This window comes from Lentisphaera araneosa HTCC2155 (genome assembly GCF_000170755.1).
In the GTDB taxonomy this organism is placed as follows: Bacteria; Verrucomicrobiota; Lentisphaeria; order Lentisphaerales; family Lentisphaeraceae; genus Lentisphaera; species Lentisphaera araneosa.
On sequence record NZ_ABCK01000009.1, the window covers coordinates 57672 to 115342 of the forward strand.

The window sequence follows — 57671 nt, forward strand, 5'->3', positions numbered from 1 at the left end:
TGAGGCAGGCAGTCCGTATTTTCCGCGTACATCCATGCTGATGCCCTGTTTTTCCAGAGCCTTTTTGAGCTCACGTAGCTTGGTGGGTTGATTGTGAAGAGCAAGGACTTTTGCCTCTCCCTGCATGATCAGTGAACAACGAGCGATATTATTGATTGGGAAGTAATCTTTTGGGGCAGAGATTTCGGCTTCCCAAATGCCACTAGTGGTTTCGTTGCTAGTGACTTGGAAGTTGACTTTTTTGGGTAGGTCTTTCTCTAACTGAAGCTCAATGGCATGAACGATGATACCCTGTGAGACAAATTTGAGTTTGGCTTGCGTTGTGTAATTACTCAAGACGGTCGCCGTCATTTTTACTACTTCGCCACGGTAAGCCACTGGGCTACTACTTTTGAGCTCGACTACCGAGACTTCTGGCTTTTGAATTTTCTTGAGTTCGTGAAAACTCATTTGTATGTCTTCTTGCTTGAGACTCTCGATGGAGGAGAGCAATTGCTCACCCGTTTCAATACCATCGGAAAAGAGGCAGAGTTTTTTGATTTTATTAGCGGGGTAGACCATCTTGACCACTTCGAGGGCAGAAGCAATGGAAGATTGACTGCGGAAAAGATCATCAGAGAATTTGCTATCCCAATCCTTGAGAGTCTGCCTAAGCTCTTTTAAGGTGGTTTTTTGGACGCCATTCGCAAAGCTGTAGAGCGAATAAGAATCACTTGATTTTAGAGTGCTGATACTGGCTTCGATTTCATCGAGGGTTTCTTGAGCGTCAGCTAAATCAATAGACTGGGAGACATCCACAAGATAGACCGCGTGAAGATCTTCCGAAGAACTGGAAAAGTAGGGATGACACAGGGCTAAAATGAGGCAAATGAGTGCAGTGATCCTAAAGAAATTGGCCGCGTGATGTTTCTTCTTGCTTCGAGTCACCAAGGTGGTGAAAATAAAGTAGGCGAGGGGGAGGAGGATTCCGAGCCAGAACAAGGGCGTGTAAGTCGTGAGAGTCATTAACCGAGCTTCCTTCTGTGGTAGAGCATGGCTTCGCAGGCGATGAGGATAAGCGCTACAATTAAGAGGGAGTCGCCGATGGGGAAACTCGAATTAATCGCTTTGGCATTTGATTTGCTGAGCTTATTAAAAATACTTGATTCAAATTTATTATTTAAAGAAACCGCAAATTGTTCTTCTTTGCCGGCTTTAGTGAATTGGTAGAAACCCACTTCATTGAGTTTTAGAAGTTTTTGCTCTGAGTCCAGTTCTCCACTGGGACCCTGTAAATTTTGTACTACGGGAAGCTCTAGGATATCACCTGTGAGATGATTAGATTTTTTCATATCGTCTCGACCACTAAGGTCATAGGAGAGTGAGTAAACTAAGACGGGGAAATAGATGTTGAAGTAGAGTTGCGCTTTGGCGGGGTCCATGTTCACCACAATGGCGTTGGTGCCCTCGACAGTAGTTTTGTAGAGCAGGGGAGTTTTATCTTCGTTTTCGACGAGGATGACGGAGTTCTTTGGAGCAGAGATTTCTTGGGCCCCATCAAAAGTCAGCGTATCGAGGGGACAAAACTTAATCGCGGGGTGCTCGGGCAAAAGAACTTTGGGTAAAGTATTGTCGAGGGGGCGGGGTTCGCCTTGCCAATAAGGGGAAGTTCCTTGAGGAGAAAAAATGATTTTATTGATTCCGGTATTTTCACCATTGGAGGAAATGCTGATTTCGGGAGATTGAGTCACGGCTTTCATGGATTGACCGGCACTTTGAAAGGCGTCGACGCAGCGTTTGAAAAAGGCTTGATTTTGATCTAAGTCGAGTTGGATGCGCACGGGCGAAGGGGGATCTAATTGTGCGAAAGCTAGGTTATCAATGGCGAGGGCATCGCTAAGTTCATGTTTGAGAAACCAGGCGCCAGTGCCTTGATCCGAGAGGTCCATGACTTTGGCCTCATTGAGGCCGGGCTCAACAGTGATGGGAATGATTTTGACGAGCTGATTAGGATCTTGATGGGCGAGGTGAAGTTCAATTTCTTGGATTTGATCGAAGCTACTCGTGACTTGAAAGAAGATCCCGAGCTTATTGTTTTCACCGGGTATTTGGCGGATATCAAAAGCGGTAATGCCGATGTTTTCACGGGGGCTACCCACTTTTACTAATTCGAGTTGATCAATTTTATCCGAACCTTGAAAGCAGGTGTCAGAAATGAAGATAAAACGCGAATTGGCAATAATGGATTTGTTTTTGGCAATGGCCTGGAGTTCTTGAGCATTTAGAGGGTTCTGACTTTGGCTGATGGCTTCAATGCCCTTAATCAGACTGCGGCGATTGCTGGTGGCATCAACTTTGATTTGCAGTGAATTAGAAATGGAAGTAATTAGTGCAGTTTGCGAAGAAGAGAGACTTTTTACCATGTTGATGGCTTTTTCTTTGGCATCTTCTAAGCGACTTTTTCCTTCTTCGAGGCTGCCCATGCTAGCGCTATTGTCAATAATAATGACGAGGTTTTGGTCACTGTCATCAAGATTGAGGGAGGGTTGTGCCATGGCCAAGATGATTGCGGAAAACGCGAGAATGAGAATCAGTAGACTGATGAGATCTCGCATATTTTTAAATAAGCCATTTTGCTTTTTTTCTTCAAAGATCTGATTCCACAAAAAGAGGGCGGTCGTTGACTTCTTTTCGGGGCGAACTTTGAAAAAATAGAGTGCAATCAGGGGGATGAGTGATAAAAAAGCCCAGAGTGCCGCAGGGTTGAGAAAGGTCATGCGACAAGGCCTCCACGGCGTAGGATACTCTGGATCACGGTTTCAAAAGGCGTTTCAGTGGTGGTTTGAATGAGGCCGATGCCCGATTTGGCACAATCGTTTTTGAGGGTTTCGTTCCACTCAGCCATGAGCTGATTAAATTTTGCGGCTTCCGCAGGGCTCACAGTCACTTTTTTCATGGCTTTGGTTTCGACACATTCTAGCTCGAGATCACCACGTAAATTGCAGTCGAGTTCACTGGGATCGAGAACTTGAATACAGAAGACATCATTTTTTGACCAACGTAGCAGGTCGAGAGCTTTTTTGTAACCATCTTCCACCAAGAAATCAGAGATGACTACACAGACTGCGGGGCGTTTGAGCTTGGCTTGTAGGGTTTTGATTGAAGTAAGAAACTTTGTGTCTTGACCAAAAAGAATGCTTTCTTCCAGACTATTGAGCATCGGGAAAATTTTGCTTTTACCATGACTAGGTTTGAGCACGGTTTGAAGTGAGTCCGCAATGCCATAAACCGTGAGGCGATCTGTATTGCTGAGAGCAATATAGGAGAGGGCGGCGGCGAGTTGCTTGGCGTAAAGTTGTTTTGATGCCATGGAATGACTGAGGTCGAGCAAAATATTGATTTGCACGTCTTCTTCGAGTTCAAAGAGTTTGATGACGAGCTGCTCGAGGCGCGCGGCAATATTCCAGTCAATATTCCTGAGGTCGTCGCCTTGACTATATTCTTGGTAATCGGCAAAGGTGGTTCCGCTACCCTTCTTATTACTTTTGCGGTCAGCTTTGAGTTCCCCATTGAGGACTTTGCGTGCCAAGAGGGCAAGCATCTCGAGGCGCTTGATGAACTGTGGATCGGTTAAAAGCATCTGATTATTTGAGTAATTCGATGATGTCTTTAATAATTTGTTCAGTTGTGATGCCTTCGGCCTCCCCTTCGAAGCTGAGCAACATACGGTGCCTCATTGCGGGGATCGCAACGGCGTTGATGTCCTCTTTAGCCACGTGATAGCGACCAGAGATAAGGGCGTGAATGCGAGCGGCGAGTAAAATGGATTGGGCCGCACGAGGCGAAACGCCATAGCGGATGTACTGCTTAACTACATTAGGTGATTGGTCTTTCTCAGGGTGAGTCGAAATAGCGAGTTTGATTAGGTAGTTTTTGACGTCGTCGGCAATGGGCACCTGGCAAGCCGTTTTGCCCATTTCGATAATGCGTTCGCCATTGGTGATGGGCTTAATTTCTGGACGTGTTAAACCCGTGGTACGATCGAGGATTGCAGAGAATTCATCGTGGTTGGGCATTTTGACATCGAGCTTAAAGAAAAAGCGGTCCAGCTGAGCTTCAGGAAGGGGGTAGGTGCCATCCATTTCGAGTGGGTTCTGAGTGGCCAAAACGAAGTAGGGTTTATCGAGGATATGAGTTTTGTTGGCAACGGTAACCGTTTTTTCCTGCATAGTTTCGAGTAGTGCCGACTGAGTCTTAGGCGTGGCACGGTTGATCTCGTCTGCCAAAAGGATATTGGTAAATACTGGACCTTTTTGGAATTCAAAAACTTTTTCGCCATCGCGTTCCACAAGAATATTGGTGCCGAGTATATCGGCGGGGAGCAAGTCAGGAGTGAATTGAATGCGTTTTGAGTCGAGGTGAATGGCTTTCGAAATCGTATTAACCAAGGCAGTTTTACCGAGGCCTGGAACACCCTCGAGAAGAACGTGACCCCCAGCAATAATCGAGATGAGGACGTGATTGACCACTTCTTCTTGACCAACAATGAACTTGCCGATCTCTTCTTTGAGGGCAGTAAAAGTACTTCTAAATTCTGTTACCTCTTTCTCAACGGCCTCGTTTTCGTATGTGACTGACATATGCTCTCCTATTCTTTATGAATTTTTTTAAAGTATTCTTTTACACCAGATTTCATGGCTTCAGGAACGTTTTCCTGTTCAATAAATGATTCCATTTGGCGCTTATATTCGATTTGACGATTGGAGCCTTCTCGTGAGCGAGAAACACCAGCGCCGCTACTTGCCTGTTCGATTTGCGTGAGTGAACTTCCCTCGCCCTGCTGACCCTTGAGTTGAGTGTCGTATGCGGCGTCAATTTTCTTCAATTCGGTATTTTTCGATTCCTGACTTCCGGTGCCGACTCCGGCGCCCTGTGCTAAAGATTGGAACTTTGACATGCCGTTGATTTTTGCTTGCGACATGGCTAAGGCTTGTTGCATTTTGTCGAGTTTTGAGAGGAAGAGGTTTTTGGTTTCATTTTCGTTGAGTTTATCACAGAGTTGATAAACGGCATCTTTCATTTCGCCACTGCATTCTTTGGCTTCGCCCATCTTGCATTGCGAAGGGTTTTTGCAGATGTTATTGCAAAGCTTTTTACTGAGTTTGGCCATCTTGCTGATGTCTTGCTTCATTTGGCTATTGTTGGCCTTGAGATTCTCAGCGGCATTTTTCATTTTTTGGCTGAGATTTTTCATTTCATTGGCGAGATCTTGAGCTTCTTGAGAAGCCTGTTTTTGGGAGGCGTCTTTCAGAGCTTCTTGGAGCTTTTTCATTTTGTCTTTGAGTTCTTTCGCGGCATCTTTGTATTGCTTCTGGGCGAGCATTTTCCCCATCTTATTGGTGGCGCGATTTTTCTCGAGCTCACGTGAGATCTCGTCGAGGAGTTTTTTGTCGTGCTTGAGATTCATTTTGTCGCTCATGGAAGAGATTTCTTTTTCGAGCTTTGCATACTGACGTAGGGCATCGACTTTATTCTCGCTGGCCTCAATATTTTTCAGTACTTGCTTGATTTTACTCGACTTAAAGAGTTCTCGTTCTTCCTCGGTCATTTTTTCTTCGAGTTCATCAATTGTTTTTTCGAGTTCCTTTTTATTCTCAGTACTCGTTTTGAGGGTCGCTTGAGCTAAAGCTCGCTGGTTTTTGACTTCATCGGAATCATCAAAGGAGCACAGTACGAGTGTGGCTAAAGTGAATAAGATAGCAAGGCCTAGACTTTTTTTAGGGAGTACAATAGGAATCTGCGCGACTTTTTGTTGCTGACATAAATCTGAGGTTTGCTTGAGTTGTAAGTCGTAAAATTGTTTTTGAGTTTCATCGCTTTCGGGGCGCTGATGAAAATCTAAATGTGAAATGAGTGAGTTTTTGAGCTTAAAAAATGCATCGGCGAATTTTGCCGCATCAGCTTTTGTCGGAGCTTTTGTAAAAATCCCAATTAAGTACCCCAGTACAGCTAGCACGATAGGGTAGAGCAAGAGGCTCGTTTCGACTCGGTGGCCTTGAAGATAAAAAGAACTTGCAATGATTAAACAAATGAGGCTCAAGATTAAGCAAAAAGGGCCGAGCAAAGCGACAAAGCGAGCTTTGAGTAGCCTAGCTTTAACTCGGTCTAAAAAACTGTTGATCTCATTCATAGAATGTCTCCATCACTTAAGCTTGAGCCTTTTTTTCACTTTGTCAATTTCCTTAATCCGTTTCTTGAACATGAGCTTGCATTCTGGGGACTCAAGAACCTTAATTTGTGCCTCTTTTAAATTTTCTTTGCCAATACCATCATCCCATTTAGGAAGAGAGTTCAGCACTTTGTAGAGGTCATATTCGCGGAAGCGTTTGTTATACTTGGGGATCATTTTCGCGATCCAATTAGCAGCTTCCTTGGGAGTGTCGTTAAGGATATGTTTCACAGCTAAGAGTTGAATGAGTGTAGTGAAATGATAGGGGTGATCATTCGACTTGAGCAAGGCATTGGCGATTTCACCTAATTGGCTGAGTCCCTCGGCACCTGAGAACTTCATTTTCCCTGAATTAATCTCATTCACCAGTTGAGTAGAGACTTCTTGTAAGTAGGAGTGCGCCGCATTTTTCAAACTACTATTTTGATTGGCTATATCATTGACTTCCTTAATGACTTCGAGCGCTTTGCCTGAATTGTTATCTTCAAGTAGCTTTTGAACATAAAGCGCATAAGCAATACGGTAATTGTAAACATTTTGCTTAAGAAGATCTTCTAGCTTTTTCGATTCAATGAAGCTCGTCACAATGTCTTTGGCAGCCTTTTTACCTTTGTTATTGCGAATGAGCAGTAGGGCAATGGTATTCTTAAGTTCGGGATCAGAGAATGTGCTTTGACTGAATTCTTCTACGACTTTATCGAGTTTCTTGCCAGCGCTTTGAGTGGTGTTGTAGCGGTAGTTCCCAAAGTCTTTGGAGATCAATTTCGATTGATTATAATAAAGTGATTTGGCGAGAAGTTGAAGTTCTTGTGAGCTAATTTTTGCGATGCCCGCAAGTGCCGTGGCTTCACGTTCTTTACTCGGCAGCAAGTAATTAGCCATGCTATTGAAAACTTTGATTTGTTTCCAGTTAGTTGAGAATAAACTCGCGAACTCATCGTGTTTCCCATTATATAAAAGACTGAAGTAAGTTTCTTTCATTGGAATGAGGTCATTACTCATCACAGCTTCTTTGCCAAGGCGAGTGCGAATGTCATTAAGCAATATGTCGTTTTGCTGACGACGGTTCGAACCTAAGTTCGGCGTTGCTTCTTTTAGTTTGAGCAAGGAATTTAATCTTGTTTTATGTGAGGCATCCAAGTGCATAGATAAGACCAAGAGTTCGTGAAAAGAGTTGTTTAAGACATATTCCTGACTGGTATTATTCTTAAAAAGAGGAGTGATGAAATCAATGAATTGTGGTGTTTGCTTGAAGGCCGAATAGTTGTTGTAATAAGCCTGCAAGCGAGTTTCGATTGAGAGCTCTTTGTTAGAGAAGTAAGTTTGGTAATAATTGATAAACTCTTCGGGGCAATTTTCTGCTTTTGCATCAAGGGCCTGTTTATAAAATAAATTGACCTCTAATTCACTTAACCAATCAGCTTTGTCTTCGATTGAAGACAGGTAGTTGAGATTTTTCTCGCTGTCTTCTTTTTTGAGTGCTCTCAAGAAGTTATTCATTTTACTTGCCGTGAGCATATCACAGTTTTGAATCACTTTGCGTGCCTGGTCAATCGTTGTACCAAAAGCATCAATCTCAGTGTTCTTCTGATTGTTTTTATATTGTTGAGCAATGAGCTGCCAGAGTTTGTAGCCATTATTACTTTTGGCAACGAGAGTGGCAAATTTGGGTGGGTATTTGTTCAAGTCTTCAAAATTTTTAATGTCTTTAGAAACTTGATTTGAGATGTCTTTGACGGCTTGTGTTCGCGCTTTTTCCCTTGGGAAAAGAAGGGTGAATTGTTTTGACGTGGAAGATAAGAAAGCCGTTTTCTTTTTCATGACCTCAGCATTTTGCTCAGCGTCACTGGTATCGTATAGCTTGTGAAAGACATTGAGTGATTTGATGAGGGCGTGACTGCGGAGTTCAGAGAAGTAGGTGTCGGAAAAACTTTTTAGCCACTCACTAGCAGCATCCTCACCTTCAAAGTGATTGGAGAGGATAAAAGTGGTGAAAAATAGGGAGTCGACTCCCCGTGCATCATCGGAGATTTTGCAGAGTTGTTTACCGAGTAAGAGTAGTTTTTTGGCGGTGACTTCGTAGTTCTCGACAAAAGCTTTCTTCTCTAAGGACTGGCCATAAGTTCTAGAAATAGCATCAACTAAATTCTCCGCTTGATAATCATAGTCTTCGTCCATGCTAGCTTTTTTGATTTTACTCGCGACTTCCTTGATTTCCTCTGCAGTCATTTTTGCAAGGCCCGCAAGGAGGAAGGTGGCATAGGTATCGTTTTTATTGTGATCGTCAGAGTAGATGATGGGGAGTGGATCAGAGGAGTCAAAGAGCTCGCCATTAAACTTTTGGATCACTTTTTTGGTGTTGTTATTGTTATTAAAAATCTCAATCAGGTTTTTGCGAATATTTTTGTTTTGTGGATCGAGTTGTTCGAATTCTTTGACGAGAGTCACTTGTTGCTTTTTATCGTCAGCAGCAAAAGCATAATAGACTCGAGCTAAGTAATTGAGTTCTTTATCCTCAATGGAAGCGTAATACTTTTCAAGCTTGTCATCTATTTTGAATTTGCGTAGTTCGCGCCAAAAATTCGTTGGCGAATCCATCGTTGCGAGCTTTTCTTTCGACAGTTGCGCGGCTTCCGCAAATTCATCGTTCAAGATCAGGACCCAAAGAGTTTCAAAGCGACTCTTGAGGCGAAGACTCTCTTTGTTGAGGTAAGTTTTGGTTTTGCTACTTTCGCCTAATTTAAATAGGCAATCGAGTAAGGTGAGCATCGCTTCATTATAGGAATTTTCATAGGACTCAAATGCATCGGGTTGCTGCCTAACTTTATTTTCAGTGAGCGTGACAATAGATTTGGTCGCAGTTTTCCATTTGTCATCTTTGTCTTTGATAATAAAGAGACGTTCTAAGAGGTTCTCGTAGTAATAAGAGTGTTCGGAGTTATTGCTTTTGGCTCCTGCATCACAAAGTTGATAAAAAAGTTCATTGAGTTCGGGGCTTTGAGGCGCACGTCTAAGGTTATCAAAAAAGATTTTGTGAATCGAAACAAAGCGCGTACTTATGTCCACTTTTTCGTTCTTGAGGTAAGTTATATAATGTTGACTAAGTTCAGCGGGTATCTGGCTTTTCTTATCTTTGTTTAGCTTTGCTAGGTAAGAACTGAGTAAAATGAGTTCGACATTATCCTTGTAATGGGGGTCGTTTTTGAGAAATTCTTCGAGTTTAGTAAGCTCGAGGGAGCTTGATTGAGTTAAGCTGTAACCCAATAAGCTCGCATAAGGCAGTTGGATATCTTTAAATAAATCTTTGTTTTTTAATAAGTCTTGAATAGCTAAAAAGTGAGCTTGGTCTTTTGTCTTTTTGTCAGCACGATATTTATCGTAAAGAGATCTCACAGTTTGTGAGTAAAGTTGCTGAAGAGCCTCTTGATGATCGTATTTATTGCGACGATTAAACTTCACAGCAGAGATAATGGAATTTAAAAAGCGTAGCTTAGCAATGCTATAAGAATCGTCGTGACGAATTTCATTGAAGAGTTGCTCGGACATGGAATTCCCACCATAGAACTGTGACCCTTGGCGGAGTTGGTATTTACGCAATTGTTTCAGACTATGAGTCCAAAGGGCTTTCGCCTTCTCGATGTCTTTTTTCACAGTTTCGTTGATCAGTAAGCCCGCATCTTCGGAATAGTTGTAGTAATCCTCGCCCACTTTTCTATTGAGGAATTCGGCAACTTTATCGCCAGAGGAAGATGAAGTGAAGTTCGTTTCGTAATCGCGGAAAGCACCTGTGACGCTCGTTATTTTGTTTTTATAGGGATATTCCTTCATTATATGACCCAGAGAACTCAAGAAACTGACTTGTTGTTCTTTTGGGAGTTCTTTGATCTTGGCTAATTGTTGATCGAGGTAGGCATAGATCTTTTTCGGGTCACTTTGTTCAAGTAAAACAATGAGGTAGTTGACCCCAAAACTTTTAGGATCTTCTTTTTTGAGTTTAGCGAGATAGGCCTTTTGGCGCTTACTATTGTTTCTTGAATTGCTCACAAACTCTTTGAGGATAGAACTCGCTTCTCTTGCTTTTGGCAAAGCAATTGCGTCGAAGTTTGCGGTATCCGCAAAGAGTGGGGTCGCCTTCAGTTCATCATAGAGATCGTCATTTTTACGGAAAATATTGCTTAAGGAATAGGATAAATTAGAATGGCGGAAGAGAAACTCGCTCTGTGATAATTCATATTTATTGAGTGCTTGGATCAAGGCAATTGTATGGCTGAGTTTAGAATTGATGCATTCACCAAAGACCTTTTCCAGTGCGGCGGAGAGGGCGTGGTTCATCGGGTTATGCCTATTATGATCCGTTTGCTTCGGCATCTTTTTAATTTTTTCGGCGAGTGCGCCACTCATTTGATCAAAAAAATCGGCGAGTTCATTTGGCTTGTTTTTGATAAGTGATTGCGTCCAAGTTCCGAGGTAGGTCATTTGATTCCCAAAATTAGCTGAATTATTGAGGTCGCTTTTGAGTTGTTTAATGATGAGGGGAGTAAGTGATGCAGGAATAGCACGGCTTTGGTGAGCTTGGATAAGTACTTTGGAGGCTTGGAACTGACCTGGAGCTTTATTATCTTCTAGGAATTTTTCGGCGCTTGAAATGAAATCTTTGGGCTCGCAGTCGTAAAGGACCTGAGTCTTTTTGATTTTCTCTTTAATCGTAGTGCCGAGGTAATTGAGGCTTTTGATAAAGTCCTTTTCTTCTTCTATTAAAGAATTCGCCATGACATGTTGAATAAAAATGTCTTCTGCAGATTTGGCTTCAATACGCATATTGTTGACGTAAAAAGTCTGAGAATAACTTTGGTGGAATTGATTTTTACTAGAGTTTTTCAGTACTTCTTTGGCCAGCAAGAAGCTATTTTCATCTTTTAATCTGCCTTGGCTAATTAAGTACTCGAGGCGACCAAAAGCATGGTTGGCGACCTTGGGGAATTTGAGTGAAACTTTACATAAGTCGACATAGCATTTTTCTCGTTTCTTGAGAATCTTAATCGCTTTTTCTTTGTTTTTAGATCTGCCCACAGACTGCTTTTTATCAAATAAATGAGGAAGCTGAATCTCATTGCTGTGCATGCTGTTTTCCATTTGGCCCAAGATGTTATTAATCCAGTACTGATCTTGGTTAGGAGAGACTCTGGCCTCTTTTAGAAGCTCGACAATGACTGGGTAAATATCATAAATACTAGGGTTGTTGTACATAGAACTGACAATTGAACCAATAACGGGGCCGATAAAATTAATGTTTTTCCCAGTGGCTTTCACGAAGTAAGTTTTTGCAGCTTCGGGATCTTTGTCCGCAATTAAAAAGGCCAGTCTCAAATTAGCCGCTTTGTTATCTGGATTACTCTGAAGAACAGCTTTGTAGTCGACAATGGCCTTGTCACTTTGCTTGAGCAGCTCATAAGCTAAAGCGCGTTCTAAAACGACTCGCGCAAAACTGTCCGATTCTTTAGGGCTGAGTAGGGCAATGAATTTATCCACAAGCTGCTTTTGCAGTACAGTGCGCATGAGGTTTTTGAGCTGCCAAGAGTTATTATTCCCCATCGAAGACTGGAGGCTGTAGTTAAGCTCGCTCTTGGCCATTTTGCGGAATTCTCTGACGGCAAATTGAAGAGCTTTTTCGTGCTCATTATTTTTGATATAATCGCGAACTTTTTGTGCGGGATCAGTATTGCGACGACCCGAAGAAAAGCCAGAGCTTGAAGTGACAGCATTTGAGCGACTGGTCGCTTTATCAATTTCTTTGTCCAAGCTTTCGGCCAATTTAGTGAAGCCGAGGGTCTCTAATGATGAGGCGAGGTCGCCTTTTTCTTGCAGGCTCAAACGTAGAGCGATGAGGCGCTCGCCTGCTAATTTAGCTTCATTGTTTAATTCCTCGTCTTCGCTGAGCTCAATATAGTAAACGAGTGCACCATTGATGGTTTTTTTCTCGCTTTTTTTCGAGCATAATTTTCGAGCATTTTTTAGGACCGAAACAGTTTCTTTGAATTTTTCATTTAAACCATACCAAGCAGCAATGAAGAGTTGCTTGTCGAGTGATTTATCATTTTTATCGAAGGAGGCGACGATTTCTTCGCTTACTTTTTCGTCTTCACAATAATGAGCGATATAGAGACGGATGATCGTAGATTTAACTTTGGAGATCTCTTTAATTAATAGATCTTTGTCGATGGGGTTTTCGCGATTGTAGTAATTCTGCTCACTAAAAGTCTGTTTGACAAAAGCGGGTATAAGCTTGGAGTTTTCAGGGGGGAAAGCAATAGGTGCCACAACTTTTTTCTGTTGGCGACTTCCATAGCCGTAAAAACCGTAGTTATACATATTGTTGGGGCCTCTGGCCTGACTCTGATGCAATTCATCCTCGTGATTTACAACATCAATGATGGCAGCGTAATCTTTGAGTTTGACCAGAGCGCGCACAATTTGGAGGGGGCCCCAAGTATTTTTATTTGGGTCTTGCTGACGATAGGTGTCGAGCATGAGTGTTTTGAGTTTGGCAACATTTTCTTCTTTGAGATTATCAATGAGCAAGACACTCGCGACGCGGCTACTGTTAAGTTTTTCAAGATCGCGTTCAAGCATAGTTTTGACCGCAAAATCTAAGTACTTCTCATCGAGTTCAACTTTTTTACGGGCTGTATTAACAATCATATTGACAGCGAGGATCTCATTGATGGTTTTAACTTTTTCAAAGTGAGCGTTGAAGTCCTCGAGGGTGCGTACTTGCATGCTAAGCATGTAGGCGTACAAGGCTTCAAAAGTCTTATCCCCTTTATAATCGTCAGCAAACTTACTCCATAATTCGACTTGGTTTTGTTGGCGATTACGCTGGTTAAAAACGTTGAGTTTGAGCGTGGAATACTTAATGCCCATTTCATCGAGCTTTTCAGCGATTTCATTTTGTTCATTTTCTTCAAGCCCTTGGTAAATCGTCGAGAGGTGAGGCATGATAAATTGCTCGACCTCTTCCAATTTTTTTGGCATAGGGAAACCAGCTTGATTGCCAAAAGGAGAAAAGACGTATTGTCTTCGGTTATTGCGTCTGTAGGAGTAGGTGTTATGTACGGAGTTGCTGTTTTTGACGAGGTCAATCGCTTCTTGGGGAAGGTACTCTGCCATTTCTTTGTAGTAGGCATGAGAACTATAGCCGTAAGGATTGGTGTTTGTCTGAGCTGGTTTTTTGGGTGTTGAAACTTCTTTGGAGGCTTTGAGTACATTTAAGAACGCAAGCGCCGTATCGACGGTTAAATCCTGTTCTTCCAAAGCAATTGCGTAGAGAAAAGAAATTCTGTAGTCATCGGGGTGCTGCAATAAATAAGGTCTGATGAATTCAACAGTTTTTTCAGAGCGACTTTTAATGAGTGAGATACTAGTGCTCACAACGTCCTCCACAGGCATGTTTTTGCCACCCGCATTCTCAATAATTTGTTCAAAGGCCAATTCTTCTTCACCATTGCGCATGTAGAATTGTACCAAGAGAGAATCTTGTTTATTAGTTTTATCTAAACTGATGATTTTTTTGATGGTTTCTAGGGCGCGGTCATACTGACCTTCTTCCTCTTCAATTCGCGCGATTTCTCGGAGTAAGCCAATATCATTGGGTTTTATTTCAGTGGCTTTCAATAAAAATTTTCTGCGGTCTTCGTAATAACCAGAGGATCGATGCAGCTCGGCTAGGGCGAGTGGAGGGAAAATACTTTGAGGGTTATTTTCTAGGCGACCTTGGAGCTTTTGTGTGAGTTCTCCCATGGAATCATCATTTTGTGAAAGCTGAATGATTGAGCGTACGAGGCCGAGCTTTTCGGCGAGATCTTCCGTTTTATTCACCATGCGCCAGTACACACTTTTGGCTTCTTTCGTTTTGCCAGAAGTACTTAAGTCTTGAGCAAGCAAACGCGGCATAGTCTTGTTTTCGGGGAATTTGAACATGGCCTTTTTCAAGACTTCGCTAGATTTATCGTAATCCATTTTGTTGCGATAAATCGATGCTTCCTGGATATAAGGAGAGGTGGAGCTAGCTGATGTTTTTTTCCAAACCGCAATCCACTTTAAGGCATCCTCAGTTTTTTCCGCTTTTAGTGAAAGGATGACGAGGTCTTTGATGCGGGTTGCTTTGTGTTTGGGCGAGAGCTGAGTGATGGCGGTGAGAGTGGCAATGGCCGCATCCCATTCTCGGTGTTTTTTACTTAAGTTCAGTTTTTGCTCGAGAAACAATTCATTTTGTGGGTTTTGCTGAAGTTTTGTCTCGATGATTTCAAATGCCGTGTCGACTTCATCTGATTGATCGTAAATAGCAGAGAGTAAAATTGTTTCTTTGTCAGATAGATCAGCTTTTTCTTCTAGGTTTTCGAGGACTTGTGCAAGTTTTTTCGCTTTTTTAGCCGCAAAAATGATGTTACTACAGGCTTTGCTAATATCAGCAATGCTGTCAGCCGAATCGAGCATGAGTTGTGCGGCTTGATCGGCAACTTTAGTGTCTTTCAGTGAGTTAGCGGAAGCCAAAAGGATTTCGTTGTACTTGTAATTATTTTTGAACTTCTCGTGTTGAGCCTTTAGGATAGAGAAAGCCGTTTCGTTTTCTTTGAGTGTGTTGAGCGTGCTAATCAAACGTTGAATCTCACCAATTTGCTCTGTCTTGCCTAAGTTGACGTATTCGTTGAGCGCAGCTTCTTTTTCGTCCAATTCATAAAGGTTCAAAGCATTGAGCATGCGTCCTTCGCGACTCTCGGGATATTTTGCGATGAGCGCAAGGTAAGCTTTTTTGGCTTCGTCTTTGAGCTCGAAGTTGCGCAGTAGGTTGGCAGCGCGCATAAATGAATACTCGGATTCTTTGTCCTTTTTAATATAAGTAAAGAGTGAGGCCGAGCATTGCTGTTTGTTTTTGAGCTCATGGTAGAGTTTGGCTTGGGAAATATAAAGTTCTTGATCGTCGGGGTATTGTTTAATCAAAGCTTGGACGAGTTCTAGCGCTTCTTTGAATTTTTTCGATCGACTCAGCTGCTGGGCGTAAACTTCTTTGTTTTCTTTGCTCATGGGAGTCAGCTTAACGATTTGCTGATAAGCTTTCAGTGACTTTTCTTTGTCGTCGAGTTCGAAAAGCAGGGTGGCTTGGCGTTTGAGTATTTCTATATTGTTCGTCTTATCTTTGACCACCTGAGCGTAGTACTCTGCTAAACCATGTAAATTGTCCTCTGAACGAAAGACCTGTTCGATTTGAGAAAGAATTTCTTTTTCGAGCCAAGATCCCGTGCCGACTTTATCGAGAGTCTCGGAATATTTTTTTAGAGCTTCACTTTTGTTGCCTTGGGTACGATATATATCACCTAAGCGTAGGGTGAGGGTGACTTGTTTATGCTTGTCTTTTGTCTGTGTTAAGAGCTTTTTAATCTGTTTGCGAGCTTCGGCAAAAAGCCCTTCATCAATCATTAGCTCAATAATTTCTTCGAGTAGATCTTCGTCACCGCTCTTTTCAGCCATGTCGAGCCAGACTTTTTGGCCGAGCTCCTTTTTTTCATCGCGGATATAAATTTTGCCTAGAAGCTTGTTGATTTGAATCGTGAACTTTTCTTTGCTCGATAATTCGCTAGCAGCCTTGAGATCGGCAATGGCCTTTTCGAATTCTAGAGTTCCTACCTGAAGCTTAGCGCGGCGGAAAAGTAGTGAAGCGGAATTCTGTGTGGCGATGATTTCATTATAGATATCTAAAGCGTCGCCATTGCTTCCTTCTGCTTCTAGGTAATAGGCCTTGATCTGTTTGTAGATGGGTTCTTTTGTTTCTTCAAACTTTTGATCTAAGAATTTTTCGAGGTCAGCTCCTGTGGCGTTCTCGAGCCATGAACTATAGAATTTATCAAAGAGGTAATCCGAACTTGGACGTTTGATGAGTATTGATAAGTATTTATCTGTTTTAGATGAAATCTCCGCCTGAGTCGTTGAACTAATGACTAAGGCGATAAATAAAGCGTAAAATTTTGATCTGATATCCATAAAAAGAACTCCCATTGTGTTATAATCTCCCGAACACGCTGATTTAATCTTATCGTGATTTGCAAAGTTTTACCAGTGACACTTTGTGATAAAGCGATGAAGCAATGATGAAAAAATTGCGATTTCAATCAAATATTTGATCTCTATCCGTAAAGAGGGAAGCCTTAGTAGGCTTTGTCGCTAAGAAAGCCATTAAACTGATTAATTCACGTAAAATTCTTCTACTCTTCACGCGTAAAGTTGTTTTTTGTTCTTTTTACTCAGTAGCTTTTAAGAACTTAGAAAGAAAAAAGAAACTTTTTTCAGTTTTTTTTGAAAAGCTTGTAATAAAGCAGGCACTTCTACGTCTTAGCTTTAGATCAACAGGATAAATGATGAGTAAAAATTAATATGGTGCAAGCCGAAGAAATAGAAGCTTTAATGGCGCAGTTGGAACGTCCCCTCGTTGCCTATGGCTTTTCACTCTGCAGTGATTTAGAGCAGGCGCGTGATGCAGCACAAAATGCCTTTATAAAGTACTTGCGTTTCTGTACCGATAAGGACGAGAAAATCGAGAAGCCAAAAGCCTGGTTATTTCGCGTCGTTTACAATCAAATCATGGATGAACTTCGTAAAGAGAAACTCAAACGAAAATATGAAAGCGAAGTCAAACATCAGCAAGAAGTTCACGATGTGCACACGCCCTCACGGGAATTAGAGATGAAGACAATGAAAGCCAATTTGAAAGAAGAAGTTGATAAGTTGAATGAATTAGAACAGCGAGTTTTTCAACTGCGTGTGTATCGCGAATATAGCTACCAATTAATTGCCGAGGAAATGGATATAAAAGTCAGTCACGTGGGAGTGATCTTACATAGGACCTTGAGGAAAATTTCGGGTCAACTTAAATCGGAAATGAGCGAGGTGCTCAAATGAATAATAATATCAAAAATTGTGAAGAAATTTCAAAGCTCTTGCCAGCACTCTGTTTTGATGAGTTGAAGCAAGATTTTGCCGATGAAATTCACCATCACCTAGCCGACTGTGAATCATGTATGGATGAATACTTGGCACTTTCTATGGCACTCCAAAAATCAAAAGCCGCGGTCACAGAAGAAGATCTCTGCCTAGGCGATAATCAGCGTAGCGAAATTCGCAAATTGGCTTGGGCGGCCGAGTTAAAATTGGAGAACCCCAAAATTGCGGAAAGCGCAAAAGAAGAAACGGACCTTGGTAGATTGGCAAGTCAAGGTAAACAAACTCGGAGGTTCCCTTGGGCAGCCCTAGCAGCTTTACTTGTCGTTGGTTTTATTTTAAGTGCCATGATTTTGCCTTCACTAGGAACAGCACGAGATAAAGCAGTTGCAAAAAGTCGCTATAATGATTACAAGCAGCAACTGCTAGAAGTAGAAATGGAGAAAATGGAGCTGGAAGAACGTGTTGCGGAATTAAGTGCGGATAGATATTCGAATGTATCAAGTATGCAAGCTGACATGGACGCTACAAAAGGTGGCCAATTACCGCCACCGCCACCGCCACCGCCACCGCCACCCGTAGAGGCTGGTTTTGAGGTCTATGATTCGGCGGTAGCAAGTGAAAAAGTAGATAGTTCATCAATGGATGTTCGACCTTCTTCTGCGCCAATGCAGTCTTCAAAAATGTATTCTGCGCGATCCGCAAAAAAACCGGCATTAAAGAAATATGGTGGCTCTAAAATGGCGAAAGCTAAGAAAAGTGGTGATGAAGACGTGGATATCTTTAGCGATGATAGCAAAGGCCAATCAGCTCAGTTGCGAGCTATGAAAGAAAAACTCGAAGAATACCAAGTTAAGGCCGAAGAATTAGAGCTTAACCTCGATGAAGCCAATGGGGAAATTAATGAACTGAAAAATACCGTTGGCAAAAAAGATACTGAAATCGCTCGAATAGAGCGTCAAGTCGAGTTATTGGTGCCAGATGAGGATGCCGTCGGAGATGTCTCTGGTTTCGCGGACGATGGTTTTGCTGATGGCGGCTTTGACGACAGTTTTGGTGATGAAGAGATTCACGTTAGCGGTGGTATTAGCATTAAGAAAAAGACTTACGCAATACCTAAGTCAACGTATGAACCCTCACAAGCGCTCGGTTTTTCATCGCAAGAAAAAGAAGATGACTACGATCAGAGAATTGTGATAGATGCCCTCGAACTCAAGGATGAGAGTCTTGATTCAGCGGTTAGTAAAATCAAAGAATTGTCAAAGCTCAATGATCCCACGGGTGAGGGCCTAAATATTATCTTACGAGTGGATGGTAACTCCGTACCAGCAACTGCACCCTTTGACGAAGAAGATGCTTTTGGCGAAGAAGATGCTTTTGGAGATGAAGCCCTCATAGAAGAATCAGAAGAACAAGAGGCAGGCGTTAGCTTAAAACTTAACGATGTCCCAGCACAGAAAGCCATTGAATTATTAGCAGAACAGCAAGGACTTAAACTCAAAAGAACAGAACACGCCTATATTCTAGCGGATAAAAGCATTCCTTTAGATACAATGGAAGTGAGGTTTCTTGATGTCTCGATAGAGGTACATGAAGAGGTGGCTCAAAATGGAGGGGATTATCGCAAGTACCTAGAAAGTCAGGGCTTTCAGTTTGACGCTGGATCTGAGGTAGACTTTGTAGAATCGGTCAATCGTTTAGTCATTAAAAACACACCCGAACAAAATAGTAAGATAGCCTCACACTTGGAGCAAGTTAATGAACGAGCTCAAGAAAAGAAAAAAGAATCTCAAAAAGCTAGAGAACGACTCAAGCAACTAAAAAGCCAGCAATCAAATCTCCCATCAGTTGCCTTGCCTTCGCCCTTGTTCTTTGAAGGGATGATTGATGCCAAAGAGACCAATTTGAGCACTTTTGCAATTGATGTGGATACGGCGAGTTATACGGCAGCAAGATCTGAAATTCGCGCAGGTCGCAAAGTAGAAGCGAGCCATGTACGAATTGAAGAATTTATTAATAATTTTGATTATCATTATAGCGTGCCCAAGAAAGAAGCATTTAAGATCGATAGTGAATTGAGTGATCACAAAGTTTACGCAGGTGTTAAGTTGCTGAGAGTGGGTGTTCAGGGACAACGTTTGGGGGCTGATTCACAGAAACCAGGCTCATACACATTTGTGATTGATAATAGTGGTTCCATGGCCGCCGAAAATCGCTTGCCACTGATTCAAAAGACTTTGCCCAATATGTTTAAGGCAATGAATCAGGATGATGAAGTGACAATTTTGAGCTGTGAGGGCGGGGTGACAAACCTGGCGAATCGGATCACCGCTAGCAATCATTCTCAACTTGAAACGGCGGTGAAAAATATTGAAGCGGGAACCGTGGCCAACTTAAGTGTAGGCATTGAAGAGGCCTATAAGTTAGCGGCACAAAATTTCCGCAGTGGCGCAGTGAATCGGGTCATCTTGTTATCAGATGGGATCGCAAGTTTGGGCGAGAAAGAAGCTCAAGAAGTTCTCAAAACCGTGAGTCAGTATCGCAAGCAAGGCATTGGCAATACAGTGATCGGCGTTGGTTCTGAAGATTATGATGATAGCTTTTTGGAGACCCTAGCCAACAAGGGCGATGGCGTTTATTACTTTGGCGATAGTAAAGAACAAATGAACGATATCCTGGTGAATAATTTTGAGGCTTCCTTCAAGACAATTGCGAGGGATGTAAAAATCCAACTGGAATTTAATCCACAGGCTGTGCGGTCCTATCGCTTACTAGGTTATGAAAAACGTCGCTTAGCGAATAAAGACTTCCGCAATGATAAAGTGGATGCGGGTGAAATTGGTGCGGGTCAAAGTGTAACGGCACTCTATGAACTAGTGGTCAATGAAAATACCCAAGAGGCTAAGTTAGGTGCGGTAAACTTACGCTATAAAAACTTAGAAAACGAGTTGGTCACCGAGATCAATAAAGAGATTAAAGCTCAGCAAAATGTGAGCTTCCCCGAAAGCCAAAGCTCGATGCGTTTAGCTTGGTGTGCGGCCACTTTTGCACGCCTTTTGAAAAATAATGGCAAGGGTGAATTGCGTTTTGATCAACTGGCGGCCGAAGTGGATAAAATTCTTCTAGAGCGCCCCCAAGATCAAAAGATTCAAGAATTTAAAGACCTCATCATTCGCTGTCAGTCTTTGTACTAATATCAAATTTTTAATAAAAGGAGTCAAGAGATGAAAAGGTTAATTTTTTTATTGATCAGTTTATGTTTCTGTTTAAATGTCCATGCCTATTGGCCTTGGAGTCAGGATGAAAAAATCACTAATAAACTGACGGTGCAGAAGCTCGATTTTCGCATTGAAGAACAACAATTCCACATAGAGGCGGAATACCTCATTAGCGGAATGAAAGGTCATCGTTTTGACTTGGGCGGCGGCATGTCGATTCAAAGCTTTAGCTATCATAAAGACCTTGAAATGACGCGCGAGAAAAACCGCTATTACCTGCAATTAAAAGCTAATGTTAAGCCGCTGAAATACACAGTTCAATATCAGGGATCAGTAGAGAAGCATGGGATAAACTACAAGACTCAAAGAATGAGTCTACCCATGCAAGCCTTGCGCCCTTTTACCTTAGCCTATTCAACAGATTTAAAGAAAATGACCTTTAATGGTGTCGATATTAAAGCAGATCTAGGAGAAAATAATCAAAATATTTTCTCTGGTAACTTGCCTTTACAGCAGGGTTTTTCCTTCTCTTGGGAACAAGTGGAAGCACAGAAAGTTGAGAGCAAAGCTTTGGATGTGGTCAAAATCAAATCACAAATTCTTGTGGTTTCGGGAGCTTTGCAGTTAGATGCGCTTTATCAATGGTCGGTGATTAAGGGAGCACGTAAAGAGCTGGTTTTTGAAGTTCCCAATAGCTTTGTCCTGACAAATGTCGTGGCCGAAGGCTTTGAGGTCAAAGAAGAAGTCAAGGGAGGGGTGAAACTCTTGGTCTTGCAGAGCCCTAAAGAACACAGAAAAATCAATGTTCGTCTCAAGGGGGAAATCAGTGTAGAGAAAGTTCCTTCTGAGCACCATTTACTTTTGCCCATTCCGCAAAATGTCCTTAAGAGTTCGGGTGACTTATACATGCGGTCAATGATTCCCGTTAAAGTGATCACCACCAGTACCGAGGGCTTAATTCGCGTGGAGAATAAAACAAATAAGGGCGCGCAACTTTATACTTTCCCAAGTTTGCCCATTAAGCTGGGTTTAAAACTAAAAGCGATTACTCCAGTCGTCGATGTGAGTTCAAATCACGACTTATTTGTTCAAGAAAATGACGTGCGCCACTTGTCGAGTTTTAAACTGGATGTTCGTGAAGCGCCATTGAATGAATTGAGTTTTCGCTTGCAGGGAGATTTCATTCCTGTTTCCGTTAAAGGGGTCAGCTCTTATGAAATCGAGCAAGTTGACGGGCATAGAGTCTTGCGAGTGCGTTTACCTGAGGTGCGCGGCAGTCATAATATTACGATTGAGCAAGAACGTGCTGTTAAGGCGTGGAGCGAAGATTTAGAATATCCGAGTGTGACTTGCCTAGATGTGCGTTCGCAACGCGGTTTATTAAATGTGGGGGCGATTGAAGGTTTTGCGGTGGAACTCAAAGAAGTCAAGGGACTCTTAGAATTGCCCAAAGAGGCCGTTGCCCAACGCGTTAAAAATCAACAATCCACTTGGCGTTTTAGAGAGTTTGGCTGGGGAACAAATTTCAGTGTTAAAAAATTAAAGCCTCGCATAAAAGCGGAAGCCTTGCACATGTATTCCTTAGGGGAAAGTGCAGTTTATGTGAGTTCATTATTCACCATGAAAATTTCGGCAGCACCCACAAATAGCCTCTTACTGGCCATCCCCAAAGAAATTAAAAACCCTGAGATTGAAGGTGATCACCGACCACAGCTCAAAAAAATGAGTGAGGGAACTTATGAAGTGTTTTTAAACAAAAGAATTTCGGGGAATTACAACCTCTTACTCAGCTACGACTTGCCCAGTAATTTTAAGGATGCGGAATTAACTTGTGGGGGAGTGAGTCTTCTGAATGCGGAAAGTGAGAGCGGCTACATCACCTTAAGTGGCTCCAATACGATTAGAAGTCAAAGTTTCAGCTCAGAGGACGCAGTTTTTCAGATTGAAGAAAAGCTTTTGCCTGAGGCATATCAATTATTGCATTCAAATCCACTCATCGACGTCTTTCGCTACACGGCTTCTCCGCATCGCATTAAGGTGAAACTGAATGTATTAGATGACGTGGATTTATTAGGCAATGTGATAGCGAGTTCCGTGCTAAAAAGTACTTTGCTTGAAGATGGTTCAGCGAGCCATAAAGCGACGTTTATGGTGGGGAATCGCAATAAACAATTTTTGACGCTGATGATGAAAGAGGGCAGCTTCTTGGGGCGCTGTCTTGTGGAAGGTGAGGTCGTTCAAGTTATTGCAGATGGCGAGAAATTATTGATTCCCTTAAAGCGCAATACAGATCCCAATAAGCTTTTGAAAGTTGAGTTGACTTGGACAAGCAAACAAAAGGCCTTGGACTTGGCAGAAGATCTCAATTTAAGTGCTCCGCAAGTGGATGCAGTTACGCTTCACTCTGAGTGGGAGCTGAACTTGCCCAAAGATTATATTCTCAGCAATATTGAAAGTAATATTCTACCTCAAGGGCATTATGAACGAGGCGGCAAATCCAGCTGGCTTGATTCTCTCAAGGGCGTGATGAAAAGACTTCACCTCCCAAGTTTATTCATTGTGATGATCGCTTGTTTTTGTTTAAGTTTCTTCCCAGTCTTTAAAGGTAAAGCGGGCATGATTCGAGTCATTATTATTTTACTTGCGGGAGTTTTTACTTGTGTCTATATGTCCACTATACGTATCGAAGTTCATCATGGGGTTCAGTTGCCACAGGAAGTGTATACTTTTAGGAGTATGTCTCTCAAAGAGTTAGCTCAGCCCTACATAAAAGCTCAAGTTGAAACTTTGAGTCAAGTGAGTTCTGGCGGAGCGCAAATCAATCATTACTTAATGTTGTTAGTGGCAGGAGTATTAGCCCTAGCTGCCTTTATTAAAAGACAGGCACTTTTATTGGGAGTGGCGTTTGTGATTGTCAGTTACACGGTGCAAACTTGGTCTTATGGCGAGTTAGTTTATTTAAGTTTCTTGCCCTTATTGATTGGTGCGAGCCTTGCCTTGTTTTCTGGACGTCACCTCAAAGCTTTGTTCACCAAGTCAGCTGCCTCCCTGTTGCTGATCAGTCTTTGCTTGAGTCCCATCTCTGATGCTGAAGCAAAAGAGTTGAAGGTGAAGCCAATCAAATGTTTGCCGATTCCTCTTCCCAAAGCCTTCTCAGAAGCAGATGTGAACTTGAGTATAGATAAGTCTTCTTACCACAGTATAAATGTTGAAGTAGAGGCTTTTTTAAGTGGCGTCAAAGGGGATGTGTTTCACTTAATTCCCGAGAGGATAAAATCTAAGCAGGGTTTTAAATGGGCGCCTATTATGAGTGATTTGATTTTTGATGAAAAGTTGGCGAAAAGTCGTCTGCATCCATCAGGAGCCTTGAGTTTAACTCTCAATGAAAAAGTGAGTCGGATGAAGCTCAAATATAGCTATGTGATTCAGGCGGTGGCTTACAGTAAAGAGAACCAAGCCAAGTTAAAAAATGAAGAGGCTTATTTCAGCGAAAAATTGAAGTTTGATTGGAACTTTTTGCCTAATTCAGTGGTGAAGCGCGTCAAGTTATCTTTACCAGGGCAAGCTTGGCAAGCCCTTAGTAAAGAAATGCTTCTCCGCAAGGAATTAGCTGCATCCTGTGAGTTTAGCTTTGTGGGGGTAATGCCTAAAGAATTTGTTCGAGAAACTCTCGACGCGAATTTGACCCAGCCAGATTTTTACGCAGAGCAAGAAGTGAAACTGATCGCCTCAGAGGGAGTCTTGAGTTTAGAGCAGAACTACCGTTTACGCTTAATGAATGGGATTTTACCTTCAGTGAACTTAGTCATGCCAGAGCACTGGCAGTTAGAGTCAGTGGAAAGTCTAGATTCTAAAAAGAAAGTATTATGGGATTACGATGCGAAGAAACGAGATTTAAAACTGATTTTCCCCAATAGTGAGAACGAGAAAAATATCTCCTTCAAAATCACTAGCCGACGAACTAATTTGCGACTTCCGCAAAAAGTTCAGGTTCATTTAGCTCATTTAGAAGGGGCGCGATCGGTTCGGGGTCGCATGATTGTTGCATCTAAGTTGGGCATGGCCATGCGAGTGGAAGATCCAAAAAACTGTCGAAAATTATCAGGACGTCCTCAAATTGATTTTGCGACTGAACCCGAATCCGATTTGTCTGCCTGGCAATTTAGTTCAGAAAAACCAAGCTTAAGCCTATCGCTTTCGAAAGTGAATGCGGAGTATAGTCTTTATGGAGATCACCAGTTTCATTTATCGTCCAATCGCCTCAGTTTAAATTCGAACTTACAAGTTAATGTCAAGAAGAGTGGAGTGTTTAAACTCCAGTTGCGAGTTCCGCAAGATTACGAAGTAGAGAATGTGCAATGCGAAAGTCTCTCCTACTGGGATGTGGAAGAAGATGGAACAGATAAGCTATTGAGCTTGTTTTTAAATGCCAAACTCCTCGGTCAATTAAAGGTGCAGTTATCTTTAGTCAAAATCGTACCAGAGATCCCTCTAAAACCTCGAGTTCCTCAAATTAGCCTCATGGGTGGTGGACGCCAAACGGGTTCTCTGCGAGTGACGGTTGAGAAAGGTTTTAAGCTAGAACTTTTAGAGAGTCAAAATACCTCAACTCCCAAGCAACTCGATGATGGCAGTCAAAATTTACGACTCTTGACTTCAGACTGGGAAGTGACTTTCTTGAAAAAGAGTTTAGAAGCGAGCCGTCAATGTGAATATATGCAGACGATGCGCCTCGAAGATAATTTAGTGAAAGGCATGATGAAAATGGATGTGCACATCGAAAATTCTCCTGTGAAAACTTTGAAGTTTATCAGTGCTCAAGCTTTAGATAACTTAGATATTCGCGGCAAAAATATTGCGCGCTTAAGAACAATTGATAAGAAGAATTGGGAACTGGATTTGCTGAGCCCGCAAATTGGTAAGTTAAGCTTCGAAATTAACTGGCAAAAGGAATTGCGTGATAAGTCGATGGAAATCAGCCCCCTCAAACTTGTGGGAGCCTCACGACAAATGGGACATCTAATTTTTTATGCGGCGTCAAATATTTCTTTGAAATATGAAAATCAGCAGGGCATAAAGAAAATTGATTTCCGTGAAATCGATAGCTTGAGAAGTCCCAAAGATATTGCCAATTCAAAAGCCTGCTTTAAGAGCTTAAGTTCCGAGAGTCGCATGAAAGTGAAGCTAGAGGTGAAGTCCTTAGCTCAGAGTTTACCAGCAGAAATTAAATCTGTACAGATCAACACTCAAGTGGGGATAGATGCGTCACAAATATCTTCCTTGAAAGTGGTTCTGGATCCTGGAACAAAACCCTACCTCAAACTCGTTCTACCTAAAAAATCACGCTTGGTCAATGTGAATATTGATCAGGAAACTGTACGCCCAATGCAAGGTGCAGATCATGTGCTGATTCCGCTTAAATCGAGACCTAAGAGTGCAAAAGTAAGAGATGTGACAATTGATATTCTTTACATCAATGAAAATCAAAGTTCAAATAAGCTTGTGGGGCCTGCTTTTGACCTGCCTCTGAATCAAGTGCGCTGGAATCTATTTATGCCTGAGAATCATAAGTATGATAAGTTTACGGGCAATATGAAATACCTCGAGTCCTACGCCATTGCCAACTTAGTGAGTGCTCAAGATCTTGAAGATCAATATTTTGTCAGCAAGCAAGGGCAAGCGTATAATAAGAAGAGTATTGACGAGGGGCTGAAACTCAGTAAACAGGGTCGAAATGTGGAAGCCCGAATCCAGTTGGAGCAGGTGGTTGAGGAAAGTTTAGATGACAAAGGCAAGCAAGAAGATGCCAAGATGCAATTAAATCGACTTTGGCGAACTCAGGCACAAATGGCGATTAATAACCGTCGTGAAAACTTGTTGCTCGCGGGCAAAGACTTGCAGTTTAATAAAAATTACTCAGTAAGTGATGTGAGGGAATTAGAGCAGAGCTTAAAAGAGAATGATTCTTCGGCTTTGGGAAGTATTGGTGAAAAAATCTTCTCACGCCAAAAGGCAGCTCGTAAACGAGTGCAAGCACTAGCCGTGAATCTACCTAAGCACGGGAAACACTTAGAATTTCATCGAGAAATGCTCATTGATCGAGAAGAACCCTTGATTGTGGAGTTCCAAACTTCCGAGAAAACAAAAAGCATCAAAAGCTCCAACACCAGTTCAAGTGGCTTACTCTTATTTTTGAGCTTCTTGACCGGTTTAGGAATGCTAGTGAAATTGGGTGGTAAAGGGAAGTGATACGAGGTTTAGCACTTATAAAATTGCGCATTGCCCAAGCGAGGGAAGAGGCTCTGGTCGCCACTTTCAAGGTTAATCATATTGACGGTATCTGAGTTGGCTTGATTTTGAGCCACTTGATAAGTGATGCCAGTATGAGCATGATAATAAGTTTCACCAGCCTCTGCCTCTTCTAAATCAATGGCTTGCTCAGGTAAGAGTTCAGCATCTTCTAAACTGAGAAAATAACTTCCACTTAAACACGACTCTTCCCCAGTCACTAAACTGCGGACGAGATCATTGTTCGGTTCGATAACTTCGTAATACGATTCTTCAGGAAGGGTGAAGCCAAGGCGTTTCACTTCGTCGCCAGCATTAAACTGACTGAGTCCTTGATGGGGCTTGGGGAAATTCATTTCTGTCTCTTAGATTAATTGTGGGAAATTACTTATTGAGAAGACAAAAACAAGGTTTTTAGTGAAAATTATTCTCTCATCCATAGTTTATGTGATAAAACGACCTCCACAATTTTTTCAACTACGGGCAAAAGTATGTAGTCCACCGCTTTAGCGTGCGTCCAAACCTTCCTTCCCCCTGGGACCGCCCAGCTCCCGCTTGGCAATTGGTTTCAAACCTTTCTTCCCCCTGGGATCGCCAAGCTCCCGCTTGGCAATTGGTTTCAAACCTTTCTTCCCCCTGGGATCGCCAAGCTCCCGCTTGGCAATTGGTTTCAAACCTTTCTTCCCCCTGGGATCGCCCAGCTCCAACTTGGCAATTGTGTTCAAACCTTCCTCCCCCCTAGGACCGCCCAGCTCCAACTTGGCAATTGTGTTCAAACCTTTCTTCCCCCTGGGATCGCCAAGCTCCCGCTTGGCACTATTTCAATCCTCCCATCTCCGATAACCTCATAAATCATTTAATTATTAATTTGTTGTAAAAATTGTTATTACAACGACAGATCTGTGTAGCCAGTTTCGTAAATAGTTATAATATCTTCCATTATTTTAATTATTACTATATTTTAAGGCTATGACAATGAAAAAATATATACCCCTACTAATTTTGAGTTTTACCCCCCTTTGTTTGTTCGCACAAAGCAATACTAAATACGGCACTAATTCAGGTGTAAGTCTTACCACTGGAGATATGAATAGTTTTTTTGGTGTAGCCTCAGGAAAAAATACAACTTCTGGATATAACAATACTTTTATCGGCCTCAATGCAGGACTGGAAAACACCACAGGTCATCAAAATACATTTTTAGGTTTATCAGCAGGGGTCAGTAATAGTACCGGCTTTGAAAATACTTTTCTTGGTCGCGGTGCAGGTGAAAGTAATACTTCTGGTTACAGGAATACTTTCATTGGTCTTTCCGCTGGCGATAAAAATACAACCGCAGATTATAATACTTTCATTGGGTTTTATTCAGGGTTTTCCAACACTATTGGGACTAAAAATACATATATAGGTACTAAGGCTGGTCAAGATAATCAGACGAGTAGTAACAATGTGTTTATTGGCTCTTCCGCAGGCGAGAGAAGCAAACTTGGGCACAATACATATGTAGGTAAAAGTTCAGGATATCTAAATGTAAGCGGTAAAGAAAACACTTTTGTGGGGTCTCAATCAGGTTACAATAGTACCGAAGGGAGTTACAATTTACTCATGGGAGTTAATGCGGGATTTAATAATAAAGGCAATGAAAATGTGTTTTTAGGACATGACTCTGGACGACAAAATACTACAGGCTTCGCTAACACTTGTGTAGGCAAAACTGCTGGTTATTATAATACAACAGGCCGTAGCAATACCTTTATAGGGCGTTATGCCGGTTTTAAAAATACCACTGGCTTCGCTAATGTACTTGTGGGTAGTGCAGCAGGTATTAATAATATAGTTGGAAATCACAACGTATATCTTGGTCATGCATCCGCTTCTAATAATAATGGCTATAACAATGTTTTTATCGGTTTTAATGCTGGTTCCTCATATACTCAAGCTTCCGATAAACTTGTCATTGAAAATTCCAATTCAACTTCGCCCCTCATTTATGGTGAGTTTGATAATAATAAGCTCCAAGTCAATGGAGAACTTCGCGTTACCAACGGCATCCGTACAAACGAAGTAAATGTCCAGCTTCAGTCGGCCTGGCCAGATTATGTCTTTGCCGATGACTACCAACTTCCCACCATTGCGGAAATGGCAAACCATATCAAAGAACACAAACACCTGCCCGGCGTGCCCTCCGCAGCGCAAATCGAAAAAGACGGTCTCGATATGGCCAAAGTCATGTCAGCCCAAATGGAAAAAATCGAAGAACTCAGCCTTTACATCATCGAGCTCGAAAAGAAGAATCAAAAGTTAGAAAGCGAAAACACTGAAATCACCAAAGAACTTCTGCCCTCGATTCTCGAACGCCTGCAAAAATTGGAGAATAAATAATGCGCTACTTACTTCTTTTACTCACAGCACTTTCAGCTCATGCGATAATTGACGAAACTGAACTCAATACATCCTGGAAACTTCTCTACTTCGATGATTTTGAAGACGGTACTTTTGGAAATTATAGTGATGGTGGGACAGATTGTGGATTAGTTACTAATGCAAGTTATGTCTACAGCGGTACAAGAAGTTTAAAAATACAAGATAATACAGCTAGTTCCTTTACGCAGTTCACAAGTAATATGAATTTGGCAGATAAACATTATCATAAGCTGAGAATTCATTTCAAGTATTACGTACGAAGCTTCACGGGCACGCAACATTTTAACCTTCAATATTCTTCGGATGGAGGTGTAAACTGGGTCGTGGTGAAATCTTTTGACCTCAATGATTTTACCAATGGTAGTTTCACAGATGCTGAAGTGATTTTGATTGATTCGTCTTATACTTTTTCTGATTTATCAAGAATTCGCTTTGAATGTGAAGGTGGAAATGATGATGATAAGGTTTATTTGGATGATATTTCGATTCACGTATCACAGTTTAACACAATTATAGGTAATTTAGCTGGTCAAAATAATACCACTGGCAGGTACAACACTTTTATCGGTAAAAACTCTGGGCATCGTAATACGACTGGCTATTACAACACATTTCTTGGCTTGAATTCTGGTTTAAATAATACGACTGGTTACCATAATACTTTTTTAGGTTTATCAGCAGGGGTCAGCAATAGTAATGGTTATGAAAATACTTTTGTCGGGCGTGGTGCAGGTGAAAATAATACCACTGGTTTTAGAAACACCTTCATTGGTCGTTCTGCGGGTGACAGAAATACAAGTGCAGATTATAACACTTTTATCGGGTTTTCTGCGGGGTTCTCCAACACTACGGGGACTAACAATACATATTTAGGTTCGAATGCTGGTCGAGATAATCAGACGAGTAATGCTAATGTATTTATTGGTTATGCTGCAGGTGAGAGAAGTAAACAAAATCACAATACATATATAGGGAAACAGTCTGGCTACCTAAATGTCAATGGTAAAGAAAACACTTTTGTTGGTTCACAATCAGGTCAAAATAGTACCGAAGGTGATTATAATGTATTCATGGGGGTTAATGCGGGTTATGATAATCAAGGAAACTTAAATACCTTTATAGGGCGTGCAGCGGGACGTTTTAATGCTGAGGGAACTGGTAATAGTTTTATCGGCCATACTTCAGGCTGGAAAAATACGATCGGTTCTCAAAATACTTATTTAGGTGTAAGTGCAGGGTACCATAATTTAACTGGTTCAAATAATGTTTTTATCGGTTTTAATGTTGGAGCCAACGAAACCGGTTCTAACAAACTCTATATCGACAATAATGCGACAGCAACCCCCCTCATCTACGGTGAGTTTGATAATAATAAGCTCCAAATCAATGGTGAGCTCCGCGTTACCAATGGCATTCGCACTAATGAAGTGAATGTCCAGCTTCAGTCGGCCTGGCCTGATTACGTTTTTGCCGATGACTATCAACTCCCCACCATTGCGGAAATGGCAAACCATATCAAAGAACACAAACACCTGCCCGGCGTGCCCTCAGCTGCGGACATCGCAAAAGACGGCCTCGATATGGCCAAAGTCATGTCAGCCCAAATGGAAAAAATTGAAGAACTCAGCCTCTACATCATCGAGCTCAAAAAAGAGAATAATACACTCAAAGATAAACTCGATCACAGCATCGAAAACAACCAAAAACAGATACAATCTATTTTACAAAAACTAGAGGGGAAATAAACCGTGAAATACATATTTACACTGTTGTTAGGTCTTCAAGTTCTAGCTCTAGAAATAAATAATCAAACCATAAATAATCATTACCACCAGATTCTTAAAGAAGATGTAAATATTACGGCATCAAGTTTTTCTAATACTACTCACGGAATAATAGGAACAAACAAAGCAATAAAAATTTTGCCCAATACTGTTCTTACATCTGATTCTGGATTCACACTCAGAGCAGGCAACTATTACAATGTTGTATTTAATACCTATAATAATAATGGCGCACTTCAGGGAGAAATTGAGCAGGAGGTTTTTGAGGGGCTGGATGCAGAGTCTGTTGTTGTAACTCCTCCAGAAGGATATTCATTGGTTTTATGGTCTGACGGGACTCAGACAAGTTCTAACCTAATTACTAATGTTCGTTCAAATTTACAGGTTACTGCCTATCTTTCAGCAAACACTGCAAAAATAGATTCATACCCACCATCGACTGAAAAAATTTATAATTATAATAAAACTCAAGCGAACATATTTACTTTTTCAGGGCTCACAAGTGCAATTGAACTTAATTCGGTAAAGCTGCTGGAGCGAGTAGGTGATCAATATAAGGAATCTACTATTAGCTTCCAATTAACACCTAACGGCATTCTATTTGATTTTAGCGATCCAGATTATCGCACGTATGACTTTTTATTGATTGCCAGCAATGAAGAAGGTGAAAATATATATCATCTTAAATACGACTTGCTTGAGGGCTTAGTTAATACTGTGGCCAATTTAGAAAGCGGATTTTATACAAGTGCACAAACATTAGAGCTTACGGCCGCACCAGATCATACTATTTATTACTCAACTAACGGTTATCCACCAGTACCTGGAGAATCACACACCTTTTCTGCCCTCGGTGAAACCTCGATTAACATTAGTGATAACAAACTAATTTATTATTATTTTATTGATCCAAATGGTAATAGAGAAAAATCTATTAACAGTCGTTCATTCCGTTTTTATGAAAGTAAAGCTGCTTTGACCAGTATTTCTAATCCCACATACAATGGCAATGTAAAACTCACTTGGGGAGCTCTAGCTGAGGCTACGAAATATAAAGTTTACAGGGCCGACAATCAGCTTGAATTAAATATCTTAAAAGAGGCTTTTAGTAATTCAATTACCGCCCCTCAAAACCTGTTTATAGGAAGTACATCATTAACGACCTTTTCAGACTCTGAAGCAGCTCCACATATAGACTACTATTATGCTGTATCATATTTAGATTCTAAAGGTGAGGAATCTTTGATTACTAACCCTGATTTGATGACCATTAATTATTCAAATAACGCCTCGATAAGCACGATTGCCGCATCAATTGATAGGGGTTTAAAGTGGTTAAAGGCCAAGCAGATGACAAATGGACTCTGGTCAGTTGAAGACAAGGAGAACTTGGACTTTGTCTTAACAAGTGAGGCATTGAAAACTTTAGATGCATATGGTGAATATGATCTGTCTTATTATCTAGGTTTAAATGCATTAATATCTAAAGACTCTTCAGATAACGACTCACTGAGTCGGATCTTATTTACTCTCTCAGCAGATTCTAATTACATAAAAAGTGGATATTATAAAAATTTCTTACTATTTAGAAAAACCAATGATTCAGGCTGGGGTTTAAACACTAACTTTCAGCCTGACACGCTCACGACATTATTGGCTCTACAGTCACTTAACGGACTAGATTCAGATCAAAGTATAAGTTTAAATCATATTGCTATTCCCAACAAGTACTTTGCTTCTAGCCAAGGCGACGGGCTGTCATTTGTTGCAGGTGGTTCTAATTCAGTATACTTAAATGCTTTAGCTTATGATCTTTTAAAAGAGTCGAATTTGGTTTCTGCCAATAGCTTAATTCAAACTATTGTACAACAATCAAATGGTTCTTATGATAACAGTTTATTAGATACCTGTGGAGCAATTTTATATATGCCATTGAACACAGTAGCATTAAATAATGCAAAAAATTATTTAATTTCAAAACAAGAACTTAACGGAAGCTGGGGAGATATTTATCTTACAGCTCTTTGTTTACAGGCAATGGCCAAATAATGAGGGGAGTGAATAAAATGTTAAAACAACTATTTCTGTTATTTATACTATCATTTTGCTTAAACTTAAAAGCAACAGATAATTTAGATGAAAATGGCAATCCTATAGATGATTACGTTTATACGGGTATTTTTGAGGAACTCAGCCCCGAGGATACAAATTCTGAAATAGAATTACTGGTTCAAAATCTTGAGCATGATCCTTTGAAAATATTCAACTTTGTACGACAAAATATTGAATTTGAGGAGTACACAAAATCCATGCGTAGCGCAATTTCTGTCCTTGAAGCTCGACATGGAAACTACTATGATCAAAATATTTTATTGTTTACTTTATTGAAAGCTGCTGGCTTTAACGCAGATGGAGATTTACAAAATTTAAGGTACGCATACGACTCTGATTTAAACAAGATTTGGGTTGAAGTCAAATTAAATGTTTACGCATATCGTGGACTTAGTATTTCCTCACAGGAAATAAAATTAGAATGGATTCCTTTGGATCTGCATATAGATAAAGAAAAGCTTAAAAGTAAAAAGACCATTTTTAAATTTGATGTCCCTTTTTCGGATGTGACTTCTTTTGATTATTCTGAGTACAACAAATCGTACAATGATATCGATCCAGTTGAATTGGTTTCTCAGCATGTAAGTGAATATGTAAAAAATAACGCTTATAGCTTTAAGGAATTATTGGCACCTAACAAAAAACCACACAATAAGCTTTTTTTATATCCTCTAAGTTTATCAACTAAGTTAGAAAATAATAACCAACAACCTTCAATAAATTACTATAATTCTTTTCCTAAGCATCTTATGTCATACACCATTGTGGAAACATACCCCAATGGTTACAATTCTGATAAACTTTTACAAAAAGTGAAAATTTATTTACCTACTGTATCTGATAAAATCATTGGTCTTACAACTACATACGTGAGTTCTGATCGAAGAAAAACAAAATTTACTGTTTATTCTATTCAAAATGACTTCCAAGAATTAGGCTATGTAACGGGAGAATATTTTTCTGAAAGTTCATCCGGTGGTTATTACAAACCTGTTTTTAGCAATGAATATCATGCACCTAGAGAAAAATCATTTAAATACTTTCGTGATGTTGTATATCTATGTGTAAATCCACTTGGGAATACCACAGAAAAAATTAATAAAATAGAAAAAGCCTTGTTAGCGATTAAAGATCAAGCATCCACAGATGATCAAAATAAAAAACATTTTTCTGTTTTGATGGATGCTTTAATTGGAACCAAATGGCTCTCAAAAACTTACATAAACACAAAAAAGCTATACAAAATGTTTGGTGTTTATGTTGACGATTATAGGCCATGTATAGAAATGATTGACAATGACTACAGAAATATTAAGTCAGATTTTAAAACTCCATATTCAAAGTATAACTACTCGCCACCAATTAGAGTGGATATTTCAACATACAGAGGTTATTTAAGAAATATTGATGGGTCTAACCTTTCAAATAATAATACTACTTTGGGGAGTTTAAAAAGGCACTCAAAAGAGGTCGAAATTTCAAGGTTGTGAAGTATAGTAAAATCATGAAAAAGAAACACTTACAACAAAAAAAAGGATCGAAAATGACCCCAAGCCCCACCTGCTAATGAGCATAAAGACAATATAGCATTATTAAGTCAAATCCCCAATAGATTATTGGGTTTTCTAGATAATTTCAAAGCTGTATTTAAGACACAAACTCATGATTCAAATGAACTTGCGTCTATGTATACAGGAGGTTTATTTACCTCCGAGAAAGGTAATATAGAGCGTATCGAAGAAAGCGTCCCCGCCGTAAATTATGAACAACTTCGTCAATTCATCTCTAAATCACCGTGGTGTCACAATCAGCTCATGACTGAAATAGCTTTGAGGGCTAATCGTAAACTGAAGGACTACTCCAACAAAAGCGAACTGCCAATAGGTTTTTATATCGACGAAAGTTCATTCGTCAAAAAAGGTATGCACTCTGTTGGCGTATCACGTCAATGGCTCGGGTGTCGGGGTAAAGTAGACAATGGACAAGTTGCGGTTTTTTCATCCTTGGGGTGCGGAGCATATAACAGTTTGATTGACTGCCGGTTATTCCTCCCTGAGTGCTGGACCGAAGATAAAGAACGCTGTAATCGTGCTGGGATTCCCGAAGATGAACAAGAATTCAAAACGAAAATTGAACTCGCAATAGAAAGCGTTATGGAAGCCCGAACGCAAGGTATTGTATATGATTTCATTGCAGTTGATGCACTTTATGGGAGTAGCTTTAAATTCATCAATAGACTCGATCAATTAGGGGAAGTTGTCATGGGGCGAATGCGTAATAGTATTCACGTTTATCTTGAGGAGCCTTTGTTTCAACTCCCTGAGCGAGAGTCTAATAAGGGACGTAAGCCCACAAAACTACGGGCACAAACTTTGAGTGTGACAGTAAAAAGTATCGCCGAATCCATTAAAGAAAATCTTTGGGAAGATATTGACATTAGAAGTACAACCAAAGGCATATTAAAGGTTCAGGCATTCCAAAAAAAAGTGTGGCTGCATGATGACGAATCGGGCGAAGTAAAACAGTGGGATTTAATAATTTGTAGAGATAATCAAACTACTTCATTGAAGGATTACACTTATACAATAAGCAACACAGCAAGCTCAAAAACGCTTCAGGAGATGATTCAAATGGATCGGCAACGCTACTGGATCGAGCGTTCATTCCAGGACAATAAAAATGAAGTGGCTATGGATGAATACCAAGTCAGGAAATATCGTGGTTTTTATCACCATATGAGCCTTTGCATGCTCGCTACCTTATTTTTAATGGAAGAGCGTATGGATTGTAAAGACACCTTGCCTCTTTTATCTTGTGCCGACATTAGAAGAGCTATGGAGTTTCTTATGCCCAAGAAAGTAACGAACTTGGAAGAATTCTGTGTTCAAATGGAGGTAAGGCATATAAAACGGCAAAAAAGTATAGATCATGCCAGTCGGGATGCTATTCCACATTAATAATTAAAATTCAAGCGGTCTCAATCTTACAAAAATTCTTCTATCAAGATAGAGGAAGGCTTCCTGCTGTTTAAATCAGATGATTTTTGTGGCTTTTTTAGTCGAATCAGACCACCACTTCATCACAAAATCGAAATGTACCCTGTCTACCATCTATTGATGGCGGGGGTAATCTGGGGTTATATATTTTATGATCACGCCGCGTTTGAATCTGAGCAATATGATTCTAAACGCCCCAAAGTAGTAATAATAAGAATTTTTTAACTAAAATAAAAGGTAATTTTTCATCATTATACGAAGCAACGGCAATTGAAGATGTATTAAATACCTCTAGCTCATCAACGGTCAGAGCTCTGCAAACTGCTAACGAAGCCGACGTTGACATAAATAGCTATAAGTTCACTAAAATTGAATCCAACAAACTCTCTGTAAACAAGAATGTGTCAAAAGAATTATTTACAGGCGATTATATAAAAATTGATGGAACTAAGTTTCTCATCACCAATGTGGAAAGCAATGTTGTTACAGTTGACGGTGTTCTCAGTGACGAGGCCGATTATTCAAGAGTTTCCAGATCTGTACCTATTATCACAATAAGCAAAGGCTCCATTCAAACAAAAGACGAACTTAAAGCTCTTCTTCGTTTAGATGGTTATTTAAAATATGACTCTCAATCTATCGATTGGATTTTTGACAAAATCCCAAATTACGATTTAGAAGTACCCCTTACACGTATAGCTCGAAACGGAATGTCAGTTTATGCTTTGTCGGGTTTTAATGGAGGAAGCTATACCCAATCATTTTCTATAAATTCAATTGGCTTACCAAATAATGGCGCTGGTTCAGAGGGAGCCATAGGACCAGAACTTCCTAGAGAAAATGTTAAGGTACAAGAAATTGATTTTGTCGATTATATACCACATGTTCAACAAACCAATAATGATTTTTCAGTAGAGGCACATGAAACAGTAATTAAGCAGGGTACAAACTCTAATTCAGAAATTAATCTGGTGAACAAAGATTTGGCAAATGCTAGAGTACATGCTGCTGGCGATCCAGTTAATCTTGTGACAGGTGAATTTTATACCGAATGGAACCCAGATTTTGTCATACCGGGAAGATTTTCTCCATTAGCACTAAACCGTAATTACCATAGTAGAATTACATACGATGGACCCTTTGGCTATGGATGGGCATGGAATCATTCAGAGACAGTTTTTTACAGTGTAGACGGGTTCATATTTTTTGATGAAGAGAGAGTGTCACATATAATTGAAAGAGATCAAAATGGGCAATTTGTGCTGCCGCCAGGTAGTAAGTTTGAGTTCACAGAAAAGAGTGACACCCTTGAAGTGAGATACAAAAATAATCGCAAGTTAATTTTTGATATTGATGGTTATTTAATCAAAAAAGAAAATCCAACCGGCGATTTCATTGTATTTAATTATGACGATGATTATAATTTAACTTCTTATGAGGATCAAATAGGTCGTGAAATTACTTTTCTATATGAAGATACCAATAATCCAAATAAAGTAACTACTGTTATTGACTGTGCAGAAAGGCAATTTAAATACACCTACTCCGAGGGAGCATTAACATCCTATACAGATAGTCAAGGAAGAAAAACTGCTTACGAATATTTAACTAATCAAGACAATGTTGATAATGATTATAACATGACCAAAATGACTCTTCCTAACGGAGATTATTTGGATATAAAATATTATCAAAACGACAAAGTTGCATGGCATCAAAATTCACAGGGAGATAAATTTCACTTCAAATATAGTCCAATCAATCGTTACACAGAGACATGGAATGAAGAAGATTATTATGCCAAAATCATTTATAGTGAAAAAAATGATGTCCTCTACGAAGAATTTAGAGACTTTACCTTTAATACATTTACATATGATGATCAACATAATTTACTCACCAAAAAAGACGGCAACAGTAATTTATGGTCCTATACCTACGATAGCCACAATAACCTGACTTCAAAAACCACCCCTTTAGGCATAAAAACCATTTATGTCTATGACCTAAACTGGCATAAACCCAAAGCAGTTTACGGCCCCTTCAAGGCATCCTCCTATGGGGTCTTTGTAAATAACTTTTCGACAAACCCCACCAATCCTGAAAGCGGTATAGCAGCCAACCTCATTCCACCTCATCAGTCGTTTAATTATAGTGCTTCAACGGGTCAATTACTCAATCAAACAGATGCCATAGGCAATCCGACTTTTTATACTTATAATGCCACCACCAACAAGCTTGAAATAGTGACCAATGCTTTAGGTCATCAGCAAACGACGATCTATGACTCCAATGGCCTTTATGTCGATAAGCTAATAGATGCTAAAAATTATGTGACAGATTTGACTTACAACGCACGTGGATTGAAAACATGGCAGAAAGACCCTTTATCCAATGAAACCACCTATACTTACTCAAATTCTGATAAACTTTTATCCATTAAATACCCTGATGATTCTACACAAACATACACGTATAATAGCTTAGATAAGCCGAGTACCACAAGCGATACTCTAGGCAATACAACAACTTACTCATATTTTCCAGCCAGGGACCTTGTTGTAGGTCAGAAGATCGCATCCATAAAAGACCCACTGAACTTTGAAGTGAAATACGAGTACAATGCCCGTGGCCTTAAAACTGCAGCCATCGATAAAAACGGCAATCGGACCGAATTCAAATACGATGGCGCCGAACGCCTAATCGAAAAACTACTCCCCAGTCAAACTAGGCTCATCTACCAATACGACTCCAATGGCAACCTGCTGTCCGAAACCAAATACTACCGCGATACTATGGAGGCACAGAGCACTTCTTCACAAAAGTTCTTTACTCAAGAAACCACCTACACCTACGATGCCGATAATCGTAAAATATCCATGACTACTCACGGAGATAAGACCACAAGCTATCAATACAATGACGGTATAAATTTGACCGACATCATTCTTCCAGATGACACGCGTACGCACTTTGATTACGATGCCCTTAATCGCAAAGTTGCTCAGACCCTCAACTATGGAGCCAGTGACCAACGCATGACCACTTACGTCTACGATGCTATAGGACGACTGGCCCAGACCATAGACCCACTAGGTTTAGTGCAAGAAAACGTCTACGATGCCAACTCAAATAAAATTCAGCAGCGCCTCTATAATCAGAGCTCCCCTACAAACGCCATCGTCACCAATTTCACTTACAATGAAAAAAATCAGCTCATAAGTAAAACCGACCCCAATGGAACATTCTACAACGATGATGAGGCTTTTACAGAGTATTATACCTATAACTCAAGAGGTAAAATGCTCTCAAAAATTGACACCCTGGACTATGTCCAAAAATTCAATTACGACTCACATGGCAACCTCACTTCAGCAGTCGACCCACTCGGCAACTTGACTAAGTTTCAGTATAACTCCCGTCACGAGAGAGTAAGCTCCATCAACGCACTCTCGCATACAGAGCACTTTGATTTCGATCCCAATGGTAACCTCATCGCTTACACTGACCAAAACAAGCATTTGATCTACTATACCTACAATGCCCATAATCAGCAGACTTCCAGCATTTTTAGTGACTCAGTTTATGGTCAAGATGATCAAATTATCAGCGCCTCAACTGTATTCGATGGCTTAGGACGTGTGGCACTAAATATTGATCCACTTGGAAATGCCGTCGAACATACCCACGGCCCAGATAATCAACTGATCAGTAAAACCCTACCAAAAGTTGACAATTATTACATTAATTCAAACGCAACCATTACCTCAAATAACTCCCAACTAGCAGGTATATTGACATGGGATTATGACAATATGAACCGCCTTAAGTCCACCACAGACTTAAACGGCAATACAACGCAGTTCGAGTACAATGCTTTTGGGCAAAAAACATTAGAAAGAAACCCCGATGGCACAGAAACCCGTTCTCTATACAACAAACGCGGTCAGTTAACCGACGTCTTTACGGCCATTAGAACAGGCGATAATAACTACTATTCCAATTCCGCCAATCTAGCCGCGGGCCAGCATAGCAAATACCTCTACGATAACTTTGGTCGACAAACACATCTATACCAAGCCTACGGTACATCCGAACAAACATGCACCGAAAGCCAATACGATCATAACGGCAATATTGTAAAAATCATCAAACACTTCAAAAATGACCCAAGCAAAAATCAAGTTACAGATTTTATCTTCGATGAACTCAATAGACCTATTCAGACCATACAGCGTGGCGATGATATGGATCTTGATCGTATAACCTACACCCACTACAACGCATTGGGTCAAGTAACTTCCACAGAAGATGCCGAAGCTAGCCAGACCGTCTATGTTTACGATGTCATTGGCCGTAAAGTTGAAGAAATTGACCCAGATGGCAATTCAATGTTCTTTGAATACGACGCCAAAGGACAACTCATTACTCAAACCGATGCCGAAGGCATCACCACCACCTTTACCTATAATAATCGTGGACTCACCACTTCCCAAACCCTTGGCCAATTCACCCGCTATTACGAATACGACGCCCGCGGCAACCTCACCAAAGAAACAGACTACAATGGCACTGTTACTATGTACGCCTATGACGACCGTTCACGTCTCCAATTCACCTACGAAGCAGTGGGCACAGCTCAGTACAAGTTCACTAAAAACTTCTACGATGATAATGGCAATATATTAGCACACACCTCCGATTACCAAGGATCCAATTCATCCACTTATCGCTATAAATTTGCCTATGACTCGCTCAACCGTAGAATTAAAGAATACGATGGCAATAATAAACTCAAACAGTTTACTTATAACAATCGTACAGGCCTTATCGATAACATTAGAAAACGTGACGGCTCCTACATTGTCTATAACTACGATGCCATGGCTCGCCAGAAAGAAGTGAAAGCTGGCCCAAGCTTAACAAATGTGAGCCTCAAGCAGTCCTTTACCTACGATAACTTTTCGAGGATGACCACAGCTAAAGAGCATGACCAAAATACCTACGATCAAGTAGAAATGATCTACAATATATTCGATGATTTAGTCATGGAAACAGACCCTGCCAATCGCACCACCATGGCAATCTATAATCAACGTAGTCAAATCAGTATGCTACAATACCAGTCCGGTAAAACATTGGAATACCAACATACGAACTCAGGCCTTATCTCAAGTATAGAAGAATTCGACAACACCAGTAAAGCATTAGTAGATTACACCTACAATGCCCGCCACAGTCGCACCCATACAACAATGGCCAATGGTCTCGAACAAAGCTTGTCCTATGATAACCGTGGTCTACTAGCAAGTTATTCCTATTCAAATAACTCCAATCAGAGCATCTATAGTTCCACAAATATGACCTACGATGGTCAAGCTAACCTCACCTCACAGCACTTAGCGACACCAACGGAAAATAATACCCGCACATTACAGTACGATGCACTCGAGCGTATCATCGCGGACTCTCGCTCAAACTATAACCATAACTGGACTTACGACGCTAACGGCAACTGGACCTCCACCAATCACAACGGAGCCCACGAAAACCGTAGCGCCAATAACGCCAATCAATACAACCACTTAGGCTACGATGGTCACCAGCCTGGCTCGTCAGATAGTGCAAAGACTAATGGCAATATCACCTATGATGGTAAATATAACTATGTTTACGACTGGAATGACCGCCTTATCGAAGTTCGCAGCCAAGATAACTCCACCACTATAGCAAACTATACCTACGATGCCCTAAATCGCCGTATTTCAAAAACGACTGCATCCCACACCATCGAGTATCATTACTTCCAATCAGAACTTTTAGAAGAATATAAAAATGGCTCCTTAGAGCGTTTGCACACCTACGGTGCCAGGATGGACGAAATCCTCACAACAGAAATTATTAACCAAGATCAAGAACTTCATTACCTTCGCGATAGTTCAAATTCAGTCGTAGCTATTACAGATGAGACTGGCAACCTACTCGAATCCTATTCCTACACTTCTTTTGGCATCCGCACAATCTATAATCAAACTGGCCAAGAAATTGCCAACTCCGCATACGGCATTACTGCCGGTTACACAGGGCGTGAATACGACTCTGAATCAGGCCTCTGGCATTACCGTAACCGTATGTACTCAGCTGAAATCGGCCGTTTTATGCAAGTTGACCCAGCAGGATTCGTCGACGGCCTCAACCTCTACGCCTACGTGAAAAACAATCCAATTAACTTCATCGACCCTTGGGGTTTACAGGCTCTTAATCTCAATAGCAGAGGTGAAGGTAATTTTGATTGGAGTACTGGTAAGGTTACACCAATGTCTATGTTTGAGGATCAAGGTATAGGTTTAGGACCCGATGGTAGGTATCGTAAATTTAATACTAATACTGGAAAAAGAGAACTTTATTACAATAATACTGTAGTTAGTGAATCGGGGTCGATTCTACAATCAGATTGGAATGGAAATGTAAGAGTTTTAGACACTGAAAATGCTAGTGTATATGACTATCAATCATTAACGGGTATAGCAATTTCTCAAAATTATGAAGGGGAAATAACATATGCACAATTTAATGGAGCAGAACAAATAAGCCCATTAAAAATAAATATATATAAAACCCCCGAACCTACCACACAGGGCAACCTTTCGGGAATCCATACTGATGTTAAAGCAGAGTGGGATGGTTACTTTTCAGGAGAGAGTAGTAATCAGTTTTTTAATAAACAGCATAGCCTCTTATTAAAGAGCAACACTCAAGTTAAAAACTTCGCATATCATGGAGGTAAACAGAGTGATTGGGGGCGCTTTGGCATAGGTGCTGCTAAAACGGTGGCTTCAGTGACACCAATATTGGGTGAATATCAAGACCTAAGAGTCTTAGGCGCAAATGATAGTACGACTTCTGATAAATTGGTAGCTATGGCAAGTTTAGGTTTAAGTGTGGTTTCTGGAACTATTACTCCTAATTTTGGTGGTATGTTAAAGTCTGGAAAAACCTATAATAAACAAACAGGTCAAGGGCTTTATGCTTTAATTGATGATGTTGGTGATGTTCGTTATATCGGTAGAGGAGATGCACCTGTAAGGTTGAAAAAACACGCATCGTCAGATCGTTTAGGTGAGTATCGTGGAGTAGTTTTGCGAAATAATGATTTAACTAAAGCCCAAGCGAAAGGTCTTGAAAATACTCTTATTGGTAGATATGGTGGTGCAGAATCAGTTAATCCTACTACTAACCTTCTAAATAGAATTAGATCCTTTTCACCAATGAACCGTAATGCAACCCAGTATCAAAATGCAGTTTCACCCGAACTTCTAAATGACATGATTAAAAAACTTAATAAAGCAAGAGTAGATTTATAATGCCAAAAGTAATAGCAAAAGCAGGTGATTTAATTGCCATCCCCTTAGATGGTCAATTTGTTATTGGTCGAGTAATTTTTGTATCAAATATTTTTGAAGAAATAATGCAAATTGAATTTCGAGGTCCATTTAAGAATGAAAATGATTCATGGCAAAATGGGGATGAGATATTCACATTGTTTACAGCGGCATCTAAATTTGCTAAGAGAGGATGGAAAATTGTTGATACAGGAATATCCCAAGAAGATGATATAGATAAGACTCTTAGAATTATTGCTGATGATGTTTGGTTAGAGGATAAGATAGTTAGAAAAGCAAATTCGGAAGATATGAAAAAAATAAAAACTATGTATGTAGATGGATTTATTAGAGTAGAAAAACTTCTTAGAAAAGCTTTGGGCAACTAATTGCATTAATTATCTTAAAAACGGATGAAACCCTTAAAAGTTCTCATCCGTTTTTTCTTGTAAAATAACCCAAATTCCCCCTCAATTCGCAACAGGTAGCCCTTAGCAGAATCGTATTCATTCTTGAGTTAAAGAGGGAGTGAATATGTTTGTTTTTCTACTGGCGATACAAGTGGTGGTTTTATTACTGATAGTGGGTGATTTGTTTAAGAAAAAGGGCTTGTAAATCTTTTGTGTTTTTACCTAACCCATACCCTAAAAAACGGATGAGACTGAATCAAAAGTTCTCATCCGTTTTGCATTTGAGAGAAGAGGTTTAAACCTCGATAGGATTGATTTAGTGTATTGCTCGTGAACCAAGTAGTCTGGGTGAAGAATGAGCGACTAATAAAGGCTTTAAATCATGATTAACCAAATACTAGATTCCAATTTGGATTGGTGAGAACCAATGATATTGGTTGGAGTCGCCAAGCTCCGTTGAGAGTAAATGAGTATGATATACTTTAACAGGAATAAACAAAAAAGAACCCCGCACTAGGGGTTCTTAAAACTAACCTTCATCCTCTTCATCAAGATCAATATCGAAATCAAGATTGATAAGATTATCAAGGTGGTGATTCTCCATCAGGCTTAGGATGATTTTCTTTTGTTGCTCAAGAATATCTTTGGCGTCAGCCCAATCTTCATCGGTCATCTTTCTTCCTCTTACAATTTTTTGTGATCCGATCAAGTTCCTTCTTTAAGTCTTCCTTCTCGTACTCAGCTAAGCATGATCTTAGGAATTTATTTAACTGTGCCCAACTGACATAGATTTTCTTAGGGCTTACACGTAGGCATTCCAATCTATCTTCTTTTATATATTTGCGAACTGTCTTAATATTGACTCTAAGGAATTGTGCCGTCTCACGTAACGTGAGTAGATGCCTGTATTGGTTATCATTAGGTGTATTATCCATCTTTATACCTTTTCATTTAGTTATAGGTATTTATAAAACTAATACGGATTTTTCGGGAAGTATGGAGAGATTTAGACCTAAGTTAAATCTTATTGGGCTTGGAGTTAGCGAGTGTATGTGTGAATGCAGTCTAACTAATCGGAGTAAGTTTTTTATTTTTTGTGAAATTTGATAAATATTTCTAAAAGGATTATAAAAATGAACTCAAGACAAATAAGACAAAAGTATAATGACAAGGCTCGTGTTCTGAGAAAGAAAAATAAAGAGTTAGATTCCAAGAAAAATACTAATAAGGCGAAACTTAATCAATTACGTTCTGATATGAACAGAGCACTTAAGTCAGCTTCTGATAAAAAGAGTCGATAAAACACATAAAATATTGGTAACCAATACATTAAAACAAATATTTTTGCGTACATTGTACATGAAAACGTTTGGATTATCATTAAATGTATATATTGGTTGGGTATAATCAATAAAGGAAATTTATCATGGAAGTTTATCAGTATCTCAGAATTAGTACTAACGACGGAAGACAAACAACTAAGAACCAAGCTTCCGAAATTAAGAAGTATGCAGAAGAGAATGGTTTTCGCATTGATCAAACTATCGAAGTTGAAATTTCCTCACGTAAAAATAATAAAGATCGTCGTATCGATGAACTATTAGAACGCCTTGAGAAAAATGACATTTTAGTCTGTTCTGAGATTTCTCGTTTGGGCAGATCAACTAGCGAGGTTATTGATATTGTAAACGCTCTTATAGCTAAAGAGGTTCGTGTTATTTTTATAAAGCAAAATATGGACATTAAACAAAATGATATTCAATCACAAGTCATGATTACAATGTTTGCTTTATTTAGTTCAATTGAAAGGTCATTGCTTTCAGAACGTGTAAAATCATCACTTCAAGCACGAAAAGAAGCAGGTGTGGTACTTGGTAGACCTAAAGGGAATTCAAAGTATCTTCCTTTTAAAAAGAGAATACAGAAGCTTTTAAAGAAAGGTGTTTCAGTTCGTAAAATTGCCCTTACTCATCTTCCCGAATTAGAACTTAAGAATCCTACAGGGTTGCATTTATTCATTAAAACAGAGCTAACAAGTTAGCTCTGGACGTACAAAGAAAATCGCTTATAGGTGCATATTTCCACAATATATTAAAACGCTCAATACAGATTTAATGGTTTTAAAAATCCCCCAACTATAAGTATAAACAATAAATGAATAATTATCCTTATTCTCGATTAGCTAGCTAACCCCATAATCAACTTATCTATATATAATTGTTCTTCATGATGCTTTAGCATTTTCCTTTTCATCTCGATAAGGATTTGCTGTCCCAGAAAAGTTTAAAAATTGTGTTATCTATTTGTTTTCAATGACTTATGAATAATTTATATGGCTGATTTTAGCGACTTAATTTGGGCGAGCCTTTCTCAGAAAAGTAAAAAATCAGTGGAAGATAAATTCATTCAATAACTTACAGAAAAGAAGAAAACAGGGACAGGTGATTTTAAATCCCAATAACTAACCACCAAATCACCAACCCACAAAAAAAGTATTTCGACTAAAAACCGAGATACTTTTTTCTTTTTAGTTTAAGCAACTAACAAAGAAATTAAAGGACAGGCCTTCAAAAAGGGCTGAGCGAAAAGAGTCTCGAAACGGGACTCTTTTTCTGTGTTTATGGGGTCAAAATAGATGTTTGTTGTGCCCCTTGTTTACAAGTAGTCAAAAAAATCTACATAAACCATTATGAGGCTTAATAAGCTGTACGGAGAATCTCTTCGAACACAGTAATTCCTCCCCTTTTCAGACAAGAACTTTGAGTGACGAGTGTTAAAGCACTAGAATTTTTTAGTGCAAATTTTCTTGTTTTCATGAACCTGTTAAATATTTAACAGGTATTTTTGAATGAGGCTTGGAACAGATTCATTGACGGTATAAAATACTTTAATATTAATCATATTTTAATTTTGTGAATACCTAAAGAGGAAATGAAGGAAATGAAAAAAGTCGTCATAATTGGAGGCGGTTTTGCGGGGATTAACGCCGCGCGTAATCTAGGTAATAAAGAAGGCTTTGACGTCACTTTAATCGACCGACGTAATCATCATTTATTTCAACCTTTATTGTATCAAGTTGCGATGGCGGGCTTAAGTCCCGCAGATATTGCGGCTCCTATTCGAACGATCTTGAAAAAATATAAGAATATCAAAGTCGTAATGGATTATGCGAAAAAAATTGATCCAGAAGACAAGAAAGTTATTTGTAAAGCAGGTGAATATGATTTTGATCTCTTGATCATGGCTTGTGGGGCTCGACATTCGTATTTTGGCCACAATGAGTGGGAGAAATATGCGCCGGGCTTAAAAACAATCAATCAAGCCACTGAGATTCGCCGTCGCGTTTTTATGGCTTTTGAAAAAGCTGAAAAGACTGAAAACGATCTTGAAATGAGCAAGCATCTTACCTTTGTTATTGTGGGTGCTGGACCAACTGGTGTGGAGCTCGCCGGGGCAATTGGCGAGATGAATCGCTATACACTTGGTGATGAGTTTAGTCAGTTGGATGTGAGTAAAACACGCGTGCTCTTAATTGAGGCTGGGCCGAGGATTTTGGCGGCATTTGATGAAGATCAATCACAGCGAGCGCAAAGTGACTTAGTCAAATTGGGTGTTGATGTTCGCCTTGGTCAAGCAGTAACTCATATTGATGATCAATGCGTTAAATTGGGTGATGAAACGATTCAAACAAGCACGGTTTTATGGGCGGCAGGAGTGGAAGCGAGCCGTTTAGGTAAAAGTCTACCCGTAGAATTAGATAGAGCTGGGCGAGTCCCCATCGAAGAAGACCTAAGCATGAAGCAGTTTCCCTATATCTTTGTGGCTGGCGATCAAGCCAATTTTACAGGTAAAGATGGACGTCCTCTTCCGGGCATGGCACCCGTTGCCATGCAACAAGGGCGATATTTAGCGAAGCTCTTAGTGGCTCGCGAGAAAGGCAAGGATATTGGGGGCTTTAAGTATGTGGATAAGGGGAAAATGGCCACGATTGGAAGGAGCTCAGCGATTGCTCAAGCGGGTAAGATTAAACTTGAGGGCTTTATTGCTTGGTTAGCTTGGCTATTTATTCATATTCTTTATCTGAGTGGCTTTAAAAACCGCTTCTTTGTCTTTGTTCAATGGACGTGGTCATACTTAAGTTTTCATCGTGGCGCCCGCTTAATCATCGGCAAAAAATGGCGTTTCTATTCGGACGACGATTAATTTAGCGAAATTGATTCATGTCCAAATGTTTCTCGAAATGATCAGCAATGCGGTCAATGGGATCTTGTTCTCGTTTTGGCACTTGGTAACCACTTTTAAATTTTTTAAAGAGGGCCTGGCGAAATTGGGGAGAATCTAAGACGCCATGAAGATAGGTTCCGATGGTGTTTTTATATATGATGCCATCCTTGCTGCTCTCGCAAAAATAATTTAGCTTATCTTTAGTGTGTGTGCTCAGGCCATGATGGATTTCGTAGCCACTGACTTCACAATTGAAATGATTTTCGACAAAAGAATTTTGTTGAGTGATTTTATCTTTTTGCAAGACCGTTTTGAGCGGGATTAAGTTGAGTCCTTGATGTTCGCGATGGTCCGTTGATTCAATTCCGTGGGGATCATCGATACTTCACGAGATTTGCATGCACACATATAGCGAAAATTTGTCCTGAAAATTTTTGTAGTTGGGTTTTCCATTTGGCGGCATAATGAAGGTCGCGGGGGACATTTTTGGAGCCAGGAAGAATGACTAAATCATAAGGACTTAAATCAGTGACCTTGCTTAAGTAGTGTACTTGTAGGGAGGGATCATTATCGAGAACTTGGAAGTCACTAAAATTTGATAAGTGAGGGAAGAGTAAGATGGCGATTTTGACTTTATTGCTTTCAAATTGTTCATTCGGGTCGATACTGATTTCAGGGCTTAAACTATCTTCACAATCTAAGTCGAGTCGGTGAAGGTAGGGGATGACGCCAAGCACGGGAAGCTGACAATGCTCTTCAATGAGTTTAATACCGTCTTGGAATAAGCTGATGTCGCCTCTGAACTGATTGATAATGAAACCTTTGACACGAAGGCGATCTTTGGGAGGCAAAATCTCCATAGTGCCAATAATTTGAGCAAAAACGCCACCGCGATTAATATCGGCAATTAAATAGACATCCGCATCGGCTTCATGGGCGGTGTCAAAGTTGACAAAGTCGCGATCACGTAAGTTGAGTTCAGCACAGGATCCTGCGCCCTCAATAATGATCAATTCATGTTTATTCTGCAGGTGATTTAAGCTTTCGTAAGCCTGGGTACGAATTTTTGAGGTATCGTTAAAGTAGTCACCAGCATCTCTGTTGCCCAAAACTTTTCCTTGAACAATAACTTGGGCACGGATATCTGCAGAAGGTTTTAAGAGTACGGGGTTCATATGGACGGATGGGACTTGTCCCGCAGCCTCGGCTTGCAGAACCTGTGCTCGTCCCATTTCTCCACCTGTGATGGTCACAAAGCTGTTGTTGGACATGTTTTGAGCTTTGAAAGGAGCCACGTCATAGCCTTTGCGCTTAAAAATACGGCAAAGGGCTACGGCACATAGGCTTTTACCCACATCCGAAGCAGTTCCAAGAATTGCGATGTTTTTCACTTTCTTAATGAACGTGGGTGTAGGAGAGGGCCATTTCGGCTACTTTGAGGATTGATTGGCGTGACTTTGCTGCGCATACAAAGGCTGCATGGTGGCAGAAAACGCCATCTGAGATTCCTAGAACACGAGAGAATTCATCATCTCGAAGGCCAGCCCATTCAGCAGGTAATCGCTTACGTGGTGTGTAGCTATGGGGTGTGCGACTCACGCAACGTAGGTACCACTGATTGTTATGGGGAAAGACAACGAAGTAGATTTTGTGAGTGCGATCCAGGGAATAGAGAGCTTCTTCCCATTTCATTGAGCCGGGGAGCTCCATGAAGTTGGTATTCTTTTTCTCCGCATAAGCAAAGGCGTGGCGAACCATTTCTCGGGATTCAATGCGTTGCCTAGAGTTGTCAATAAATCGACCTATGAGTCGACGACACCAAGTAACTTGTTCCAAAAACACGTCATCTGCTTGATCGATGGAGCCTGGATTCATGACCGCGAGTACAGCGGAAAGGGAGAGCATGTTGACTTCGGGGGCTCCACGCTGACGGCAGTGTATAGCAACGCCATTATCGGCGGCATCCACGGGGCGGACGAGTGAGCTTTGGATGTTTTCCTTGATTTCGCGAAGTCCGCAAATCTGTTCGCCAAATTTTTGCCAAACGAGGCCAAAAGAAGACATGAGTAGGCCATCATTATAAGCGGGGCCATTAGAGAAGTGATGGTCAAAGCGATTGCTTTCTTCATCGTAGATACCACCTACGTCGACTAAGAAATCGCAGGTAGATAAAATTTGTTTGTCGCGCGAACGAATGATCTTGTGCTTAGGATAGATCATTGTGAGGGCTGCAACAGCCAGGCAGTCGTCGGCGTGGAAAAAGCCATTGTGTGTTCCAATGGTGACTTCCTGTTCGGGGCTTGGGTCTGTAGACATTTTAATGATCCTAATACAAAATAAACTGAATTTACTATAACAATATGCCGAAAGAGTGCCAGTGCATAAAATCGGCGAGAAGAATTTAAAGAGAGAAAGAAATTTTAGCTCAGCTATTCACTGAGTGTTCTCTTTCTACTGAACTTTAATTTCTGTTGGAGTTTTCGTTTTTTTCTGTTCAGGAAGTGGTGTCTGAGGTAATTCTTTTGAACTAATGCCTTCTGCTCTGGCTAAGGAGTCAGCAGCACGTTTACTTGCTTGAAGCTGCATGTAGAGTTGAGTGAGACCGCGATTCATTGTGGATAGATTGGCGCTCAGTTTATTGTTTTGATCTCTAACTAAGTCATTGATTGTGCGGGCTTTGTCGCGGCTAACTTTTTGTCCGCCTTTGCCACCATACATGATTTCTGAAATGCTGTTTTGTAGGACCTTGATTTTAAGGTCGATGGCACTTATTTCCTTAGAAAGCTGGCTGAGGTCTTTTGTGGAGTTTGGGTTTTCAAAGTACTTTTCTAGTTTGCCACGTTCAGTCTCAAGATTACTGATACCTGTTTTGATATCTTTGATAAGTTTACCGCGAGTTTTATCAGCATCGCTTGCGTTTTTCTTGTCTCGGTTAAAGCGGTTGTCTCTAGCGAAATCATAGTGTTCTTTATATTCACCTAAGTGTTTGGTGATTTGTACGATTTGATCGACGCGAGTCAGCATTTTTTTGTCGAAGAATGCCAATAACTTTTCAGTGTCTTCTTTGCGGAAACGCTTTGTTCTAAGTTTGAGGTCATTTGCTACTCTTTTACGCTGATCTGAGTAGAATTTGATCGAATCTCGTAGTTCTTTGATGAGTTTTTCTTTGTCGCCAAGGACACGCGATTTTGAATCGTGTGAATCTTTGAATTTGTTGAGCATAGTAATCATGGCGGTGATTTCTTGCTCAATTTTAGTGTCCACAAGTTTTAAGTGAGTCACCAGTCTTTGAACTTTGTCCTGGCTAGCTTTAAAATTTTTCTCCAAAATAGCAATTCGCCCAGTGCTGGCACTCGATTGGGAAAGAGTAGGAAAACTAAATAACAAAGCAGATGCAGTGATAAGTAATTTTTTCATTATTGACCTCATATTTATAATTCATCTCAATATAGCGAGGCAATTTTATATAACAAAGTTATTTATGAGTCCGATCATGGTACTTAGAGCATTTGTCAGTTAAGAACTAATCAATTTCGCTTTTATGGAGGGGCGCTTGAGTTTGTTGTGGGCAAGATCTAATGACTCTTCATCTTTGAAGAGGGCAAAGCAGGTGGGGCCACTTCCTGACACATTGCTACTATAAGCTCCTAGCGAGAGGAGTTCTTCGCATGTTTGTTTGAGTAGAGGAAATTTTTCTGTTAAAGCGTGAGCTAAGTCATTATATGTATCTGGTGATTCATTTGCATTCAATTTCCTTGTGTATTCTGCACAATTTATTTCCCCATGGGAAAACCCTGCTTGACGATTTTTGTATGCCCAGGAAGCTGCAATGGGAAAAGTAAAAGGGACGAAGAGAATGAAAAGGCTTTCTTCGATTTTTACGGGAGTGATCTTTTCACCAATACCTTGAACGAAGGCAGGAGATTTTTCAAAGAAAAAAGGGATGTCGGCGCCAATTTTGATGGCGAGCTGCTGCATCTCAGTTTTTGTGAGAGGGTGATTGTAGAGTTGGTTGAGTGCCATAAAAGTAGAGGCGGCGTTTGAGCTACCTCCCCCCATGCCACCAGCAACTGGGATGTTTTTATCGAGAGTGATCTGCCATGTGGCTTCAATCTTAGTTTTGTCTGCAAAAGCTTGTGCGGCTTTGTAGACAAGGTTTTTAGAATCTGTGGGGACGTCTGGGTGATCGCAAGAAATTGATATGCCCTCTGTATCGACTTGCTTAATGCTTAATGTGTCCGCTATATCAGTTATGGGAAGGAAAAGAGACTCAATGAGGTGGTAGCCATCTTGTCTTTTGCCGACGACATCGAGGAATAGGTTAACTTTCCCTGGGCATGAAACTGTGATTGAAGACATGTTTTCTCCGGAAATTGAAAGTGCCTAATTTTCAGAAAATTAGGCACTTATTATCTAGTGTGAACTAGCGCTTGAAATTATCCAAGAAGACCTTTGATAACTTCGCGTTCACCTTCAAGCTCAGCAACAGTTTTTGCTACGCCATCAGTGAGGTGTGAGTCAAGTTCGAAACCAGGAACGATTTCGTAAGTGCCATCACCGTTTGAACGACATGGGAAAGAGAAGATAAGTCCTTCTGGTATTCCGTAAGGATTGCCGTCAGAACAAACACAGCTTGAGAAAACTTCGCCTTCTGGAGTTGGAGTAAGGAGGCTCTTAACGTGGTCAATTAAACCATTTGCAGCAGAAGCAGCAGAAGATTTACCGCGTGCAGCGATGATCGCAGCACCACGTTTTGCAACTGTAGAAGTGAATTCACTTTGAAGGTAAGCAAGGTCGCCAATCACGTCAGCGGCAGGCTTGCCAGAGATTGTTGCATTTTTGTAGTCAGGAACTTGAGTCGCTGAGTGATTGCCCCAGATAACCATGTTTTTAACTTCAGTTACGGCAACACCAGCTTTTTGTGCGAGCTGTGATTTAGCACGGTTCTCGTCAAGACGAGTCATTGCGTGGAAACGATCGCGAGGGACGTCAGGAGCATTGTGCATAGCGATTAGGCAGTTAGTGTTGCAAGGGTTACCTACAACTACAACGCGAACGTCATCAGCTGCGTGGTCGTTGATTGCTTTACCAGTGCTGGTGAAAATAGGGCCGTTCTCTTTAATGAGATCGCCACGTTCCATTCCTGGCCCACGTGGTTTAGAACCTACGAGCAGTGCCCAGTTAACGTCTTTCATAGCAACATTGACGTCGTCAGTCATAACGATTTCTTCAAGCAGTGGGAAAGCGCAGTCGTCGAGCTCCATAGCTACACCTTTGAGGGCGTCGAGAGCTGGAGTGATTTCGAGGAGGTTAAGAGCTACTTTTTGCTCGGGGCCGAACATTTCACCGCTAGCAATGCGGAAGAGTAAGCTATAATCAATTTGGCCGGCAGCACCGGTTACACAAACGCGGATTGTTTTTGACATGATCCGTGGTCCTTTTTTTGGGTTTACTTATACAGATGTTAAGTCGCGTTCAAAGCTAAACCAAAGTGCTGAAACTTCAAACAGTTCGGACGTTGAAATTCAAGCCTTTTCCATTATCTTGCGGAGAAAAATTCAAGGAAAAATTATGAAACTGATTATGGCAGCACCGCGTGGTTTTTGTGCAGGTGTAGAACGAGCCCTGAAAATTGTTGATGAAGCACTCGAATTGCTTCCGCATCCGATCTATGTCAATCATGAAATTGTGCACAATTCTCATGTTGTGGAGTTTTACAAAAAGAAAGGCGTGATTTTTGTCGAAGAGATCGATGATGTCCCCGATGGTTCAAGTTTTATTTTTAATGCGCATGGCGTGCCACCGAGCTTAGTGAAAGCTTCGAAAGAGCGTGGGATGAAAATAGTTGATGCAACTTGCCCTTTAGTGAGCAAAGTTCATTTTGAAGCGATTCGCTACGCTAAGCAAGGATATAAAATCATTTTGATTGGTCACGAAGGGCATCCAGAAGTGATTGGTGTGATGGGTGAAGCTCCTGATGCTATTTACTTAGTTGAGAAGCCTGAAGATGTGGATGATTTGGAATTCACACAAGACGATAAGATTGCCTACATTACCCAGACAACTTTATCTGTGGATGACTGTGCAGCAGTTATTTCATCATTGAAAAAGCGTTACCCCGGAGTTTCAGAGCCTAAAAAAGCCGATATTTGCTATGCAACGACCAATAGGCAGGAAGCTGTGAAGCAAATTGCTGAAAAATGTGATGTGTTCTTGATTGTTGGTAGTCCGAATTCATCAAATTCGAATCGGCTACGAGAAGTGGCTAAAGCTGGTAAAGGTCTAGATGCCTACATGGTGAATTGTGCTGAAGGACTTGATCCGAAATGGTTTGAAGGTAAACAGACTTTAGGTCTAAGTGCTGGTGCATCGACTCCTGAAAAGATTGTGAGTGCGGTGGTAGATCGTTTGAAAGCCGAATGTGGTCTAATTGAAGTTTCCGAGTTTATCAGTCGTGAAGAGAATGAGCACTTTGCTTTACCGAAGATTCGCGCGTGATTGACTTATTTAAAAAAGTAGCTTTTTGGGAAGGAGTATCTTACCTCCTCTTGGTCTTTGTGGCGATGCCTATGAAATATTTAGCGGGTTACCCACAAGCTGTTCGAATTGTGGGCATGGCGCATGGGGTTTTATTTGTAATGTTTTGCCTTATTCTAGCGGACCTTCTTAGAAGAAAAGAGTTCACTTTTAACTTCTCAGTATTTGCCTTCATCATGTCGATCTTGCCGTTTGGGACATTTTATTTAGAGGGTAAGATAAAAAGTGCCTAAAACTTGGCTTCATGAAGATTTCTTATATAATTCATATAAATATCTTTAAAATTATTGTGAATCCTCTATATTCACCGCCATTTTATATTATTTAATAACCAAAATCTGGAGTTCAGTTTAGTGCGTGACCATATAAAAATACCAGAAGTTTTAGCTATTGCCGGTTTAGGGCAAATGGGTGCCTCTTTTGCTATGGCAGTACGAAAATTCTTACCTGAGATCCGTCTTAGCGGTTGGGCACCAAGTCAGCAAGAAGCGGAAAAAGCCGTTGAGCTTGGTATTGTAGATGAGGCGAGTACTAATACTAAAAAGGTTTTATCTGAAGCTGATGTGGTAATGTTGGCAATGCCGATTTCTCCCTTGATCGATTTTGTAAATGATCATGTCACTGAATTTAAAATAGGTTCAATTGTCACTGACTTGAGTTCAGTTAAGTCAGATATTGTCGATGGCATCCGCCCAGGTTTATGTGAACAAGGAGTCCATTTTATTGGCGGGCACCCTATGGCCGGGACAGAAAAGACTGGTATGGAAAATGGTGATGCCGACATGTATACGGATAAAGTAGTGTTTCTAACTCCTTTCTGCACAGATGACCCTGCAGCACTTTCGATTGTTCGTGAGCTATGGCGTAGTATTGGTGGCAATACATTTGAAGTTGATGCTGTTGATCACGATGTGACTTTAGCTCGCTCAAGTCATGTTTTACATATAAATTCAAACATTACGACACATGTCTGTTTACAGGCACCAAACAAAGATTTAGCAATGTTAGCATGTGGTGGTGCTTTTCGAGATACCTCGAGGATTTCGTCTTCCAACCCTGATTTATGGGTCAATGTAACAAAGCACAATAAACAAGCTATATTAAAAGCAATGGATGAAACACTCGACCAAGTTAGTCACGTACGTTCGTGGATAGAAGGTGAGGACTGGGATAGTCTTTACAAATTTTTAGCAGAGGGAAAAGCTTTGCGTGACGATTGGTGGGATTCATTTAATAAGTTGGATAAAAAATGATAACGCGAATATTAGATAAGATTAAACAGCCAGACGATTTAAAGCAGTACAACACTGAAGAATTAAAGGGCTTATGCGAAGAGATTCGAGCGTACTTGGTAGACGTATGTTCTACTCATGGCGGGCATTTAGGTTCGAATTTAGGCATCGTTGAGCTTACTGTTGCTCTTCACAAGGTATTTAACTCCCCTAGTGATAAGATCCTTTACGATATAAGTCACCAAGGCTACGTACACAAAATTTTAACAGGACGTAAAGACTACCTTAATACCTTGCGTTCTTATCAAGGTTGTAGTGGTTTTTTACAGCGCGAAGAAAGTAGTCACGACCATTTTGGTGCCGGTCATGCAGGTACAGCGTTGTCAGCAGGCTTAGGTTTTGCAGCTGCAAGAGATCAGCGCGGGGCGAGTGAAAAAGTGATTTCAATTGTGGGTGATGCGGCCTTAGGCTGTGGCGTTTCATTAGAAGCACTAAATAATATCGCAGAAACTACTGATGACATGATCGTTATCTTAAACGATAATAAAATGTCAATTTCACCTAATGTTGGTGCCTTGTCGAAATATCTAAATCGCATCATAACGGATAAGAATTACCGACATGTTCGTGAAAACGTTAAACAATTTTTGACGAAAATTCCAAAGTTTGGCCAAGCTATTCGTTCGGGAGTAGCCAAGGTAGAAGATGCAGCAAAGAGTATTTTGGTTCCTGGAGCCATTTTTGAAGAACTAGGTTTTCATTATATTGGACCAGTAGATGGCCATAATCTCGATTCATTGATTCCCATTCTCGAAGCTATTGCAACTGACAAGAAGCCAGTGCTTTTACATGTGATGACGGAAAAAGGTCATGGCTTTCATGAAGCTGAATCATGTCCTGAACGCTTGCATGGATTTAAGAAGAAAGTGCCAGCTGAGCCCGATGCGGTTCCGCAACCGTCAGTCAAATCCTTTTCACAGTCTTTTGGTGATGCAGCCTGTCAGTTAGCATCTAAAGATTCGCGTGTTGTTTCAATTACAGCAGGTATGCTTTCGGGTACAGGTATGACAGTTTTTAAAGAGCGTTTTCCCGATAAAACTTATGATGTTGGGATTGCGGAAGAGCATGCGGTGGTCTTTGCAGCTGGTATGGCTGCCAATGGATTGAGACCAATTGTTGCGATTTACGCAACCTTTATGCAGCGCGCCATGGATTGCGTCTATCACGATGTTTGTCTTCAAGAATTACCCGTAATTTTCTGCTTGGATAGAGCCGGACTCGTTGAAGATGGCCCGACGCACCATGGTATTTATGATATTGGTTTTTGGCGTTCTTTGCCCCATATCCACATCATGCAGCCACGAGATGATTCAGAAATGAAAGCGATGATGGACTTAGCTTTGATATTAGATCACGCTACAGTTATTCGTTATCCGAAATCATCTTCTGCAGATTTGACTTGTCCTCGTGCTAAAGTTGAGCTTGGTAAGTCTGAAGTCCTGCGCGAAGGAACTGATGCTGTGATTTGGGCCGTTGGTCGCGAATGTGAACTGGCTCTGCAGTTGGCGGAAGATTTACAGAAAAAAGATTTCTCAATTAAAGTCGTTAACGCTAGGTTCTTAAAGCCTTTCGATAAAGAAGCCTTTTTGGCAGATGCTAAAGCGATGCCAATGATTACTCTGGAAGATCACGTTAAAACGGGTGGTTTAGCATCGATAGCCGCCGAGCTTTTTGTTGAAAATAAGATTTCAAAACCTTATCTTGCCAAAGCTTACCCCGAAGCTGAAGTTATTACTTGGGGCAAGGTTGATAAGTTGCGTGAGCTTTATGGCATGACTTCCGATAAATTAATAGAAGAGATTACTCA

General features: G+C 40.6%; 33 protein-coding genes (2 of these 33 cut by a window edge). 18 read left to right on the forward strand and 15 right to left on the reverse strand.

Translation table 11 applies throughout. The features are described 5' to 3' along the window. The 6 genes in view from LNTAR_RS10830 to LNTAR_RS10855 are tightly spaced (at most 12 nt apart) and all read right to left on the reverse strand, a layout consistent with a single transcriptional unit that may run on beyond the window. Positions 1–1005 carry the beginning of a VWA domain-containing protein gene (locus tag LNTAR_RS10830; protein ID WP_007278740.1) on the reverse strand. 1497 nt of this gene lie to the left of the window's left edge, so the window shows 1005 of its 2502 coding nt (coding positions 1–1005); it begins with the start codon at positions 1003–1005; its stop codon lies off the left edge, out of view. Further along, positions 1005–2756 (reverse strand): vWA domain-containing protein, encoded by a 1752-nt coding sequence (locus tag LNTAR_RS10835; RefSeq protein WP_007278741.1) that lies wholly within the window; start codon positions 2754–2756, stop codon positions 1005–1007. The genes LNTAR_RS10830 and LNTAR_RS10835 overlap by 1 nt, the downstream gene beginning before the upstream one ends. Beyond that, positions 2753–3619 (reverse strand): DUF58 domain-containing protein, encoded by an 867-nt coding sequence (locus LNTAR_RS10840; protein WP_007278742.1) that lies wholly within the window; start codon positions 3617–3619, stop codon positions 2753–2755. The genes LNTAR_RS10835 and LNTAR_RS10840 overlap by 4 nt, the downstream gene beginning before the upstream one ends. Positions 3620–3623: 4 nt before the next feature. Then, positions 3624–4619, reverse strand: coding sequence for an AAA family ATPase (locus LNTAR_RS10845; RefSeq protein WP_007278743.1), 996 nt, complete (start codon positions 4617–4619; stop codon positions 3624–3626). 8 nt (positions 4620–4627) lie between these two features. Continuing rightward, the gene (locus LNTAR_RS10850) at positions 4628–6169 is read right to left on the reverse strand and encodes a hypothetical protein (protein WP_007278744.1); all 1542 of its coding nucleotides are present in this window, start codon (positions 6167–6169) and stop codon (positions 4628–4630) included. Positions 6170–6181: 12 nt separating this feature from the next. Beyond that, positions 6182–16243: a tetratricopeptide repeat protein gene (locus tag LNTAR_RS10855; protein WP_007278745.1), complete on the reverse strand. Its 10062-nt coding sequence runs from the start codon at positions 16241–16243 to the stop codon at positions 6182–6184. A 390-nt stretch (positions 16244–16633) separates the two neighbouring features. Between LNTAR_RS10855 and LNTAR_RS10860 the strand changes: the two genes are divergently transcribed. From LNTAR_RS10860 to LNTAR_RS10870, 3 genes are read left to right on the forward strand one after another with little or no spacing between them, the layout of a single operon-like run. Continuing rightward, positions 16634–17158 (forward strand): RNA polymerase sigma factor, encoded by a 525-nt coding sequence (locus LNTAR_RS10860; RefSeq protein WP_007278746.1) that lies wholly within the window; start codon positions 16634–16636, stop codon positions 17156–17158. Further along, positions 17155–20391 (forward strand): YfbK domain-containing protein, encoded by a 3237-nt coding sequence (locus LNTAR_RS25575; RefSeq protein ID WP_007278747.1) that lies wholly within the window; start codon positions 17155–17157, stop codon positions 20389–20391. Before LNTAR_RS10860 ends, LNTAR_RS25575 begins: the two co-directional genes overlap by 4 nt. Positions 20392–20421: 30 nt before the next feature. Beyond that, positions 20422–26664 (forward strand): hypothetical protein, encoded by a 6243-nt coding sequence (locus LNTAR_RS10870; RefSeq protein WP_007278748.1) that lies wholly within the window; start codon positions 20422–20424, stop codon positions 26662–26664. Positions 26665–26672: 8 nt separating this feature from the next. Here LNTAR_RS10870 and LNTAR_RS10875 read toward each other — a convergent pair whose 3' ends face one another. Further along, positions 26673–27059, reverse strand: coding sequence for a hypothetical protein (locus tag LNTAR_RS10875; protein WP_007278749.1), 387 nt, complete (start codon positions 27057–27059; stop codon positions 26673–26675). A 155-nt stretch (positions 27060–27214) separates the two neighbouring features. Here LNTAR_RS10875 and LNTAR_RS27545 point away from each other — a divergent pair, with 155 nt between their 5' ends. From LNTAR_RS27545 to LNTAR_RS10915, 8 genes are all read left to right on the forward strand, one after another. Next, positions 27215–27445 carry a hypothetical protein gene (locus LNTAR_RS27545; protein ID WP_162026390.1) on the forward strand — a complete coding sequence of 77 codons (231 nt, stop codon included), beginning with the start codon at positions 27215–27217 and terminating at the stop codon, positions 27443–27445. Between the two features lie 233 nt (positions 27446–27678). Further along, the gene (locus LNTAR_RS10885; protein WP_007278751.1) at positions 27679–29085 is read left to right on the forward strand and encodes an autotransporter outer membrane beta-barrel domain-containing protein; all 1407 of its coding nucleotides are present in this window, start codon (positions 27679–27681) and stop codon (positions 29083–29085) included. Beyond that, positions 29085–30872, forward strand: coding sequence for a cell division protein ZapB (locus tag LNTAR_RS10890; RefSeq protein WP_007278752.1), 1788 nt, complete (start codon positions 29085–29087; stop codon positions 30870–30872). Before LNTAR_RS10885 ends, LNTAR_RS10890 begins: the two co-directional genes overlap by 1 nt. A 3-nt stretch (positions 30873–30875) precedes the next feature. Then, positions 30876–32960: a chitobiase/beta-hexosaminidase C-terminal domain-containing protein gene (locus tag LNTAR_RS10895; protein ID WP_007278753.1), complete on the forward strand. Its 2085-nt coding sequence runs from the start codon at positions 30876–30878 to the stop codon at positions 32958–32960. Between the two features lie 17 nt (positions 32961–32977). Continuing rightward, a complete protein-coding gene (locus LNTAR_RS10900; RefSeq protein WP_007278754.1) occupies positions 32978–34513 on the forward strand; it encodes a transglutaminase-like domain-containing protein in 1536 nt (511 codons plus the stop codon). A gap of 126 nt (positions 34514–34639) precedes the next feature. Next, complete coding sequence (locus LNTAR_RS10905; protein WP_274377922.1) at positions 34640–35980, forward strand: IS701 family transposase; 1341 nt, start codon at positions 34640–34642, stop codon at positions 35978–35980. Positions 35981–36420: 440 nt separating this feature from the next. Then, positions 36421–43383 carry an RHS repeat-associated core domain-containing protein gene (locus LNTAR_RS10910; RefSeq protein ID WP_007278755.1) on the forward strand — a complete coding sequence of 2321 codons (6963 nt, stop codon included), beginning with the start codon at positions 36421–36423 and terminating at the stop codon, positions 43381–43383. Beyond that, complete coding sequence (locus LNTAR_RS10915) at positions 43383–43790, forward strand: hypothetical protein (protein WP_007278756.1); 408 nt, start codon at positions 43383–43385, stop codon at positions 43788–43790. The genes LNTAR_RS10910 and LNTAR_RS10915 overlap by 1 nt, the downstream gene beginning before the upstream one ends. Positions 43791–44340: 550 nt before the next feature. On the opposite strand, the gene LNTAR_RS27170 is transcribed toward LNTAR_RS10915, so the two are convergent. Together LNTAR_RS27170 and LNTAR_RS10920 are read right to left on the reverse strand one after the other, a co-directional pair. Beyond that, positions 44341–44484, reverse strand: a complete 144-nt coding sequence (locus LNTAR_RS27170; RefSeq protein ID WP_007278757.1) for a hypothetical protein — start codon at positions 44482–44484, stop codon at positions 44341–44343. Further along, a complete protein-coding gene (locus tag LNTAR_RS10920; protein ID WP_007278758.1) occupies positions 44474–44746 on the reverse strand; it encodes a helix-turn-helix domain-containing protein in 273 nt (90 codons plus the stop codon). Before LNTAR_RS10920 ends, LNTAR_RS27170 begins: the two co-directional genes overlap by 11 nt. A 198-nt stretch (positions 44747–44944) precedes the next feature. On the opposite strand from LNTAR_RS10920, the gene LNTAR_RS27175 reads away from it, so the two are divergent. The 3 genes from LNTAR_RS27175 to LNTAR_RS10930 all read left to right on the forward strand — a co-directional run bounded on the left by LNTAR_RS27175 (position 44945) and on the right by LNTAR_RS10930 (position 48014). Then, on the forward strand, positions 44945–45112 hold the full coding sequence (locus LNTAR_RS27175) for a hypothetical protein (RefSeq protein ID WP_007278759.1): 168 nt from the start codon (positions 44945–44947) through the stop codon (positions 45110–45112). A 125-nt stretch (positions 45113–45237) separates the two neighbouring features. After that, entirely contained in the window at positions 45238–45852 is a 615-nt protein-coding gene (locus LNTAR_RS10925) for a recombinase family protein (RefSeq protein ID WP_007278760.1), read from the forward strand. Between the two features lie 899 nt (positions 45853–46751). Then, positions 46752–48014, forward strand: a complete 1263-nt coding sequence (locus tag LNTAR_RS10930) for an NAD(P)/FAD-dependent oxidoreductase (protein WP_007278762.1) — start codon at positions 46752–46754, stop codon at positions 48012–48014. A gap of 1 nt (position 48015) precedes the next feature. Here LNTAR_RS10930 and LNTAR_RS28215 read toward each other — a convergent pair whose 3' ends face one another. From LNTAR_RS28215 to LNTAR_RS10960, 6 genes are all read right to left on the reverse strand, one after another. Then, positions 48016–48417, reverse strand: coding sequence for a cobyric acid synthase (locus tag LNTAR_RS28215; protein ID WP_202944945.1), 402 nt, complete (start codon positions 48415–48417; stop codon positions 48016–48018). Further along, complete coding sequence (locus LNTAR_RS10940) at positions 48410–49426, reverse strand: cobyric acid synthase (RefSeq protein ID WP_007278764.1); 1017 nt, start codon at positions 49424–49426, stop codon at positions 48410–48412. Before LNTAR_RS10940 ends, LNTAR_RS28215 begins: the two co-directional genes overlap by 8 nt. Before the next feature lie 4 nt (positions 49427–49430). Further along, positions 49431–50351: an MYG1 family protein gene (locus LNTAR_RS10945; protein WP_007278765.1), complete on the reverse strand. Its 921-nt coding sequence runs from the start codon at positions 50349–50351 to the stop codon at positions 49431–49433. A 135-nt stretch (positions 50352–50486) separates the two neighbouring features. Beyond that, positions 50487–51452, reverse strand: a complete 966-nt coding sequence (locus LNTAR_RS10950) for a hypothetical protein (RefSeq protein ID WP_007278766.1) — start codon at positions 51450–51452, stop codon at positions 50487–50489. A gap of 99 nt (positions 51453–51551) precedes the next feature. After that, on the reverse strand, positions 51552–52394 hold the full coding sequence (ispE, locus tag LNTAR_RS10955) for a 4-(cytidine 5'-diphospho)-2-C-methyl-D-erythritol kinase (RefSeq protein WP_007278767.1): 843 nt from the start codon (positions 52392–52394) through the stop codon (positions 51552–51554). 77 nt (positions 52395–52471) lie between these two features. Further along, complete coding sequence (locus tag LNTAR_RS10960) at positions 52472–53461, reverse strand: malate dehydrogenase (protein ID WP_007278768.1); 990 nt, start codon at positions 53459–53461, stop codon at positions 52472–52474. Between the two features lie 145 nt (positions 53462–53606). Between LNTAR_RS10960 and ispH the strand changes: the two genes are divergently transcribed. The 4 genes from ispH to dxs all read left to right on the forward strand — a co-directional run. Then, entirely contained in the window at positions 53607–54533 is a 927-nt protein-coding gene (gene ispH, locus LNTAR_RS10965; RefSeq protein ID WP_052607316.1) for a 4-hydroxy-3-methylbut-2-enyl diphosphate reductase, read from the forward strand. Beyond that, a complete protein-coding gene (locus tag LNTAR_RS10970) occupies positions 54530–54805 on the forward strand; it encodes a DUF3817 domain-containing protein (protein WP_007278770.1) in 276 nt (91 codons plus the stop codon). Before ispH ends, LNTAR_RS10970 begins: the two co-directional genes overlap by 4 nt. Positions 54806–54925: 120 nt before the next feature. Then, on the forward strand, positions 54926–55825 hold the full coding sequence (locus LNTAR_RS10975) for a prephenate dehydrogenase (RefSeq protein ID WP_007278771.1): 900 nt from the start codon (positions 54926–54928) through the stop codon (positions 55823–55825). Then, a protein-coding gene (gene dxs / locus LNTAR_RS10980) for a 1-deoxy-D-xylulose-5-phosphate synthase (RefSeq protein WP_007278772.1) crosses the window boundary here: on the forward strand, positions 55822–57671 show its 5' portion. 22 nt of this gene lie beyond the right edge of the window; 1850 of the gene's 1872 nt are visible here — the first part of the coding sequence; it begins with the start codon at positions 55822–55824; the stop codon falls past the right edge of the window. The genes LNTAR_RS10975 and dxs overlap by 4 nt, the downstream gene beginning before the upstream one ends.

Excerpts from the sequence above, each read along its gene's own strand:
- LNTAR_RS10835 (WP_007278741.1), bottom strand. The coding sequence starts at position 2,756 with ATGACCTTTCTCAACCCTGCGGCACTCTGGGCTTTTTTATCACTCATC.
- LNTAR_RS10840 (WP_007278742.1), bottom strand. The coding sequence starts at position 3,619 with ATGCTTTTAACCGATCCACAGTTCATCAAGCGCCTCGAGATGCTTGCC.
- LNTAR_RS10845 (WP_007278743.1), bottom strand. The coding sequence starts at position 4,619 with ATGTCAGTCACATACGAAAACGAGGCCGTTGAGAAAGAGGTAACAGAA.
- LNTAR_RS10850 (WP_007278744.1), bottom strand. The coding sequence starts at position 6,169 with ATGAATGAGATCAACAGTTTTTTAGACCGAGTTAAAGCTAGGCTACTC.
- LNTAR_RS10855 (WP_007278745.1), bottom strand. The coding sequence starts at position 16,243 with ATGGATATCAGATCAAAATTTTACGCTTTATTTATCGCCTTAGTCATT.
- LNTAR_RS10860 (WP_007278746.1), top strand. The coding sequence starts at position 16,634 with ATGGTGCAAGCCGAAGAAATAGAAGCTTTAATGGCGCAGTTGGAACGT.
- LNTAR_RS25575 (WP_007278747.1), top strand. The coding sequence starts at position 17,155 with ATGAATAATAATATCAAAAATTGTGAAGAAATTTCAAAGCTCTTGCCA.
- LNTAR_RS10870 (WP_007278748.1), top strand. The coding sequence starts at position 20,422 with ATGAAAAGGTTAATTTTTTTATTGATCAGTTTATGTTTCTGTTTAAAT.
- LNTAR_RS10875 (WP_007278749.1), bottom strand. The coding sequence starts at position 27,059 with ATGAATTTCCCCAAGCCCCATCAAGGACTCAGTCAGTTTAATGCTGGC.
- LNTAR_RS10885 (WP_007278751.1), top strand. The coding sequence starts at position 27,679 with ATGAAAAAATATATACCCCTACTAATTTTGAGTTTTACCCCCCTTTGT.
- LNTAR_RS10890 (WP_007278752.1), top strand. The coding sequence starts at position 29,085 with ATGCGCTACTTACTTCTTTTACTCACAGCACTTTCAGCTCATGCGATA.
- LNTAR_RS10900 (WP_007278754.1), top strand. The coding sequence starts at position 32,978 with ATGTTAAAACAACTATTTCTGTTATTTATACTATCATTTTGCTTAAAC.
- LNTAR_RS10915 (WP_007278756.1), top strand. The coding sequence starts at position 43,383 with ATGCCAAAAGTAATAGCAAAAGCAGGTGATTTAATTGCCATCCCCTTA.
- LNTAR_RS27170 (WP_007278757.1), bottom strand. The coding sequence starts at position 44,484 with ATGACCGATGAAGATTGGGCTGACGCCAAAGATATTCTTGAGCAACAA.
- LNTAR_RS10920 (WP_007278758.1), bottom strand. The coding sequence starts at position 44,746 with ATGGATAATACACCTAATGATAACCAATACAGGCATCTACTCACGTTA.
- LNTAR_RS27175 (WP_007278759.1), top strand. The coding sequence starts at position 44,945 with ATGAACTCAAGACAAATAAGACAAAAGTATAATGACAAGGCTCGTGTT.
- LNTAR_RS10925 (WP_007278760.1), top strand. The coding sequence starts at position 45,238 with ATGGAAGTTTATCAGTATCTCAGAATTAGTACTAACGACGGAAGACAA.
- LNTAR_RS10930 (WP_007278762.1), top strand. The coding sequence starts at position 46,752 with ATGAAAAAAGTCGTCATAATTGGAGGCGGTTTTGCGGGGATTAACGCC.
- LNTAR_RS10945 (WP_007278765.1), bottom strand. The coding sequence starts at position 50,351 with ATGTCTACAGACCCAAGCCCCGAACAGGAAGTCACCATTGGAACACAC.
- LNTAR_RS10950 (WP_007278766.1), bottom strand. The coding sequence starts at position 51,452 with ATGAAAAAATTACTTATCACTGCATCTGCTTTGTTATTTAGTTTTCCT.
- ispE (WP_007278767.1), bottom strand. The coding sequence starts at position 52,394 with ATGTCTTCAATCACAGTTTCATGCCCAGGGAAAGTTAACCTATTCCTC.
- LNTAR_RS10960 (WP_007278768.1), bottom strand. The coding sequence starts at position 53,461 with ATGTCAAAAACAATCCGCGTTTGTGTAACCGGTGCTGCCGGCCAAATT.
- ispH (WP_052607316.1), top strand. The coding sequence starts at position 53,607 with ATGAAACTGATTATGGCAGCACCGCGTGGTTTTTGTGCAGGTGTAGAA.